Genomic DNA, 46,286 nt, shown 5'->3' on the forward strand with positions numbered 1-46,286 from the left:
GCGCGGCGCGCAGCTTGGCCACCTCCATGAAGAAGTTCATGCCGATCGCCCAGAAGAACGACAGCCGCGGCGCGAAGCGGTCGACATCGAGACCGGCGGCAAGCCCGGCGCGTAGATATTCGACGCCGTCGGCGAGCGTATAGGCGAGTTCGAGGTCCTGCGTCGCGCCGGCCTCCTGCATGTGATAGCCGGAGATCGAGATCGAATTGTACTTCGGCATCCTCGTGGAGGTGTAGGCGAAGATGTCCGAGATGATCCGCATCGAGGGCGCGGGCGGATAGATATAGGTGTTGCGCACCATGAACTCTTTCAGAATGTCATTCTGAATCGTCCCCGAGAGCTTTTCCGGCGGCACGCCCTGTTCCTCGGCGGCGGCGACGTAGAGGGCGAGGATCGGCAGCACCGCGCCGTTCATGGTCATGGACACGCTCATCTGGTCGAGCGGAATGCCAGCAAACAGCGTGCGCATGTCGTAGATGGAATCGATGGCCACGCCTGCCATGCCGACGTCGCCGCCGACGCGCGGATGGTCGCTGTCATAGCCGCGGTGGGTGGCGAGGTCGAAGGCGACCGAGAGGCCCTTCTGTCCGGCCGCGAGGTTGCGCCGATAGAATGCGTTGGAATCCTCCGCCGTGGAGAAGCCGGCATATTGCCTGACCGTCCAGGGCTGGTTGACATACATGGTCGGATAGGGGCCGCGCAGGAACGGCGCGATGCCGGGATAGGTCTCGAGGAAATCGAGGCCCGCAAGATCAGCCTCGCCATAGGCGGGCTTCACCAGAATGCCCTCGGGCGTCAGCCACGGCTCGGCGCTGCCGCCCGGAGCGGCGCCTGCGGTCCGCTCGAATGGGACATCAGCGAAATTGGGAATGCGGCTCATGGCTTCAACCATCATAAACGCTCAATCATGATCCGGATGCTGATGGCTGACGATCGTCGCCATCTTCTCCGGTCCGTAATTCTGCTGCGTGGTCTGGCTCGGCAGATTGGAGATACCGACCACCCAGCCGAGGCGGATTCGGTGCCGAATTGCCGGGTTGGCACAACGGTCCGGCCGGTCGAAGGCGCCGGTCATGAACTCGATCCGGTCACCGTCAATGCGACCAAAACTCAGCGGCATGCCACCGGCGGCGCAAAAGCCGAGCTCGGCGATGGTGGAGGAGCGGAAGAATGACAGCTTTCCCTTGGTCCAGGCGAAGTCCGTCTTGTTGATGTCGGCAAAGGAGGCGAACGGCGCGCCGACCCCCTTCTGGCGCATGTGGCAGTGGCAGATCGAGACCTTGGTTCGGCGCCGTCGTGACGCCGAAGCGCACCACCGCGCATTGGCAGCCACCGGTGAGAACGGCTTGCTAACGTCGGTCATGCCTGCTCCATCCGTCGGTAAGCGTCTTGCAGTGTGTCAAGCGCATCGCCTCCGGCGAAGACAAAACCCGTGACGCCAGCGGCCTGCAGCGCCGCCTCAGCCTCGGCCGGGCGACCCGCCAGATAGATATGACGCGCGCCCGCATCTCGCAGGATCTTGGCGGCAGGTTCCGCCCGACTGGCATAGACCTTGTCGCTGGAACAGAGGCAGGCGAGCGCGGCGCCGGAGGCCTTGAAGGCGGCGGCCAGCGCGGCGGGATCGGCAAAACCCTCGCTGTCGAGGGCCTGGATGCCGCCGGCCTCGAAAAAGCTTTTGGCAAAGGTCACGCGCGCCGTGAAATCGGCAGGCGTGCCGAGGTTGGCCAGGAACACGCTTGGCCGGGTACCGCGTGCCCTCAGCGCCGCATCGGATTTGTCGCGCAATGCCTCGAACGGCTGCGCCAGCCGGATCGACGGCAGCGGATCGAACTTGTACTTCTGCTCGCCGTAAGGCGTGAGCGCGATCGGCGTCGCCTGCAGCACAGCCGTCTCGCTCTCATGCAGGTTCGGAAACTCGCTCGCGCCGGTCAGCACGTCACGGCGCTCGGCGATATTGGCCTCACGTGCCTTGCGCGTGGCGGCGACCTTGCTCTGGAACAGACCTTGCTGGAGCGCGGCGAAGGCGCCGCCGGCCTTCTCGCTCTCCTGGAACAGGGCCCAGGCGGCCTCGCAGAGCTGCGCGGTCAGCGTCTCGATGCCGCCGCTGCCGGCCGCGGGATCGCTGACCCTGGCGAGGTTACTTTCTTCCAGCAGCAACAGCTGCGTGTTGCGCGCCACGCGGCGTGCGAACGGATCGGGCAGCCCGAGCGCCAGCGTATGCGGCAACACGGTGATCGCGTTGGCGCCTGCGAGTCCGGCGCCGAACGTCGCGATGGTCGCGCGCAGCATGTTCACATAGGGGTCACGCTGCGTCAGCATGCGCCAGCCGGTGTCGGCGGCGATGAACAGCGGTTTCGGCGTCAGGCCGCAGGCGGCCTCGATGCGCGCCCACAACAGCCGCAGCGCGCGGAATTTGGCCATGCTCAGGAACTGATCGGCATCTGCAGAGAGCCGCGCATAGACCATACCCTGCGCCTGCTCGAGCGGAATGCCCGCGCCCTCGATCGCACGCAGATAGGCGACGCCGCATGCGAGCACGAAGGCAAGCTCTTGAGCCTCGGAACCTCCCGAATTATGGATGACGCGTCCGTCGGCGGACGCGAACAGTCCCGTAAAACCGAGCCCGGCAAGGCCCTTGATCGCGCCGGCGACGGCGGGGACGATCTCGTCCCAGTTATAAGGACAATGGCCCCATACCGCGGCGGCCGCGAGCGGATCGACGCCGAATCGAAGGTTGCACGTAGCCGGATCGAGGCCATTGCTCTTGACATATTCCGCGAGATGAATCGCAACCATGTGCGATTGCGGACCGATGTCGAGTTCGATGCCAATGCCGGCATCAAGATGAATATCCTTTAGCACCTTTGCGACCGCATCGGCCGAAGGTTCCAGGCCGAAACCGTGAGCGCCGCTGCTGCCGGCGAACACCAATGAGAGACCGGTGGCTCCGTTCTCTAAATCCTGACGGGCCTGCATGTTGGCCGTCACCGCATCGGGATGATCGATGCGTTGCATAATCTGCCAAGGCGCCGCGGGCGCCCGCCCCTCGACCGGGGGAGCATCTTTCGCGCGAAGGTAAATCGGCTCGATTCTCAAGTCGTCGTACGTCTTTCCGATCAGCATTTCGAACGGCGCTCCCTTAAGCACGCCATCAACCAGGCTGCGCCAGTCCGCTCGCGAAGCAGGCGCAAAGCCCGATGCCAATGCAAACAGTTCGGTATTCATCAAGACTCTCTGTCCCTACCGCCGCCGAGCTGACCAGCATCGCTTCCGTCTGCATGTAGCCGGTATCCTGCAGGCGAGCTGCTCATCTCTGGTCGCGATCTCTTGCAGTATTCAGGCAAACTCCAGGATCAACGCGTCCACCGCGAGCGTCGCGCCGGCGCTGGCGTGGATCTTCTTCACGGTGCCGTCCTGCTCGGCGCGGAGCACGTTCTGCATCTTCATGGCCTCGACCACGGCCAGCGTCTCGCCGGCCTTGACGTCCTGGCCTTCGGTGACAGCGATCGAGACGATGAGCCCGGGCATCGGACACAGCAGCTTCTTGCCGGTGTCGGAGGCCGTGGTCACCGGCATCAGCCGGGCAGACGTCGCTTCCGTCTCGGTCCAGACATAGACCGGCACCTCGACGCCCTGATGCGCAAGACGGATGCCGTTGGCGATCGGCCGCGCCTGCACCGCGACGAAGTGGCCATCGATGGTGCCCTGCCAGACCGGATCGCCCGGCTTCCATGCGGACTGCAGCAGATGCGCGTTGCCGGCCTTGCCGTCGACATCGACAAAGCGGATCGCGATCGCGTCGCCTTCGCGGGCGACCTCGAGCAAGATCTCCTGGCGGTCGAGCCAGACGGCGCGGCGGCGCTCGCGCTGCACGATGCGCCCGCCCAACTGGCCGGAGATCTGCCGCTTGCGTTCGCCGAGCACGTGATCGATGGCGGCGCCGACCGCGGCGATCCGCCGAGCGACCTCACCTTCGGGCACGCGCACCGCAAAGCCCTTGGGGAATTCCTCGGCGATGAAGCCGGTCGACAGATTGCCCTCACGCCAGCGCGGATGATGCATCAGCGCCGACAGGAACGGGATGTTGTGGCGGATACCGTCGACATAGAACGAATCCAGCGCGGTCGCCTGAGCCTCGATCGCAGCCGCGCGCGACGGCGCGTGGGTGACGAGCTTGGCGATCATCGGATCGTAATGGATCGAGATCTCGCCGCCCTCCTGCACGCCGGTGTCGTTGCGCACCGTAATGCCGTCCTTGCTCACTTCGGCCGGCGGGCGATACTTCACCAGCCGCCCGATCGAGGGCAGGAAGTTGCGGAACGGGTCCTCGGCATAGAGGCGCGATTCCACGGCCCAGCCGGTCAGCGTGACGTTCTTCTGCGCGATCGCGAGCTTCTCGCCGGCGGCCACGCGGATCATCTGCTCGACGAGGTCGACGCCGGTGACGAGCTCGGTGACGGGATGCTCGACCTGCAGGCGCGTATTCATCTCCAGGAAGTAGAAGCTCTTGTCCTGGCCGGCGACGAACTCGACCGTGCCGGCGGAATCGTAGTTCACGGCCTTGGCCAGCGCGACCGCCTGCTCGCCCATCTTGCGGCGGGTGGCTTCATCGAGCAGCGGCGACGGCGCCTCCTCGATGACCTTCTGGTTGCGGCGCTGGATCGAGCATTCGCGCTCGCCGAGATAGATGACGTTACCGTGCTTGTCGCCCAGCACCTGAATCTCGATATGGCGGGGATCGACGATGAACTTCTCGACGAAGACGCGGTCGTCGCCGAACGAGGCTTTTGCTTCGGCCTTGGCGAGATTGAAGCCCTCGGCGACCTCGGCCTTGGAATGGGCGATGCGCATGCCCTTGCCGCCGCCGCCGGCGGAGGCCTTGATCATGACGGGATAGCCGATGTCGTCGGCGATCCGGACCGCATGCTTGTCGTCTTCGATGACGCCGAGATAGCCGGGCACGGTCGAGACTTTTGCTTTCGCGGCGGCCTTCTTGGATTCGATCTTGTCGCCCATCGCTGCGATCGCGCCCGGGTTCGGGCCGATGAAGACGATGCCGGCCGCTTCCAGCGCACGCGGAAACGCCTCGCGCTCGGACAGGAAGCCGTAGCCGGGATGCACGGCCTCGGCGCCGGTCTTCTTGCAGGCCTCGACGATCTTCTCGATCACGAGGTAGCTCTCGGCTGCGGCGGGCGGGCCGATCAGCACGGCCTCGTCGGCCATCTCGACATGGAGGGCATCGCGGTCGGCCTCGGAATAGACGGCAACCGTCTGAATTCCCATCTTGCGGGCGCTCTTGATGACCCGGCAGGCGATTTCGCCGCGGTTGGCGATCAGAATGCGTTTGAACATGTGTCTCACAACGGCAAATTGTCGTGTTTCTTCGCCGGCATCTCGACCTTCTTGTCCTTCAGCATCGCCAGCGCGCGGGCGATCCGGCGCCGGGTCGAGTGCGGCATGATGACGTCGTCGATGTAGCCGCGCTCGGCGGCGATGAAGGGTGACAGGAAGCGATCTTCGTATTCCTTGGTGCGCGCGGCGATCTTGTCGGGGTCGCCGATGTCAGAGCGGAAGATGATCTCCACCGCGCCCTTGGCGCCCATCACTGCGATCTGGGCGGTCGGCCAGGCGTAGTTCATGTCGGCGCCGATTTCCTTCGACGCCATGACGTCGAAGGCGCCGCCATAGGCCTTGCGGGTGATGATGGTGACCAGCGGCACGGTGCATTGCGAGTACGCAAACAGGAGCTTGGCGCCGTGCTTGATCAGGCCGCCATATTCCTGCGCGGTGCCGGGCAGGAAGCCCGGCACGTCCACGAAGGTGACGATCGGGATGTTGAAGGCGTCGCAGAAGCGGACGAAGCGCGCGGCCTTGCGCGAGGCGTCCGAGTCGAGCACGCCGGCCAGCACCATCGGCTGGTTGGCGACGAAGCCGACGGTGCGGCCGGCAATGCGGCCGAATCCGGTGACGATGTTCTTGGCGAACATGTCGGCGATCTCGAAGAAATCGCCCTCGTCCACGACCTTCAGGATCAGCTCCTTCATGTCGTAGGGCTTGTTCGGATTGTCGGGGATCAGCGTGTCCAGCGACATGTCGATCCGGGCGGTGTCGTCGAAGCTCGGCCATTCCGGCACGCCGTCGGTGTTGTTCGACGGCAGGAAGTCGATCAGGCGCCGCATCTGCAACAGCGTCTCGACGTCGTTCTCGAAGGCGCCGTCCGCGATCGACGAACGCGTGGCGTGCACCGAGGCGCCGCCGAGCTCTTCGGCGGTGACGACCTCGTTGGTCACGGTCTTCACCACGTCGGGGCCGGTGACGAACATATAGCTGGTGTTCTTCACCATGAAGATGAAGTCGGTCATCGCCGGCGAATAGACGTCGCCGCCGGCGCAGGGGCCCATGATGACCGAGATCTGCGGGATCACGCCGGAGGCCAGCACGTTGCGGCGGAACACGTAGGAATAGCCGGCGAGCGCGGCGACGCCCTCCTGGATGCGGGCGCCGCCCGCGTCATAGAGGCCGATGATGGGCGCGCGCGCCTTCATCGCCATGTCCTGGAGCTTTGTGATTTTCAGCGCGTGCGTTTCGGACAACGAGCCGCCGAACACGGTAAAATCCTTGGCGAAGACGAAGGTCTTGCGGCCGTTGACGGTGCCCCAGCCGGTGACGACGCCGTCGCCCGGCACCTTGGTCTTCTCCATGCCGAACTCGGTGGAGCGGTGCTCGACGAACATGTCGAACTCCTCGAACGATCCCTTGTCGAGCAGGAGCTCGATGCGCTCGCGCGCGGTCAGCTTGCCGCGGGCATGCTGCGCCTCGATGCGCTTCTCCCCGCCGCCGAGCTTGGCGCCGGCGCGACGATCTTCAAGGGCTTCAATGGTCGAGATCACGGGCCTCTCCTCGATGGCCCCGCCGTAGGGGTCCGGCGGGCCTGTTTCCCCCGCGATACACACACAATCCTGCCCTTGAGAAGGCTTGAAGACGCACATTTGCACATGTTACAGTTTTTCGAATAGCAAATTGCGAAGTTGCAAATGGCAGGCAAACTCTTCATCGGGCGACGATTCCGCGAAGTGAGGGAGAGCACGAAGCTCACCCAAGCGGCGTTCGCCGAGCGGCTCGGCATTTCCCTCAGCTATCTGAACCAGATCGAGAACAACCAGAGGCCGGTTTCGGCCTCTGTTCTGGTGCTTCTCGCCGAGCGCTTTCAGATCGACCTCAGCTCGCTGTCGGTCAATGACAACGACAGGGTCATGTCGATGCTGAAGGAAGCGCTGGCCGATCCGATCTTTGCGCCCTACGCGCCGAACATCCAGGAACTGAAACTCGTCCTTCAGAACGCGCCGGGTTTCGCGCAAGCGCTCCTTAACGCTCACCAGGCGTACCGACGCAACAGCGAGCAGCTCGCCAGTCTGGACGGCCAGATCGTCAACTGGGCTGGCGAACCGACCGCTTACGAAGAAGTCCGCGACTTCTTTCATCTGGTCGACAACTATGTCCACGAGTTGGATACCGCCGCCGAGGCTCTCGCCGAGCGCCTCGGCATTCCCGACAACAATACAGCCACGGCACTGGTCAATTACCTGGAGGCCCGACATGGCGTGCAGATACGCCAGAGCGGGCCGCACGAAAATTCGTTACGCCAATTCGATCGTGCATCCCGCACCTTATGGCTGAGCCCCTACCTTCCCACGCCAACCAGAAACTTCCAGATTGCGCTGCAAATCGCCGCGCTCGAGGAGGAAGAACGCATTGGCCAGATTGCCGATCAAGCGGCTTTTCGATCTGCCGATGCGCGGAACGTCTGCGCGGCGGGATTGCGTAACTATTTCGCAGGCGCTCTCATTCTGCCCTATCAAGGATTCCTGCAATCCGCGCGGGACTTGCGCCACGATCTGGAACTGATCGCCACCAGGTTCGGCGCGAGCCTCGAACAAGTGGCCCATCGATTGTCCACCCTGCAACGACCGGGTTTCAAGGGCGTGCCGGTGTTCTTCGCTCGACTGGACCGCGCCGGAAACATCACCAAGCGACATAGCGCGGCAAAGCTGCAATTTGCACGTTACGGGGCGGCGTGCCCACTCTGGAACGCTCATCAGGCGTTCGAGGCACCTAGCCAGATCATTCGGCAACTCGCCGAAACGCCGGACGGCGTCAGATTTCTTTGCATTGCGACCGAACTTTCGAAAGGCCGTGGCGGCTTCGGCTCGCCGCGCCCGCGGTACGCGATCGCGCTCGGGTGCGAAGTCTCCTACGCCAAGGATTTCGTCTATGCAGACGGGCTCGACCTCACCAATAAGGGCACCTACGAGCCGATCGGAATCTCCTGTCGAATCTGCGAGCGGACCAGCTGCGCCCAGCGCGCAATTCCGCCGCTCAAGACCCGATTGAAAATCGATCGCGACCGCAGGGACATCCTGCCCTACCGGATTTCGAGCTAGATCGTAGCGAGAAATAGCGCGGACAACCGTTCCTTCTTGAGGCGCAACAGTGTAACGGCTGCAAGAAAACCGGGAGCAAAGGGACGTTGACTTTTCAGCTTCCGACGACGCACGGAAGCACCCGTAAGCGGCGGCTAAGCCGAATCGCCTTACGCCTGAACGCATTGATCAGGCAGGCGATCTCAGGCACCAGCACGACTTGCAGGCCGGATGGCTGGTGATGCGGATCACGAAGGCGGCCCACCACCTCAGAGGCAGAGCAATACAGGCAGACAGCGATTGCTAACTCTGTAAGCGCATTGCTCAGTGCGTCGGCAATCGACCAACCTTCAATGGCTTCGCTTTTGGCGGGGGCAAATAGATTGTCCGTTTTTCGATATCAGTCGTCATTTTATCGAAATTCTACGCGCCCGGTCGCGGTTAGCATTCGTTTCATCGAGATGTCATCACGCGGAATAACGCGAGGGGCCGGGCCTCGATGCAATGACGAACGCTTGCCCACAGGAGGAACCGAAATGACGACGACAGCTTTGGATAGGATTGACATCAAGATCCTGAACGAATTGCAGCAGAACGCCAGCTTGACAAACGTGGAGCTCGCTTCCCGCGTCAATCTTTCACCATCCCCCTGCCTCGCTCGAGTGCGCACACTTGAAAAATTGGGAGTCATTGACCGAAGAATTGCCGTGCTGGACCCGGCAGTTCTCGGTATCGGCGTCACTGCTTTCATACAGGTCAAGCTTGAAAAGCAGGCCCAACCGTCCCTCGAAAGCTTTACACGCACGATAGATCGCCTGGGTGAGGTGATGGAGTGCTATTTGATGACGGGGGATAGCGATTATCTTCTTCGAGTCATGGTGTCAGATATCGAAGCCCTTGAAGACCTCATCGTGAACAAGCTCTCACGTATCCCGGGTATTTCCAGCATTCGATCAAGCCTGGCTTTAAAGCGAATTTCCTACAAGACGGTGCTCCCTATCGACGGAAGCCGTCCCGTTCAGATCAAGTCGGGCAGCCTGGCTTCAAGGCGCATCGAGAGACCAGCCAAACCTCAGTATGATGCGTCGACGCAGGCTAGGCTGGATGGCGGAATGAACATCGACAACTCACGAGTCTTCGCTCACAGCACAGCCGGCCTTTAGCGCCAAGCAATGCGTGCTGTCGGAAATGATCGTCTCGAACGCTTCCGTCACGGCCGCGGGTGAGAGCGGGCCAGAGTGGACGCGTCGAACATGCCTTCGGCGATTGAGCGGACCAAACGCACTGAGGGACAAATGACTGAGTCAATCTCTGCCGCACTAAAAGCATTCTCTGAAGGAGAAATCATCGTCGTCACGGACGATGATGATCGAGAAGGCGAAGGAGATCTCGTCGTCGCAGCATCGCTTTGTTCAACCGAAAAGATGGCGTTTATTATCCGCCACACCTCCGGAATCGTCTGCGCTCCTATCACGTCCGAGCTTGCGCGTCGATTGAGGCTAGATCCAATGGTCATCGACAACGACTCTAACCACACCACCGCTTTCACTGTCTCGGTAGATTACAAACCTAATGGCGGGACCGGGATCTCAGCTGAAGAACGCGCATCCTGCTGCCGGGCACTGGCTAATCCCAACGTCGGCGCAAACGATTTTTCGCGCCCAGGCCATATCTTTCCTCTTGTTTCAAAGCAGGGCGGCGTCCTGATGCGATCCGGTCATACCGAAGCTGCGGTCGACCTGTGCTGGTTGACCGGATTGGCTCCGGTCGGAGTCATCAGTGAACTGATGAATAAGGACGGATCCGTGATGAAGGGCTCGCAAGTTCGAGATTTCGCCGCCAGGCACGCTCTGACGCACGTAACGATTGCCAACATCATAGGCTTCCGGCAGGCGCGTGAGAAGTTGGTTGAAAGGATCTCAAGTGTAACCGCCGACAGCCCGATCGGTCCGCTACAGGGATACTCGTATCGTACGCCATTCGATCCGATCCACCACGTGGCATATGTGTATGGCGGGATCGGCGACGGCAAAAACGTACTGACGCGATTTTACAAGCCGAACATCATACGGGACATGTTCTCGGGAGAGGCCCAAGCAAGGATGAACGTCGTACTTCAACGCTTTAAGGACAACGGAGGTGGTGTACTTATTTATCTAAGAGACGGCGCGGCTGGTGTTCCACCAGAACCCCTGCTCCCATCGTCCTCTTCGGAAGAGCACCGCAACCGGCAGTGGCGCGAGATCGGCGTTGGAGCGCAGATATTGCGCGATCTTGGCATAACCTCGATCCGCCATTTGACGTCCTCCACCCATCACTTCAAAGGGCTTGCAGGATTCGGCATCGAAATCATCAGGAGCGAGCAACTCTGATAAACTTAATAAGGACAGAGCACGCAGCGCCCTCGCGATCGCGCCGTTTCGCTCAAGGCCGCGAGGCGACATGCACCTCTGACCCACGTTCGCCTCGCTTGACACGGTCGGAGAAATACCGCGCTGGCGATTTACCAAGCGCTTTCTTGAACATCGTAATAAATGCGCTGACGGAGTCGTAGCCGAGAACCTCGGATACAGATTGCACGGAATCTCCCGCGGAGAGTCGCTGAAGCGCAATGATAATGTGCAATTGTTGGCGCCATCGACTGAACGTCATGCCGGTCTCTGCGACGACGAGGCGCATCAAGGTTCGTTCCCCCAAGGCCATCGCCTCGGCCCATTCCGTCACCGTGCGGCGATCCGACGGGGTCTCCATCAAGGCATCTGCAATCGCACGCAACTTTGAATGGCGCGTGACCGGCAGATGCAACTGCTCTGTCGGCATCTCGATGAGTTCGTTTAGCAAAACCGCGACTATGTGGGCTGTCGGACCTTCCTCATCATAGAGGGGTGCCAGTGTCGCCAGACGATGAATAACCTCATGCAGCAGAGGAGTGATCGACAACGTGCAACACTCCTGCGGAACGGACGCTGCATTCATATCCACGTACAGGAAGTAGATACTGGCATTGGCGGTCGCGCGGTTGCTGTGCGGCATACCGCCAGGAATCCATACGCCGCATCGCGGAGGCACCATCCAAAGTCCACTGGGGACCTCGCATGTCACGCTCCCCCGTTGGGCCAGAACCAACTGCCCTTTCCGATGTGTGTGGATCGGAATTTCGTCCTCTTTCTCCTGCGTGTCGACCATGAGTGCGACGACCGGACGGTCGAGCGAGTCCGGATCCATCTCATGAAAGTACTGAAGGAGAGAACCGCGCATTGTCATCTTTTAGCAATTATTTGGTAAAGTAGCGAAATTCGTTGGGAGCCGCAAGTTCTATCGTTCGGGTGCTTGTCAGACCCGGAATTCAAAACGATGAATCGAACGCTCCTCTCCCGCATTTTTGGAGACGCTCTTTTTGCCGGCAGCTTTGACCCCAGATGGGCGCTGTTTTCGGCCAACTCGTTCATTGCAGCGATGCTCGCGATCTACCTGGCGTTTCGTCTGGGTCTGCAAAGGCCCTATTGGGCGATGCTCACTGTCTATCTCACTGCCCAACCGTTCGCCGGCGCCGTTCGTTCGCGCGCCGTTTACCGCTTGCTCGGCACCCTGCTCGGCTCCAGCGCAGCCGTGGCTTTTGCCCCATTGCTGGTCAATCAGCCATTCCTGATGACGGCCGCCATCACGAGCTGGGCCGCGTTTTGTCTGTACGTTTCCCTCCAGGATCGCACTCCCAGCAGCTACGCCTTTCTGCTGGCCGGCTATACGGCGACGACCGTCGCGTTCTCGAGTGTAGCCGCTCCACATCTGGTGTTCGACGTCGCTCTGGCCCGCGTTGAGGAAATCGTGCTCGGCATTTGCTGCGCAACAGCCGTTCATACCCTGCTGTTTCCAAGTGACGTCACCGGCGCCTTGATCAGGTCAATTGATGCAGCTGTTCATGCTACCTGCGCTTGGACGACCCATGCCTTCCTCTATCACTCTCCCACCACGGCAAACGCGGCACGCTGGCGGCTGGCTTCTGACGTTACACAGTTCGAAGTATTGTCGACCCATCTTCGTTACGACACAGGAGCAGCGAAACCGCCGATTCGGGCGATTCGAGCCCTACAGGATAAGCTCGCGCTCGTCCTTCCAACACTGACAGCGATTGAAGACAGGCTGGATGCGCTGGGGGAGCGGCGTACGCCGGAACTGGATCAGCTTCTCTCAAAGCTAGGCGAATGGGTGCGGACCCCAGCTCAATCGCAGCATAGCGCAGACGACCTGATGCGTTTCTGCGCAGAATTCAAAGTTGCACCTTCTGCCACACAAAGCGAATGGGATACGCTTCTCGTATCCAGCTTGATAGCCAAATCATCGGCGATGATCGAAACATTGGCCGCGATCCTGGAGTTAAATGCGGTCATCAATGGATCCAAAGCTGCTCCCCGCCTGGTGACGGCATCTGCTTCCAAAGTCCATCGTGCCAGGAGAACCCTCCATCGAGACCAGCGTCTCGCGGCGTTATCCGTCGCCGCTTTTTTTTGCGGCGGTCCTTGGCTGCGCCGCGGTCTGGATTGCCACAGCATGGCCCGAAGGAGGCATCGCCGCGCAAATAGCAGCTATTGCTGCAGCGCTCTACAGCAGCCTCGACGATCCTGCACCCACGCTGATGTCCTACACCGTCTGGACCATCGCGTCGCTGCCGATCGCAGCCATCTACCTCTTTGTCATTTTCCCAGCAATCGATGGGTTTCCCATGTTGGCGGCCTCGCTGGCGCCCCCGTTTCTCATCATCGGCTACCTACAGGCCAACCCCCGTCATATTGTAAAAGCATTGGCTCTCGGGCTCGGTTTGATCGGGGCGCTCGATCTGCAGAACAGGTTTCTAGGCGACTTCGCCTCGTTCGCTAACGTCAATGCAGCGTCGCTCATCGGTCTTATGGTGGCGTTCCTGGCAGTTCGCGTATTTCGCAGTGTGAGCGCAAAGCACGCCGCCAAACGCCTGATCCGGCACGGCTGGATCGATCTGGCAAACCTCACTAGAGCCCGCAGACCAATGAACCGAGAACGCTGGGCGGCCGTAATGCTGGACCGTCTGGGCCTGGTCGCTCCGAGATTGGCCCTCTCTGGCTCGGATGTAGAAACAGAAGCTGGCCGCTCGCTCGCCGCTCTGCAGATGGGACTGGATCTGCTCGACCTGAAATCGAGCGTGACGAACGCGAACGACCAGCGGAGCGAACGTCTTGAATGTCTTCTTACCAAACTGACGCAAGCCTTCCGATGGTTTGCAGCCGGGCATAACGAGCTTCGTCCCGTTGAAAGGCAGGCATTGCGCGCGACTATCGATTCAGAACTCCGCGAATGCTGCAAATCGGGCGCCGCTATCCAGCTAACAAGGCTCGTCTCGCTGGTTGGTTTACGCCGCGCGCTGTTTCCCGATGCACCTGCTCCTGGCTCTGATTGAGTTGTGTGATGACCGAAGAGATCAACGTCGCGGGTGTTTTTGTACCGACCTTTGTCGTCGCCTGTATCTTCGCGCTCGGGCTGGAGATGGGACTATCCGCAACGCTCAAACGCGTTGCTTCATTGGAGATCAGGAGCTTCGCATGGCACCCAGCGCTATTCGATTTCGCAATCTTCGTGATCCTCGTGGACATCTGCTACACACTATTGGGAAGGTTTCTGGCATGACCAACGGACGTTCGATCGCAGGCATCGTTGTTACGGGTCTGGCCGTCGCAATTGCGGCCCCGATTGGCATCCACTTGTGGGACCACTACGAGGAGGCACCCTGGACGCGTGACGGCCGCGTCCGCGCCGACGTCGTCGCCGTGGCTTCGGAGGTCCCCGGCCTGGTCCAGGATGTTCTGATCAAGGACAATCAGGCGGTTCGCAAAGGTGACGTGCTCATCCGACTGGATCCACAACGATTCCGCCTGGCCGTCGAGCAGGCAGAAGCCGTGGTCGCGAGCCGCGAAGCTGCCCTTGAAAGGGCGTCGAATGACCGTACCCGCTATGAAAAGCTTAGCGATGGCGTTGTCTCTCAACAGCAGCGCGAGACGGTTCGCGCGGCTGACCTCCAGGCCAAGGCAACTTACAATCAAGCGCTTGTGGATCTGGAAATCGCACATCTCAACCTGATCCGATCAGAAATCCGCGCACCGGCGAATGGTCTTGTAACGAACTTCGACCTCCGGCCGGGCACTTATCTGCCGGCCGGACGAGGCATAATGGCCCTGATCGAAACCGGTACGGTGCGCGCGGAAGGCTACTTCGAAGAAACGAAGCTCGCACGCATCCATGTAGGCGATCCTGCCGACGTCATTCTGATGGGAGGGTCGAGGATAAGGGGAGAGGTCGAGAGCATCGCCCACGGAATTGAAGATCGCGAACGGAGTTCCGGCGCGAGCATGCTGGCGAACATCAATCCCACCTTCTCATGGGTCCGACTTGCACAGCGAATTCCCGTGCGGATCAAGCTCGATGTGGAACACACGGATGATCTGATCGTTGGGCGAACCGTCACAATTCAGATCGATAGCGACGGTAGCGCCATTCCGACGATTACGACAATGCTCGCGACCCGTCTCTTGCGTTTCTTTCCCGGGACGCATTGAAGCTGTAACAGCACCAGACAGTGATCAATCGTCCACAAAAAAGGTGAGGTGCCGGCCGGCTGCTCAACCCTGCTCGCCTATGTCATGTCGCCGTTGGGTTCGCCAGCGGATTGCCGCCCCTCTTCTTCCAGCCAATCGCAAAACACGGCAGTTTGTGAACCGCTTTCGCTCTCTGCGGGCAGGTACGCGAAGTAGCTCCTTGCCGGAAGGCTGACGTCTGGAAACGGCGTGATCAAGCGGCCGGCGGCGACGTCATCGCTGATCAAAGCACTAGGTCCCATTGCTACGCCCAAACCGTCGATCGCCGCCTGGATGGTCAGGAAGAAGTGATCGAATGTTAGCGTCGCCATCGCGGTAAGGCGAGAATGTCCGGCTTTCGTCAACCACTCTTGCCAAAGCCGCGGCATCGACGTGACATTCAGCAATGTATGCTGCGCGAGATCGGAAATTTCCTCCAGGGGAAGTTTGGCGACCAGTGCCGGGCTGCAGATCGGCAGGCGCCGCTCCGAAAGAAACAGGCGCGACGTGAAGCCATGGAATGAATCCGGCCCGCCGCGGATGACCACGTCGAAGGTATCCGCAAGTGCATCGAGCGGGTCGTTCGATGTGGTGAGGCGGACTTCGATATCCGATCGCTCGTCACGGAAACGGCTCAGCCGCGGAAGCAGCCAGCGCATGCTAAAGGTCGCCAGCGCATTGACGCGCAGCACGGCCGCCGGCCCTTCCCCGTGGGTTGCACGATGCCGCTGGACGGCGAACGCAATGCGGTCGAGCGCCGGGCTGATCTCTTCGAATAGCGCCGCGCCGGCCGGCGTGAGAGTGACCCGCCGCGTTGATCGCCAGAATAGCGCCGGCGCGCCCAACCGGTCCTCAAGCAGGCGCACCTGCTGACTGATCGCGCCATGCGTCACGCCCAATTCGCTGGCCGCCTCCTTGAAACTGCCGAGGCGGGCTGCCGCTTCGAAGGCGCGGACGGCGTTGAGAGGCGGCAAGGACCTGCGTTGCGCGGAAATGCTCATCTGATAGAAATCCTAACTCATCGATACATTATTACTGGTTTGTATAGGCCGCCTCAATCGCCCAGGATCGGTTCCTCGCAATCCCCAACGCATCGGGCGATATTGTACAAGGCCAATGCATAGATTTTCTATCAATGGGGGAGCTCCCGTCACCCCGGAAAGCGGTGGAATGAATGACGCGGCCACTCCGGCGGCGAGCCGTCCAAACGAACGTGCATCAGGCTCGTCGGCGTCGACGAAATCCCGCAGCCTGCTGGCGGCCTGCCTCACCCACGCAGTTCATGACGGCTATACCGACGGTCTCTATGCCTTCCTGCCGGTCTGGCAAGCGCAGTTCAGCCTGTCCTATGCGGCACTTGCCGTCGTGCGCGCGCTATATTTCGGGACGATGGGAGTTATGCAGATTCCGGCCGATCGAGTTCTTCGCGGCCTTTCGGCGCGCGCGGCGCTGATCATATCCACGGCCGCTGCGGCGGCAGGTTTGCTGATCATCGCACTGCCGTTCGGCTTTACGGGCCTATGCGTCGGGCTTGTGGTGGCTGGAATCGGATCGAGCATCCAGCACCCCCGCGGCTCGACGCTTGTCACTGACAGCTATGGCCCGGAGTCGCGAGGGCCACTCGGCATCTACAATTTCTCCGGCGATCTCGGAAAGGCATTGTTGCCGGCCCTTATCGCAGTGCTCCTGCCGGCCGTCGCCTGGGAATGGGTGCTGCGCATGATAGCCGTACTGGGGCTGGTCCTGGTGCTCGCGCTGGCGTCACTCGCGCCGACTGCGTCCGGGACGTGGAGTGTGCCGCGGGAGGTGACGCCCAGTCGTGGCCGCCGCGGTTTCGCCATCCTCACGACAATCGGCGGGCTCGATACGGCGACCCGCATGGGCTATTTGCTCTTTCTGCCCTTTCTCATTCAGGGACACGGCGGCGGCTTACCCACCGTTGGAGTCGCACTCGCCCTTCTGTTCATCGGAGGCGCGTTGGGCAAAGCGATCTGTGGCTGGCTCGGGGACCGACTGGGTGTTGTCGGGAGCATCATTGTGACTGAGGCCGCGACAGCCTTGCTGGTTCTGGCGACGCTGTTCACGCCACTGACGTTAACGATCATCCTGCTGCCACTGCTCGGCATCGTGCTGAACGGCACCTCTTCGGTGCTCTACGGCTCCGTGCCGGAGCTTTCCGACGGCGATACTGGGCGCGCATTTGCGGTCTTCTATACGAGCGTCATCGGCGCTGGAGGTCTCGCACCTATCCTGTACGGCGCCATTGCCGATCACAGCAGTCGAACGATCGGCGTGCTGACTTCAGCTGCGACCGCCGCCCTGATCGTGCCACTCGTGCTGCTGCTGCGACGCCATCTGCGCAGCCCAATCACGGGATCCGTTTGATCACGGCCCGTCCTATTCCGGCAGCCACAGCCCTTCATCTGTCACCAAAAGAAAGCACGTTAAATGAATATCGTCTCGCAGGCGCCGCTCATTCTTATAACCGGTGGAAGCCGTGGGGTCGGCGCGTCGACTGCGCGGCTCGCTGCCGCACAAGGCTACGATGTCGCGATCAGCTTTGTTTCCAACGAAGCTGCGGCTCAGGCAGTAGCTGCTGATGTGCGAGCTGCGGGACGCCGGGCGCTGGCTGTGCGCGCGGATAGCGCGGATCCGGAACAGGTGGGACAGCTCTTCGCGGCAATCGACCGGGAGTTCGGCCGCCTCGATGTGCTTGTGAACAACGCAGCAGTCCTCGCGCAGCAGTCCCGGCTGGAGGATCTCGGGTTCGCGCGCATGCAACGGATATTCGCCGTCAACGCGATCGGCCCCATTCTGTGCGCACAGCAGGCCGCCAAGAGGATGTCCTACCGTCACGACGGGCGGGGCGGCGCCGTAGTCAACGTCTCGTCGGCGTCAGCTCGTCTAGGCAGTCCGGGCGAATATGTCGACTACGCGGCATCAAAGGGTGCTCTTGAGACATTCACGATCGGCTTTGCCAAGGAGGTCGCGCGAGACGGGATCCGCGTCAATTGCATTCGTCCCGGACACATCTATACCGAGATGCACGCGAGCGGCGGAGAGCCGGGCCGCGTGGATCGCGTCAAAGACACGATTCCGATGGGCCGGGGCGGCCAGCCTGAAGAGGTGGCACGCGCAATCCTGTGGCTGGCTGGCGCCGAGGCCTCGTTCGTTACTGGCACATTTCTGGATGTCACTGGCGGCAAGTGAGCAAAAACACCTGCTCGCGGCTTGTCGCTCAACATCTATACTTGCCCTCATGTCGGAAAAGAGGTTCCTGGCGCAGACGGTCGTCCGACAAGACGAATTGCGACGCCTGATCGAATACCGGCAGACGCGCGCGGGAGCATGTATGGCGACAAACGGGCGAACACCTAGCCATCTTCGACCTGCTGGAGAAGGGTTCGCTCGAGCGTGCCGCCAAGCTTCTCGACAAGCAGCCTTGAGGGATAAGGCCCGGTCGGAACTTTTCGGACCTTAGTTCAGGGCTTGGCCAACCGCGGTTCGGAGCTGGAGAGTCGAACGCCCTTCCCTTCTGTACGATCAACTGCGCTGCACTACGCCGTTAGCGAGCACGCGGTGGATTACCGGCCCTGACCGCGATAAGCCAGTTCACCGCTTCGTCCTCAAGGCCCAAGGAAGCGAGAACAACTACATCAGACTTCGCAATACTGCGCGATAGTAGCCAGCTGGACTACCCCCACTCAATCATTTAGGAAGATGTTTCCGCGTTGATTTCCAAGCACAAATCCTTAGAGCTGACGGTCTAATCCCGACGGTATACCCGCCCTATTTTTTCGGTCTTGAATTAACAGGAAAATTTGGGTGGCGCTGAGGGTTGGTACCTTCAGCAAGTATCGGAATCAATCGGAGCATTAGACGGACTCAAACTCGGAATGGCCTCCTCTTGGGCTTTGACCGACTTGCAGCAGATACCGTCATCGGTCAGTCGGGCAGGCCCTTGATGTCCGGTTTGCGCGCCAATAGCGGCCACTCCTAACAACTCAGCTCTTCACCTTTGGAACGTGTGTCGGGATGGCTCTGTCGGCGGAGTTTTAGACGTACCATTGCCAACGCGCGTCTCAGAGAGATCGTTCGTTCCGTCCGAGATCGATAGCACGCGAGAGTTTCTCGGAGGCACTCTTCGCCGCAGGCTCGAGCGCCCGTCCGGGATCAGCGAGAGTTATGCGGACCTGCCTGTTGTCGGTCGGATCTTGCTTGCGGCGGACCTACCCGGCGGCCTCCAGCCGTTTCAGAAGGGGCGTTAGAGCGCCGGAGTCGAGGAAGAGCCGAGTGCCTAGCTCGTTGACGGTGACGTTGTCGCGCCCCCACAACACGATCGTCACCAAAAATTGGGGGTACGTCAGACGAAGCGGATGAAGCAGCGACTTGCATGCTTTGTTGAACGCGAGGGCGGTCGCGTACACCGCGAAGCTCACGTTTTCGTCCAGATCTATTGCTCCTGAACCTGCGTCATCGGGATCGTGTGTCATGTGGTCTGCGGCCTAGCGCCCGCCGGCCGCGTCCGCGCGCATTGACCGTAGAGAACGGACGCGGGCGAAATTTCATGGAAGGTGAGGCGCGGCCTCCGTTGCACCGAGAACGTCCTTCACTGACCTCAAGACGCCGACGCGAAAGATCCGGACGGGTCGCATCGAACTCAGGCGGTAGGCGATGGAATTGAGAACGACCACGTTCAAGTACGCGATGACCATCAGGTCCTGCGCGGCCAGGCTACCGGGCGGCATAATGGCGGCCGCAAGAGCCACGCACGCCCTGACGCCGACGCAGGCAGTCCGATTTCTGCCCAACTCCGTGCAGAGATCCGCGTGGCTCGGAAGAACACGTTCGACCAGAAGCGCCGCGGCGGACAGCAATGCTGTTGTTGTCATGATCTATACTCCGTCAGCAGTCCCGCTTTCAGCGCGAGCGGACTGTTGCGAGCACCTTGCAATGTTGCGCAGGGAAAAATAATCTCATGCTTCAGAGATTGTGACTTCCAATAAATGAAAGTCAGAGATGGATAGGCTGGAAGCGATGTCGATCGTGCTGCAGACGGTCGAAAAAGGCAGCCTGACGGGGGCGGCCAAAGCCTTGAACATGCCGCTGCCGACGCTCAGCCGGAAGCTTAGTGACCTCGAATCCTATCTCGGGACCAAGCTGCTGCAGCGTTCGACGCGCAAGCTCACCCTGACGGACGCCGGCCAGTCTTATGTTGCTTCGATCAAGCGCATCATGGAAGACATCGAAGAAGTCGAAAGAGCGGCGTCCAGCGAGTACACCACTCCGCGCGGCGAGCTGGTCCTGACGGCGCCGCTCCTGTTCGGTCAGATGTACATTCTGCCCATCGTCACGGACTTCCTTGCGGCTTATCCCGAAATCAACGTTCGGCTCCTTCTGTCGGACAGAAACCTTCATCTATACGACGATCACGTCGATATGGCCGTGCGCCTGGGCGAACTACCGGACAGCAGCATGATCGCGACGCGCGTCGGGACCATGGACACGGTGGTGTGCGCCTCACCGGACCTGCTGGCGGCTCACGGCGTTCCGAAACATCCGAAGGATCTGCAAAGGCTGCCCTGTGTGATCTTCACCGGCCCTTCCTCGGCAATCTGGTCCTTTCGGAATCCCGCGAACAAACGCGAATTTGGAATAGACATCGTTCCGCGTCTATCGGTCACGGCCGCCGAATCCGCCGTTCAGGCCGCAGTCCGGCGCACCGGCCTCACCAGAGTGTACCGCTATCATTGCGCCGATGAGCTCCGATCCGGAAAGCTCGTCCAGGTGCTGCAGGAGTTCGACGTCGACCCCATTCCCGTCCACCTCGTCCACGCAGCACGTGGGCAATTGCCGCTCAAGATGCGGGTCTTTCTGGACTTTGCCGCCAGCCAGTTGCGATCGGCCCTCTCGCAGTTGCGATGAGAGGATGGTCACGACGGCCTCACCCCCTTCCATACCATGAAAGAGACACTTCCATTCTTATCGGATTATTCTTTCCAATGAAACATCCGATGATCTCCTCACCGAAGCCAAGGCGGCTCGGTTGCAAAGGAGAAACGTCATGGCTCGCGCCCCCATCCCTTCGATTCAAGAGGCCCCCACCAAGTCCCAGCCGATCCTTGAGAACTACGTCAAGGTTCTCGGCGTGGTGCCGAACTTCTTCTCTCTGATCTCCCAGTCGCCCGATGCCCTGAAAGCGATTGCGGATATGCACGCGACGCTCGGCAAGAGCATCGGCCACAAGACCCGCGAACGCCTGCACATCATGACCGCCGAAGTGAACGGCTGCAGCTACTGCCTGACGGCCCACAGCTATCTGGCCGGCAAGCTGAACGGCTTGACCAATGACGACATGGAGCTCAATCGCGAGGGTCATTCCACCGATCCCCAGGCCGACGCCGCGCTGCAGTTCGCCTACAAGGTCGCCAAATCGCGCGGTCACATCGAGGATGCGGATTTCGCGGCCGTTCGCGCTGCAGGCTTCACCGACGCGCAGATCATCGACATCGTCGCCGAGACCGCCTTCAGCTTCATCACCAATCTGTTCAACAACACCTTCAAAACAGACTTGGACCCGTCATTTCCCGCGCTTCACACCAGGAAGGCGGCTTGATCGAGGTATCGGCCTGGCCGGCGGATCTGGCCTTCGGCCTTTCCGCCGGCCGGACCTCGCTTCGGCGCAGATCGCTTCAACGTTTGTTCGTGAGCGACGAGTTCGTTGCCGCGTTCAAAACCTGAATGGGCGATGACCAAATCTTCGCTTCCCGTTTGAGACACACGCAACCCATCCGACAACAGTCCCGCCGTCAAAGAGTACGGCTTTGAGGAGGTATCAATGACCGCCGTCGTGATCCCTGTCTACAACGAAGTAACTCAGCTCGACTTCACCGCGCCTCATCAGTTTCTGACGATGATTCCTGACATCACGGTGATCGTCGCGTCGATCGGAGCAGCGCCGGTGACATCCCACGGCCTCTCTTTCGCAAGGCTGGCGGATCTGGAAACCATCGGCAGCTGCGACGTTCTCTGCGTCCCCGGCGGCCTCGGCTGCATCGACGCCATGGAGGATACCCGCTTCATGTCGGCCGTACGCAGACTGGCGAGCACCGCCACCTACGTGACCTCCGTTTGCTCCGGATCTCTGATCCTTGGAGCGGCTGGATTACTGAAGGGACGTCGAGCATCTTCGCACTGGGCGTGGCTCGACATGCTGCCGGCATTCGGTGCGATCCCCGAAAAAGCCCGCGTCGTTCGCGACGGCAACATCTTGACGGGCGGTGGCGTCACCGCCGGCGCCGACTTTGCGCTGATGCTGATCGCTGAACTGCGCGGTGAGGATGCCGCACAGTGCGTGCAGCTGGTCCTGGAATATGCGCCTGCCCCTCCCTTCCAATCCGGCGATGCGGATACTGCGCCGGCGCACATCCGCTACGCGGTGATCGAGCAGATGGGAAAAATGATGGGCGACACGCGCCGACGCGTCGAGTCGGTCGCAAGCCGAGCCCACCAATAGTCGTCGCGGACGAACGCCCCTCAGAAAAGGGGCCAGATGGCGGGCGGTGCTTTGCGGCCTGCGCCCGCCTTGCGGAAGAAAATCGGGATAAACCTGTAAGGAGAGATCATGTCCCGCTTGCGAATATCGACCCGCGACGGTGCGCTTGCAGCCAGTAAACCCATCCTGGACAGCATTTATCGGAAGCTGGGCGTCGTGCCCAATCTGTCGCGTCTGATCGGTAGCAGCCCGATCGCACTCGATGCGTTCGCCGCGTTTCAGGACGGGTTATCCAGGACCCTTGACTCCAAGACACGCGCACGGATCGCCCTCGCGGTGGCTCAAGTCAACGGTTCCGACTACTGCCTATCGGCCCACAGCTATCTCGCGATCAATTTCACCAAACTGCCTCCGGAGGAGATCGCCCTCAATCGAATGGGCGCATCCAAGGATCCGAAGGCGGATGCGGCGGTGAGGTTCGCGGCGAACGTGGTTCGCAAGCGTGGTCATGTCGGCGATGCCGACCTTTCTGCGGTGCGGCTCGCCGGCTACGGAGACGCACAGATCGTCGAAATCGTAGCCCTGGTGACCGAAAACGTCTTCACGAACTACCTGAACAAGGTGGCCGAGACCGACATAGATTTCCCGATCGTGCGGACAGAAGCTCTCGAAGGGCGGGACGGGTAGCGAGCGAGCCGACGCGCTCCAGCACGCGATCTTTCCTTGCGGACATCGGCGACGCATGAGTGACCGCGATCGGCTGCACCAATCATGGAGATGGCTATGAACCTCGATATCGATTGTCTCCGTACGCTTGTTCTGGTGGCGGACACGATGAGTTTCTCGCGGGCCGCCGAAGCCGTCGGTCGGTCGCAGTCCACGATCAGTGCGCAAATCGCAAAACTGGAAGGGCAAATCGGCGAGGCATTGCTGTCGCGTCGCAAAGGCAAGGTTTTGCAGCTCACTCCGCATGGAGACTGTCTAGTAAACTATGGAAGACGAATTCTGCAACTGAACGACGAGGCCTGCCGGTCGATGTCGGAAGAACCACTCGACGGTTTCATCCGTTTGGGTGTTCCGCTCGATTTTTTCGGTCGCGAGCTCGCGGCCTGGCTCGCGCAGTTCAAGGCGAAGCACCCGATGGTCGGGCTGGAGGTGGAAGCCAACCAGTCCGAAGGATTGCAGAAGCGGAGCGCGCGCGGAGAATTCGACGTGGCTTTCTTCAAGCAGGACATGGGTGCCCAGCTCGGCACGGTGGCCCAGCGCGAGCAGTTGGTGTGGGTTGCCGGACCGAATTTCGAGTGCGATGAGATGAACTCCATACCGCTGGTCTTGTTTCCGGAAGGCTGCTTGTATCGCCGTTGCGCCCTCGCTTCTCTGAAGCTTCACGGTTCACCCAGCCATATCAGCTTCGTCGGTCCCGGCTTCGACAGCCTCAAATCGGCGGCGATAGACGGCATGGGAATCACTGTGCTCGCCCGCGCACTGGTCAAGCCCCCGCTGAAGATCGTCCCTCACGGATTACGTCTCCCTCAGTTGCCTGCAGTCGAACTGGCGTATTCACAAAGCCAGCGGAGCAATTCCCGCGTGGTCAACGAGCTTACCAACCATCTTGCCGATAGCCTCGCGATGGCGGACCAAGCGCCGGCCGACAGGCCGCATCTGGTAGACGCCCGCACCGCTCTGCATGCGCATGCGTACGAAGGGGCCCAAGAGTCTCCGCCTTCAACAAGCTGAACCTGAACGGCATCGTCCAGAAGAATTTGACGCAATCCATTTATGGGAAAGTTCGATGCTCCAATCGGAACAATCGATTTTGAGATCGGCGCGCGTCTGACTAGCGTTCCGGACAACAGGCGGCGTTCCTACGCTGGCCGTCGCGCTTCTACGCAGGCGACGTCGACAGGGCGACTGCCGGATCCCAAACCGAAAACGCTGAAAGAAGCATCGTATGAATCGTAGGAGTTTGTTTGTCGTCTCGGTCGCACTCGCCTTCAGCGCCTCCGTAGCGCTCGTCCTCGCAGCCGACGAGCGGCCCGCGAAGTCTTCGAACGTGGAGGATGCCGCCGGCAACCTGCACGTCCCTAGCGACTATCGCGAGCTCTACGAATATCTGGGCAGTTGGTCCGTGGCGGATGACGACAAACCGGGCGCCAAGCAGATCCACGCGGTCTACGCATCGCCAGGAACACGCGAGGCTTTCAAAAAGACTGGAAAGTTTCCCGACGGGACCGTGCTGGTCAAGGAGCAGTTCGAGGCAAGCACGGATAACATGACCTCGGGTACGGCGAGCCACCAGGATAAGCTCAACGGTTGGTTCGTTTTGGTGAAGGATTCCACCAAACGGCACCCCGGCAATCCCTTGTGGGGCGACGGTTGGGGATGGTCCCATTTCGACGTGGGGGCTCCCACCCGCACTACCGCGACTGACTACCACAACGATTGTCTGCCCTGTCACACTCCCGCCCAGGCCACAGATTGGGTCTATACGCAGGGTTACCCGTCGCTACGTTGAAGTCATGCCTCTACTGCGCTGGCCGATAGATGCATTCGACAGGTGCTCGCTCTCCTGTCGCTGAACGGGTGAACCGGCGCACTTCCAGTTCTCTTGCGAACTCTAATTTAGCTTCAGGAAATCCACATGCCACTCAGTTTCAAAACCATCGATGTCGACGGCCTCGAGGTCTTTTACCGTCGGGCCGGTGATCCGTCCCGGCCTACCGTTCTGCTGCTCCATGGCTTCCCGACCGCAAGCCACATGTTCCGCGATCTGATTCCGCAACTCGACGATCGCTATGACGTCGTTGCACCTGATCTGCCCGGGTTCGGCATGACTGAGCAGCCGGCACGCGATCGATTCACCTACACATTTGAGAAGATCGCCAAGGTGATCGACCGCTTCACCGAAGTCCTCGGGCTGGACACGTTCGCGATCTATGTCTTCGACTACGGCGCTCCGGTCGGGTTCCGACTGGCGGTGAAGCACCCCGAGCGGATCACCGCGATCGTCACCCAGAACGGCAATACCTATCTTGAGGGCGTATCCGACGCCTTCGCACCAGTCCAAACCTACTGGAACGAACCGACCCAGGCCAACCGGGACGCGCTCCGCGGCTTCCTAGCGCCGCAGACGACGCTTTTCCAATATACGCACGGCGTGGCGGACCCGAGCCGGGTCTCGCCCGACGGGCGTAATCTGGACGATTTCTATCTGGCGCGACCAGGCAATGACGAGATCCAGCTCGACCTCTTGCTCGACTATCGATCGAACGTAGCGCTGTACGATACGATCCAAGCCTATCTGCGCCAACATCAGCCGCCCGTCCTCGCCGTCTGGGGCAAGAACGACCCGTTCTTCATTCCGCCCGGTGCCGAAGCATTCAAGCGGGACGTGCCCTCGGCCGACGTCCGCTTCGTCGACAGCGGTCACTTCGCACTCGAAACCCACGCAAGCGAGATCGCGGCAGCGATGCGCGACTTTCTCGCCAAGCACGTCGGCTGACATCCCGACACGCCGCGTCGTGCCGCCTTTTCAGGAGATCTAACGTGACCACACCCACCGCAATCGTTCGAAGCTTCTACGACAGATTGGCGGCCGGCGATGCGCCAGGCGCGCTGGGCCTGATGTCGCCCGATATCGAATGGATCACGATGTGGCACTATAAGGTCGACGGCCGCGGGCCCGAGCGCGTGGCCGAAGGTCTGTTCAAGCCGTTGGTGGCGGAGTGGTCAAGCTTTGCGCTCGTCCCCACCGAATTCATTACGGAGGGCAACACGGTCGTGTCGCTCGGCGATTTCACGGGGGTACACGGCGCGACGGGCAAAAAGGCCGAAGCCCGCTATGCGCATGTCTGGATCGTTAAGGACGGCAAGATCACCCAGTTCCGCCAGTACATCGACACGCTGGCCGTCGCCGAGGCGCGCCGGTCATGACCTATCGCGATCCTGACAGGCCAGAGCGACGACGGCTCCCTCGCGTAAGGCAGAAGCGATCGATAAGCGCAGCCCCGGTCTATCGAACCTCTTGGAGAGCCACTTTTTCGGAACGCAATGAACACTCTGGCTGCGACAGGGCGAGAGTTGGGCGGGACGCTCAGCTTTCCAAAATTGGTTTGCTGGCCGCCGGGGACGAAAACGAGGCGCTTCGTGCCAGGTAAACGTATCGAACGGCGGCTGGCTGCGGTAGTGGCGGCAGATGTCGAGGGCTACTCGCGACTCATGAGCGCAGACGAGGTCGGAACTCTCGCCGTCCTAAAATCCCTCCGTCGCGAAGTGGTCGATCCAATCATCGCTGCGCACTACGGCCGCATCGTTAAGACCATCGGCGACGGGATGCTTATAGAGTTCGCCAGCGCCGTTGACGCGGTGACCTGCGCGCTGGTCTTGCAGGATCAGATGAGGGCGGGTAGCGGGCGCACAGAACCAAAGATCACTTTTCGGATCGGTATCAACGTCGGCGATATCATCGTCCAGGGCAGCGATATTTTCGGCGATGGCGTCAATGTCGCAGCCCGCGTCGAGAACGAATGCGAGCCGGGCGGCGTGTGCCTGTCTGGCAGCGCCTTCGAGCAAGTCCGCGGAAAAACCAGACTCGCCTTCTACGATCTCGGCGAGAGGTCATTGAGGAACATTGACCGACCGGTGCGGCTTTATGGGACGCGTCCTGCCGGGTTGATATCGGCCGCGAGCGCGCCAATCGCGGAAGCCACCAAGCCTCTTCCGCTGCTCGGCGGGCCGTCGATCGCGGTGCTGCCGTTTAGAAACATGTGCGCTGATCCCGAGCAGGATTATTTTTCTGCTGGCATAGCGGAAGACATCATCACGGCGCTGTCGCACTTCGAGTGGTTATTCGTTGTCGCCCGAAATTCGAGCTTCACCTATAGGAGCAAGGCAGTTGACATCAAGCAGATCGGGCGCGAACTCGGCGTGCGCTATGTCTTGGAAGGCAGCGTGCGCAGGGCGGGTGTGCGCGTACGCGTCACTGGCCGGCTCGTCGAAACGGCCACTGGCGCGCATTTGTGGGCCGACAAGATAGATGGCGCGCTAGACGACGTGTTCGCGTTGCAGGACGAGCTGACTTTGAGGGTCGTGGGTGCGATCGAGCTCTCCATCACACAGGCCGAGATCAGCCGCGCGCCGGTGAAGCCACACTCCAGTGGTCAAGTTCGGAGTGGGGTGGGAGCTCTCGACAGTGCCATAGACCATTCTTTGCGTTCCATAACGTTGAGTCCGCTGGACCTACAGCTCGGATTTGCGCACGGCGGCCTCGCTTTCGCCTACATCGCGAAGGGGAAATACGAAGAAGCTCTTGAGTACGCGCGTCGAACAGCTCATGAGATGCCACGATGGGTCTTTGGCTGGACCGCCATAGCCCTTGCGACAGCGTATCTTGGCGACTTTGAAGCAGCGAGAAACGCTGCTCAGCGGCTCGGCTCGCTGCGATTGCTTTTGAACCGGATGGACGGTCTGGTCCGCCTGGTTGGCAGTGTCATGGCGGACAATGATATAGTAGCCCCTCCAGCGATGCAGCGGCCGAAAGTCGAGCTCTCGAAGCACGCTAACGGCTACGGGCGGTCGCTCGAAGTCCAAAGAGAACCTCCGAGGGCGCCCCTGAAGGCGCGCAGCGCGATGGAGCCCGGAGGTTATCCGGACTCCGTATGATGGGACCAACTTGCTTAGGCCAGGATGGCCATGTCTTCCGGTGTGTCCAGGATCAGCTTGTTAAGCGGACGGATGCCGGTTTCCGTGATCAGGATCACAACCTCGGCGCGCAAGCCCCCTTGGGGCAGACCGTGGAGATCGAATTTGATGGCGAGCGTCATTCCCGGTTGCAGCATGAAGTCGCTGTCCGAGCTGAGATTAGGCGGCTCCACCACGTCGACGCCGACGCCGTGTCCAACGCCCCGCAGCCCCTTAGCATAGGGTGTGAAGTTCGGCGCGAAGCCGTGCGGTTCCAGGCGCTCTAGCATCATGTCGTGCACCGTTCGCGCTGAGGTGTGCGGCTTGATCTGCGGGATGATCTCCTTGAGGATGCGATGGCCGAGTCTGAGTGCGTCCTTCTGCTCCTTGGCTGCGCCAGGCATCAAAATCGTCGTTCCGCCATCGTTGGTGTAGTTGGAACAGCCCGGATTGAAGTCCAGCATGACGTAGTCGCCCCGCTCGATCTTTCGCTCCGACGGCCACCATGCGGGATAGTTCGTGTTCATTCCCGAAAGCACCAGCGTTGCGGACGCCAGGTGTGCATTCATATCACGCGCAACCGTCTCGGCGATGCCGGCGACCTGGATCTCGGTCATTCCGACCCTGATTTTATCCAGGACAGCCTTGAGAACGACGTCATTGATATCGGCAGCGCGTTCCATCAGCGCGACCTCGGCCGGTGTCTTGATCTGACGAAGATCGATCAAGAGCTGGGTGACAGATTCGAAAGTGGCCTTTGGCAACGCTTTCTTGATCGTGTTGAACCGGCTCACGGGCAAGAGATTGTCACCGATCAGGCCGACGCGCGCCGGCTTGTCTGCGATCGACCGGACGATCTGGGGAATGTATTCTCCGTCCAGATGGATCGGCCTCACGTCGTCCATCCAGATGATATCCTTCGCGGCGTAGGAGTTCAGGCGACCAATCAGAACAACAGGAGCCTCGTCGCCGACGAGGAATACGAGTTGGGGCGATTCCTCGATCAGGTTGATCGGACGATACCCGGTTAGATAGGTCGCGTGGCCCGGGCGATATTCGTCAGCGAACACCACCAGGGCGTCCAGCCCCTTTTCCTTCATCTTGCTCCGCAGCCGGTTGGTGCGCTGCTCGAATTCCGCACGTGAGATCGTCATTCTTTGATACCTTGTCTAGCCTTGGCTTGGCGCTTTACAAAGGACGGGATGCCAACTCCCGCCCATGCTGGTTTGTCTCGACCGACAGGCGAGAACTATTGACTCGCCGGGAGCGCGATTTCGAACCGGGAAAGGCGGTCAAAATCGAACTCAAGGTCAAGTCCAACTCCGTTGGAGCGGAGTCCGGAATTCGTCTCGCGCTCCTCCGACGAAGCCAGGATGCCGAGTTCGGCAAACGAGCTATCTTCAATACTTTCGACCAGTTCCTCCTCGGCCATGCATAACGCGAGCTGCCCGGACACCTCAGGCAGGTGATGTGGGCAGACGCGAACGCCACTTGCGGCGGCAACGGCCGCGATCCGAAGAAATGGTGTGAGGCCACCCACGCGGGACACATTTGGCTGAACCACGTCACACGCCCCCAACTGGATCAGCCGCCGGAACTCGTAAACCGTCCGGTGATTTTCGCCGGCCGCGATGGTCGCGCCAGTGCGCCTTTTTAACAGCGCGTAACCCTCCACGTCGTCCGCCAGAATCGGCTCTTCGACCCAATGAAGACCGAAGCGAGAAAGTGCATCGAGCGCGCGGGTCGCCTGGTCAATGTTCCAGCGCTGATTGGCATCGATCATCAGCTGGCGATGCGGCCCGATCTCGTTGCGCACGATTTCGCAGCGCCTGATGTCATCTTCGAGCGAAGGATGCCCGACCTTGATCTTGACGGCGTCATAGCCCCGGCCAACCCATCGCCTGGCCTGCTCCCGGAGGGCATCGTGGTCGTCATCATAGTTGATGCCGCTACCGTATTTCCCGACCAGGCTTCGCCTTTGTCCTAGCCGGCTCACCAACGTTTCGCCGTGGGCGCGAAGCGTCAGATCCCACAGCGCGGTATCGATTGCCGCCATAGCGAGCGTGGTGACGCCAGCGCCACCAGCCTCATGCAGTGAGCGCCAGAGCTTGTCCCATACGGCAGCCGGATGCGCATCCCATCCCCGGATGATCGGACAGCAATCGCGAAGCAGGAGAGCCGCGATCGCATGCGCTCCGATCTGCGGCGTCCACGTAAACCCGGTCCCGGAACGCCCTGCGCTGTCACGTATTTCGCAGGTGATGAGATAGTTCTGCCGTACCTCGGGTCCCCAAGGCCGGATCAGTGGTACGGAGAACAGGCGGACGCGGATCTGGTCAATGGTCGCCGTCATGCGAGGCCCGCCGCAACGCTTCCCGGCTGGACGATGGCGAGTCCGTCGTCGATAAGAGTCATGAGACGGCGGAGTTGATCAGGATTGGGATCGACCAGCGGTGCGCGCACGGCGCCGACGGCAAGTCCGCGTGCGGTAAGGCCCGCCTTGAGGAGCGACACGGCGAAGCCAGGCGCTTCATCACGCAAGCCGGCGAATGGGACGTAGAATGTCTCGAGCAACCTGTCCCGCAACGGATCATCGCCCTGGTTCAGGGCCCGCCAGAATGCACCCGCGATCTCGGGCGCGAAACAGAACACGCCGGAGGAATAAGTCGGTACGCCCAGAGCTCGGAAGGCCGACGCACTCAACTCTGCGGTAGGCATACCGTTGAGAAACATGAACGATGGCCTTTGCTTCCGGATCGCAACCTTGATGCGCAGCATCAGCTCCATGTCGCCGATGCCGTCCTTCAGGCCGATAATGTTGTCGTGGCGGCTCAGTTCGACCGCCGACGCGACGGTTAACCTCGCATTGCCGCGCGCGTAAGCAATGATTGGAATGGGACTGCGCTCTGCCACCTCCGCCAGGTAGGCGACCAGGCCGGCCTGAGGTGCGCTGACCAGATAGGGCGGCAGGAGCAGCACCCCATCGGCTCCGGCCCTCGCGGCGGCCTCGCACATCGAAACCGCGGCCGGGAGCGGACCTCCTGCTCCCAGATAGACCGGCAGCCGGCCGGCGGCGGTCCGCACCGACGCTTGCGCAATCGCGGCGTGTTCGCGCAGGGACAAGGCGTGCAGTTCACCCGCGCCGCATGCCGCAAACACCGCAGCCGGACGGTGTTTCAGCCCTAGCTCGACGTGTTGCTCAAACGCTTCCTCGTTGAACTCGCCCGCCGCATTGAATGGAGTGACTGGAAAAAACAAGACTCCCCGCATCAGTTCGGATCTTGATCCGCTCGGATGATCTGCTTTCATTCGCTGAACTCCAGAAACTGGCGCCAAGACCGCAGAGGCCTCCAGCCCAGCAACCGATTGGCCTTTGCATTGCTGAACGCCGCGCGCGTCCCCGTTAGATTCGCAGCGCTCGGTGCCGTTGATGGAACAAACCGGGGCAGCAGATCGCACAACGGCTCCGTGGCGAGCGCGTCGTCAGCGCTGGCGAAGAAGCATTCACCGTTCGACAGATCCTCAGCTCTTTGGCAGATCAATGCGACAAGAGCTGCGGCATCCCTCGCGTCGATGTAGTTGAACAGCGAACCGGCGGCGAGTTCAGGCTTCTTAAGTCTTTCTGCCATTGAGTGGCCGAGTTGCGTCGGGGCTGCCGGATCCCAATCCTCGGGCGCCACGACGTAGCACGGACGAAATGTGAAATATTTGGTTGGGCCGCCCTTGGCGGCGAATCCCCGTACTATCGCCTCGATCGCCAATTTCGAGATGCCGTAGCCGTGCCACGGCTGAGCCGGATGGTCCTCGTCCAGCGGAAGATAAGACGGCGCCCATCCATTCGGGTTTCCATACCCGATGACGGTCGGACTGCTCGCGCAGAGAACGCTGCGTACACCTAGATCAGCCGCAGCCTGACAGACGTGAAACGTGGTCAGCGTGTTGGTTGCGAAGAGCACATGTTCAGGTCGGCCGAATGGGGTGGGCAGCCCAGCAAGGTGGACGATAGCGTCCGGGCGGATCCCCGCGATTGCCCCGTAGGCCTCGCCAGCATCGCGCAGATCGACTTCACGATCACAAGACCCAAAGCTCCTCTGTAGGTCGATACCGACGACGTCGTGCCCGCGTCTCTTCAACTCGGCGTAGACGCTACGTCCTAGGCGCCCCACGGATCCCGTCACAACAATTTTCATCGATTTTCAGCCCTCAGCCGCGCTTACCGGGATCGCACCTGCGCGACCCCTCGCGAACGAAGGCTGTCGTTGCTCCAGCAAATCTCTCGCGAGATAGACGCAAAGCAACGGAATGAGCACAGTGACGATCATGTAGACGGCGACCGGCCAGCTCTTGCCTCCGCTCCAGAGCACGAGGGACGTTGCAATTAGTGGCGTGAACCCGCCGACAACGCTCCCACTCACCTCCCGCGCGAAGACCAGGCCCGTATAGCGGATGCGGGTATCAAACAATTCCGAATAGAACGCCGCGATCGGGCCAAAAATAGATCCGACGCCAAGCGAGAGGCCGATCACGATCGCGAGGAAGATCAGCCCCGTATCCTTCGTATCTAGCATCCAGAAGAATGGAAATGCGAACACAGCCGAACCAAGGGCACCTGCCATGATCACCTGACGTGATCCGATACGGTCCGCCAGCGCCCCGAACAGCGGCATGGTCACGACTCCGATTGCCGCGGCCATGACCACGCCAATCAAGCCGATGTTGCGAGACAAACCCAGATTTGTCGTGATGTATGCGAGAACGTAGGTTTGCACGACATAGGAGTAACCGACCAACGCAAGATTGGTCCCCATGCCCAAGAGGACGCGCTTGGGATGATTGCGCAGGACTTCCCAGAGTGGAATGCTAGCTTCCGCATGGCGTTCTTGCACGTCGCGAGAGAATTCCGGAGTCTCCGGCATCGCAAACCGCAGGTAGAGCCCGACCCCAACGACCACGACACTCAGAAGGTATGGCACTCGCCAGCCCCAACTCAGCAGTGTTGCTTGCGACATGTCGGCCGTGACCAGACTGAAGACACCCAGCGAAAGTACAATCCCGACAAAGACTCCTGAGGCTGCGAAGGCGCCGTAGAATCCGCGGCGTGCGGGATTTTGTTCGGCCAGCAACAGCGCGGCTCCGCCATACTCGGCGCCGGCTCCTAGTCCCTGGATGAGACGAAGCACGACAAGGACGATTGGCGCCCAAATTCCGATCTGATCGAAGGTGGGCAACAAACCCATCAAGCAGGTCGATACACCCATCACCATTAGCGTCGCGGCCAGCACGGGCTTGCGGCCGACCTTGTCCCCGTAGTGACTAAAGATGATTCCGCCGAGCGGCCTTGACAGAAAACCGACTGCATACGTCGTGAACGCCGCGAGGGTGCCGGCAACGGGAGAGAAAGTCGGAAAAAACAGCGGCGCAAATACGAGGGCCGCGGTAACGCCGTACAGTCCAAAATCATACCATTCCAAGGCCGACCCAATGAGGGCGGTTGCTATCACGCGGGGGATCGATGGCGCTGCCGAGGTCGCCGCTTGGGATCTGCTGGTAGACATGGGTCCTCCGACTGATGGGCCGTGTTTCCGACCTCACATTGTACTATCGTACGTACGATAGAAGGTTCATACGAGTCAAGAGGCTCGAGCTTGATTTAAGTTCGCTAACGCCAGCAGGAGTCCACCCGTTCCCAGCGGGCTCCACGCCATAGGGTCCATTCGGTTTACGCCGGGCCGCAACTCGGTGATATTGCGTCGTACCTAAGGTCCTGTCGTGTTGCCTCGACGAGCCGTTCAACATAGGGATGCCAATCACTCAATCGGGCCGCAGCATGACGACGACGATAAATCGTTTAGATCCCACCCCTCTTCACCACCAAGTTAGGCGTAGCATCCTGATCCTGATAAAAGATCTGCAGCTAAAACCGGGAAGTCAGCTTCCGCCCGAAAATGTGCTGGTGGAGCGTTTTAAGGTCAGTCGTCAGACCTTGCGAAAGGCCGTCGATTCGCTCGTCCAGGAAAACGTGCTCTATCGTGAACGCCCCAAAGGTACTTTTATTGGCTTCGGCGCGGTCGAAAGCGACCTGCAGGTTCTCCGAAGCGTTTGGGAGGATTTTCGTCGGCTCGGGATGGAGCCTGCGGTCAAGGTGCTCAGCTTGCGCGAAACGTCCGGGGACGGAATCGACCCCTTTCTACTGTCGATGGAATCGACACGCTTTCTCGAGTTGACGCGCTTGTTCGCTGCAAACCATTCGCCGGTATCCTACGATCAAGCGTATTTCCCCCTTCCCGAGTTCGAATGGCTGAAAAAAGAAAGCCTAGACTCATCATGGTATGACCTCCTCCGCGCAAAGGGCGGCGTAACAGTTTCTCACGCACGCAATGTCATTGACGCCGTGAACGCCCCGAAGAAGATCGCCGAGCATCTCAACGTTAAGGCGGGAACCGCACTGCTGCGGTTGCGCCGCCACGTGTATTCACAGGATGACCGGCCGATCGCATTCAGTTCCGCTCTTTATCGGAGCGACGTCTACCAGTTTTCAGTGATGTTATCTCGCCGCTGATCGTTCATATGGCTACTGTTAGGTGCAGATATCGGATGTTGAAATGTGGGTGACTGATAAGGTTTGCGACCACACCTTATCAGTCGGCGCCGCTGCATTCATTCGAAGACGACGACGTCGGCGACGTCAATATCGATAAGCAGAGGCCACTTCGACGGATCCTGAGCAGGTTGGCCTTTGACCCACACGTGAAGCAGATTAGGTGGGATCGCTCGATAGGTTGCCACCGACCCACGACGTCGGACCACCTCGCAGAAAATGGCATCAGTCGAGAGGCTAGGCGTATCCTTCTTAATGATTGACGCCAAGCCCCATGTTCCCCCGAACGTCCAATCGACGGTAATAACCTCAGGCAGAGAACTACGGGATATTGCCGTCATAAACATCTTTTCGCCTCGGCGAGGCGTGGAATCAAATGTACCGATAGGCCTGAAGAAAATCATTTCGTCGACGTTTTTCACTAAGTCGCCAATCGCCTTCGAAACTGTCGTGTTCGTCGGACAGCCTTGACTTCGCGGCTCTAGCCCTTGGTGCTTGATCCGGTCAAATTTGCGCACTGGCTTTATGTGCAGAAACCAAGGATATCTCGCCGTAAGCGCCGCGTACGCAGCATTCATACCTGCCTGAGTAAGTAGTCGGCCGTGAAGAACCTCCCAAGCCGTTGAGCGGGAGTCGATTTTGCGCTTGGGATGAGGTTTGAGATCGCAAGCTTTGGGGCTTTGAGGGCCCAAAAGCTTGCAATTTCATTTTCAGGATTCCGTCGAATCGCGCGTCGTGATTCCGTGGTCGCATCGGAGGGGACGATGAAGCCAAAGGAACGACGCGACAGCGGACAGGCCGATCTTCTGCGCTCCCGGCTGGACGCGATCATCGATATGGGCCACCCGCTGGTGAAGCTTTCGCGGACGATCGACTGGTCGTTCCTGGAGCAGCGGCTCGGGGCGGTCTATGAGGACAAGCCGGGCCGGCCGCCGCTGCCGACGCGGCTGATGGCCGGACTTGCCATCCTCAAGCACACCTACGACCTCTCCGACGAGGTGCTATGCGAGCGTTGGGTGGAGAACCCCTATTACCAGTTCTTCTGCGGCGAGGAGTTCTTCCAGCACCGCCTGGTGTTCGACCGCTCCTCGTTGACGCGCTGGCGCCAGCGGATGGGCGAGGAGAAGCTGCAGGCGCTGCTGCAAGAGAGCCTTTCGGTCGCCACCAGGACCGAGGCGATCAAGCCAAGCGACCTCAACCGCGTCATCGTCGACACCACGGTGCAGCCCAAGAACGTGATGTTCCCGACGGATGCGCGGCTCCTGAACCGCGCCCGCGAGATCCTGGTGCGGCTCGCCAAGGGAGCCGGCATCAGGCTGCGTCAGTCCTATGGGCGGGTCGGCAAGTTCGCGCTGATCAAGCACCAGCGCTATGCCCACGCCAAGCAGTTCAAGCGCGCCAAGAAGGCCTTGAGGACGCTTCAAACCTATCTTGGCCGTGTCACCCGCGACATCGCCCGCAAGCTTGAAGGCAACGTCGACTTGCTCCATCAGATCGCTCTGGACCGAATGCTGATACTGGCGCGACGGGTGCTTGGCCAGAAGCAGCACCAGCGTGGACCGAAGGTCTACTCGCTGCACGCCCCGGAGGTGGAGTGCATCGGCAAGGGCAAGGCGCATCGGCCCTACGAGTTCGGGGTCAAGGTCTCCGTTGCCACGACGTTATCGCACGCCAAAAGCGGCCAGTTCGTCACCCACGTGAAAGCGCTGCCCGGCAATCCCTATGACGGCCATACACTCGAGACCGTGATCCCGGAGATGGAGGCGCTGATCGGCAACATCGTCGAGCGCCTTGTTCTCGACAAAGGCTATCGCGGCCACAATGCGCCACCCGACTACAAGTTCAGAGTGTTCATCTCAGGGCAGAAGCGGCGGGTGACGCCCAAGATCAAGCGCGAGATGCGCCGCCGCTCGGCCATCGAGCCGGTCATCCTTCGAGACTGCGACCAGCCACTGGATTCATCTCATCGGTGTCGGCATCGAGATCTTCGGAGTCTTCATCATCGTCGCGGGGATCATCTGGTCCGCGCGGCTGATCTTTGGGCGTGAGATCGCATCGCGCTATGACAATTACAAAATCAGCATCGGACGCTCGCTCCTGCTCGGCCTCGAGGTGCTGGTCGCCGCCGATATCGTCAAGACGATCGCCATCGAGCTCACCTTTGCGAGCCTCGGCCTGCTCGCCGGCCTCGTCGTGGTGCGCACCTTCCTGAGCTGGAGCCTTACGCTCGAGATCGAGGGCCGCTGGCCCTGGCAGCGGGAGCCCTCATCGGCGCGCCAGTATCAGCGCTCCCGAGACGGTCGTACTGCTTAGGCACCGCGCTGGGGCCGGCAATTGGCCAGTATAAGGCGTTCCCAGCAGTGTTATACTACAAAAGCCGTTGGCGCCCGCCCAGCTATCACAGCGGTATCTCAGCTTCTCAACGACGTGTCGTCGACCGCTCCCATGACCTAGCCGCCCACGGCCGCACTTCGGGCATCAGCCGCTCGCGGATTGAGAGCTTGCACCAAGCTTGCCCTCGGCTCCCCTATCGTCCTGCGTTTTGGCGACCGGCTCGCCCTAAGGCTTGGATCTCTGATGCACCAAACCCGCGCAGATGATCACCTCACCGTCCATTGCCTTTTTTTCGATCATGTTCGAACGTCGCAGTTGATCTGGACCAATCAAGTACGCTCAGCCAAGTGGCCCGCGGGCCTGAGCAGGTTGCAAACTCACGCAGTGTCGCCAACAATCTGGAGGTCGTAGGGACTAGAGTAGGCGCTGTTCTGCTGACGAGATCATAACCCAGACGGTGGGGGCAGTTCTTCATGACGCAAAGGGGCAGTTCCGGATAGCGTTTGACACGGCGCTACCTGCGGTGTGGTTGACGAAGTCTCGACGAGGCGCTTTCGATCCTACCCTCGCGAAAGTCTGGATCGAGGTTGCGGGGGCCTCGGGAGAGAAATCTGTCGCCTCAATGCGAATGCATGCCGAACGCGGCTTGAGTTAGTCTGACGCTTGATATTGATCAATGCTTGTGACGCAAGAAGTCGCAGTCTGCCTGCGGGGGGAAATGGAGTGGTGGATGCCCCTTGCGCGGTATTTTCTATATTTCGGCGGCGCATTGATCGTCTTGCTCTTCATCCTGGATGCGCGCTTTCCAACGTCAGGCAACGCAGACGGGCCAGTCGTCAACGCGCCGGTGGTGCACATTCGCTCCGATCGAAAATGGCCGGAGCGTATCGTCTTCGATACCAGCGCGCCGACGATCCCTGTTGCTCGAAACGCCCGCGCTGAGAGTGTTGCGCCCACGATCTCGCCGCCTTTGACGGAGGAGTTGGCAACGACCCGGAGTGAGGCCGCCTTTGCGAAAATGGTGTCGTTTGACGAAAGCAAGGCGAATTCGACTACGTCAATCAAACGAGAAGTATCACGCCGAGCACACAACAGCGCAAAGAAGGTGGCGGCGCGTTCGCATCGCTCTGCAAGGCAGGCGTGGTTTGGTTGGCTTGGTAACGGGACGTGGTGATTTGTCGCAGGTCAGCGGGCAACGCTGCGGGCGCTCGCAAAGTCGCATAAGCGGCTAGTAGTCGACGGTACAGCGATAAAATACCCGTCAAACCAGACGCAAGTGGGCTAGAGTCTCGCTGTCTTTCGCGTTGAAGCTGCAGTCCGTGAGCATGAGAATGACGGCGAACGCTGCGCGATGTTCAGCGGCCGACCTTTGCGCAATAGTCGGAACAAGAGCCTCGAATGACTGAAGCGATCGAACACTTCGTCACTACCGAGAACATCCGTCACTTCGGGAGATTGCTGAAGACCGAAACGCACCCCGGCAAATGCAGCATCCTGCTCCAGTTGCTCATGAGCGAGGTCACCAAGCTCCCCGAACCAGCGCAGCGCGCCGGGCTGATCAAGGCCGCCGGTCCTCGGGATCCCGTTTTTGAAATGCATTCGGCGGTGTGGTGAAAAGCGTGCCCCAACTTCTGCGTCCCCCACCACACCGACAAAGGGCCGTCGACGCCGCCGACGGCCCTTTCTTCTTTCGATCCGGTTAATTCAAGCCTGTCCGGCAGGCTCACCAATGTCTTAGTGACGACATCAACTTACGGAATATGTCGAGGTTGTCGCGCTCGATTTTTGTCACCGCTTGCGCGAGCGCATCAATTTCACGGGGCATCTAAGATGCCCCGGTTTACGGACCGCTTCGTTAACGTAGCGGCTTGAACGGGATCGCCTTTCGGGCCGTGGACGCATTCTTTGCGAGCCAAGCGCGAGCCTCTTCCTCATCATGAAATCCGCCGATCACGTCCTTGGTCCCGTCCGGGTTGCCGCACGGGCTCATTTTTGATGGCAGATGGAAGCTGCTCGAATTGATCGCGATCAAGAATTTGCCAAACGGCGTTCGCGCGTATTGAGCTGGATCAAGTTCGCGATCCAGATCGACGGACATTCTTCTTCTGAAACGAGGGAGGAAAATGATGCCCGCTGCAAACGATGCCGTCATCAAAGCGCACCGCAACAACATCTTCCGCTACCATCGCCTACTTCAAACTCGTCTGACGGACATCGAGCGTTCGTATCTTCGAACCCGGCTTGCGGAAGAGGGATCCGCTCTACTGTCCAAGCTTGAGCAAGGCGACCGTGGGGAGTGCGATGAGGAGTTCACCTGCTGATGTGCTGCGATCCTGAGGCGAGAATCGCGCAAACGCCTGAACCAAGTGGATTACATTGAGCACCCACCCCAAGGACCCCAGCTCAGTGTAAGTTGTGGCCCGCTCAGTCCCCCAAACTGAGCGGGCTATTTTTATCGACCCGCAGAATAGCTCTACCGGCCCTTGGCTTGCCCGCCTTTGATTGTTGGATCTTTTATTGACGTCATCCCTGCATCTGGTTGAATGCGTCTCGGTCGAGCACTGTTATGTGCTGGCGGCCCCGAAATGAAATGAGCTTCTTCGAAGTCAATGACCGAAAGGCGCGGCTGAGTGCCTCGAGGGTTATGCCTAGATAGGCAGCAATGCTCGATCGATCCATTTCGAGATGGATCTCAGAGGTTGGCTCACCTCGCGCAGCTTGCAGGTGTTCTTGGAGCCCTAAGAACATCGCAAGCTTCGTTGCTGCCTTTTTCTGGGCGAGAAGAACAGCATGACGCTGGGCCTGGCGGAGTTCTTCGCAAAGCTTGATGATGAGGTTGACGTCGATATCGGCATTGCTGGCCAGAATACGGCGTACCGCGGCCATCGGCATTTTGTAAGCCGTCACGGGTGTTGCGGCTTTTGTTGTGTTGGCATACCGCCCTTCTTCCGACAAACCGAACAGGTCGCCGGAGTAAAGGAAGGAGATTACATGCTCCGCGTCGGAAGCCACGACTACTCCGTCGATGATGTTGAATGCCGCTTGGGCTGGCGTATCCTTCGCATAGATTTCCTGGCCCTTGGCGAAGCGCACAATCTGCGCAATTTTCGCAAGCTTGGCGCTCTCGTCCTCGCTTAGCAGCTGATGGCGGATACCTTTCTCGGGATTGCCCGGATCCCACGGATGGACCGAGTGAATCGCTGGCCCTGTTGCATGCTTCATCTTGCGGCATCCACACGTGCTTTTCATCTCTCATAGCTTCACGGTCGGACCAGAACTTGATCATGATCAAATATAGGCGCGCCCCGGCCGTGGTCCGTTGGGCGTCGATAAATTAGCTTGGTTCGGATCAAGAAGGGGGGATACGAGATGGACAGCTACGTCGCCCATGCCAACATTGATCACTATTTCAACCTCCTGACAGTCGAAGGGATCACCGACCGCAATCGGGATACCATAGTCAAACTCATGATCGCTGAAGAGGACAAACTCGGTCGCGATTTGGAGACTCTACAATTTGCGGAAGACAGGGCCGCAAGGGGGCGCGACCGCCTAAACCATCTCAGGAGATTGCGCGCGGCCTTTGCTGATGGTTCGATAGAGCAAGCACGAGCGGACCAGATGCTGGCAAACTTTGAGACTACGCAGAAATTGATGGAACAATTCTGCCTCGCAATGCGCGAGAGGGCTCATTCCAACCGGATCAGCCGCTTCTGAGCGGGTTTTGCTGCCTCTTGGTTGCTGGCCCATCGCTGCCGCCTGCCTTGGTCAAGGATATGTCGGTTGTCAGGGATAAACCGGGCCTAACTTAAGCGCGGCGGACGTGCGGCCAAAGTTTCCGAAGAGGTGAGTACACAAATTTCGTCCAAACTTGACCAATTGTGTTACAGCTTCAATATCACCGCCCCACCCTAGGCCGCTATCGGTGACTGAGAGCGTAGCGCTCCCGCCTTCTTCGGGAGTTTGGCTATGCCAGGCTACCTCATTTACTTTGTTGATACCGACGGCCACATGTATCAACCGGCGCAACTGCTGAAGTGTGCTGACGATCAAGAGGCCATCGAAAAAGCGCGTCAGTACATTGACGGAAAAGACATTCAGGTTTGGGAGCGGAACCGCCTGGTAGCAAGGTTGCCTCATAGACAATAGGCCGCCCCCTTGGCCGATTGGCCCGAGAGCAATCACTTCGAAGGCACTGGCAGACGCGCATTGATTCAGATCATCGCCAGGGTACTTCCAACCCGAGAGACTACGTGCGGCTGCGAAGGTTATTTCAGTACCGCAGCTATGGAGCGGTCGACAATTCCGTCGATCCGACCTACGGTTTAGGAAACCGTATTGGAGGTCGATAAATCAACGAGTTAGGAGCCGCGCGTTGCATATACGTTGCAGAGCGGGATGATGCAGCCCATCGTCCTAAATTGCGTCTGGTGATCGCTACTCTAAACGAACTCCCTGTCGAGACGCGGGCCTGCAGCTCAATGGTTAGAGCCGGAGGGTCGTACCGCCAGTCAAATCCGAGAGTGTATATTCCCAAATTCTTATCCTGCCCTTCTCCTAAGTAACTAATCCGAACTGGATACGCGCAGAAACTTCGGTTTAACAGCAAAAGCGACGTATCTTCCTTATCGGCGCCACGTCGTACAATTGACAATGCATCGTCCGCCAACGGCCGCTGCAACGCCTTGGCTTCGTCCCATGGCGCACGCATCCAAACATCGCGCTCTTCGTCCGTGGTGAGTATCCCCGGCATGGTTAGATGTTGTTAGGAACCCGAGCGTGATGCCGCGGATGTGACCCGCCGCGTAGCGGTCGCGGATTGCGTGGACGTCGACCGAGGCTCATTGTTGGCTCACCGTAGTCCACCGGAGCAACGACCATGCGATCAGCTCTGGTCCTGAGCCTTTTGATTTTCCTGGGTGCACCTGTGAGCGCCGCTATGGCAGCCCAGGGACATCGGCATCATGCGACTGTTCGCTCTCCCCGCGTTTTGACGACAAGGCCCGCTGGGGCCTGGGCCTATTCACCAGCAGGGCCGGCCCGCCCTCAGCCGCCGCCGCACTACGACGATCAGCCAGAACCAGGTCATAATCCGTTTGCGGGATGGGGTGGTTAAGCGCGTCTCCCGGGAAATCCATGGCTACAATCCCTTCGACGTAGTACGGGCCTATAACAAGCAGGTCGTCCGCAATGCCGTGAAGTACGTCTGGGCTCACGACCACTCCCAGGCCGGGCTGGTGAAAAGATGTCCCTTGACGCCAAGGACGACAGTGCAGCAAATCGCTGGTTGCCACACGGTTGATAGTGGCGAGGCGCTGCTCGGCGCTTGCACTGAAATCTATGTCAGCCACCAGATCGAGTAGACGCTGATAGGCATGTTCGGCGACCGCGACCGGTAGTGTCACTGGTATCAACATAGTTGAGCCCTGCTAATCGGACCGCCGGCGCCGGGCATCAGGCCGGCGCCTTGAAATCGTAGGAGATGCGCCCGGCCGGCAGATAGAACAGGGCGATCACCGCACCACCCCTGACTTCGGGATAATGCCGGCTGACGGGATCCGGCGCCGTCAACTGCCTGCGCCTCATGAGCGTCCCCGGCATCGGAGTCCGCTAATCTCGATCGCCCCGTGGCGGCCATCGGCACCGGGTGAGGCATTCGAGCTCGGACGCTTGTCGCAACAAACGATTGCGCGCGTTGCGAAGTCGTCCATCATCGCGCGAGTGCTGCGAATATGACTTCGGTCGTTGTCGAGTTCATATAACCCCTGAGAGGTGAACAACCCGTACGCCTGTCGCGCGCCATGGAAAACTGCCCCCTCATATTGCGAAAGTGCGCGCTCTCATGCGGTCGTGCCGTTGATCGAGCGGCGGATCACCCGCTGCACCTCCGCGTTCGATAGAAACAGATCGTGATTGATGATGCCCCAGCCTTCCTGGGACGCATCGACCACGCGCACGCCGAGCCGCTGGATGACAGCTTTCTCGGCGGCGCCGACCCTGGTCATTCCTCCTGCAATTTGTCCCGACAGGGCAAGGGCACGATCGTTCGTTGCGGCGATCACGGTGATCTTGCCGGCAAGCGGACCGATGCGCTGGATCGCCGACGAGAACACGTCCATGTCGATGTCGGGCGCGGCAAACACGACCGTGCCGATCTTGCCCGTCACGGTGTCGCCGTATCGCGCATAGAGCTGACGCAGGCTTTCGAGCGTCAGCATGGTTCCCATGCTGTGTGCAACGATATGGACACGGCCGCCGCTTGGACTCGACACGAGGGACGAAAGCACGCGCTCGAAATCATCGCGGGACCACATCGCGCTGTCGCGGTCATAGGCATAGTCGAACAGTCCGGCCTTGGAGGGCCAGGAGAACACCATGGTCCGGCCGCGGAACTTGATGCCATCGGAGAGATGGGCAGCATCGAGCACGGCCGTTTCGAACGTCTGCTTGAAGCCGTGCACATAGATCAGCACGTCTCCTCCCCCGCCGGTCTGCGCAACGAGATCACCGATGTCGGCCTGCACCGGTTCGATCTGATCGAGGCGCCAATCGCCCAGTCCGACCGAGGCGAGCGAAAGTCTGCTTTCATCCGGTGCCACCAGCCTTGCCCGCGCGACCGTCATCGTGGTCGCGCGCTCAGGCCCGAACCAAGGCTTCGTGCGACCACCCTTCACGGGCTTGCGTGTGGTGGTGACGAGCAATGTGGGGTCGACGAAGAGGGACGACGCGTCGTAGGGCGTGCCGGTCGCGCCCAGGCCAGCGCATCCGCCGAGCGCGAGAGCGCTGCCCGCCGACAAAAGCCCGCGCAGGAGCGCGCGGCGCGAAGGAGCACGATGAGAGCGGCGTTGCAGAGGATATCGGATGATCACGCGGAACCTTCGGGAACTTCGCCCCCTAGCCGCCCCGCCTGTCTCCCTGAATGACAATCCGGGCGAGAAGGCGGCGGAGCAGCTTCGTGGCAGGTCGCAGTCACGGCCTTCGCCGGCTGGCTCTGCAATGTGGCGAAGTTCCGGCACCGGCGTGGCGGTTGCCCTCAATGATGGGCCGAACCACCTTTGACGGTAAGCGCTTAGCGATCACCCTATTGATGCGGGCTTGACGCTTTGCGGAATCGCCATGGCATGAGGTCTTCGATCCTGCTATGGGGATGGCCGTCGATGATCGCCTCGAGTGTTTCGGCGATGTAGGCAGCAGAGTTTACGTCGTTGAGTTTGCAGGTGGCGACGATCGAGGCGAGCAAAGCCCAGTTTTCCGCCCCGATTTCATGTCCGCCGAAGAACGCGTTTTTCCTGGTCAAGCAGATCGGCCGGATGGCGTTCTCGACCGGGTTGGTGTCGAGCTCGAGACGGCCGTCTTCGAGGAAGCGGGTCAGCCCCTGCCAATGATTGAGCGCATAGCGGATATCCTCGGGGAGTGTCGAACCGCTGGAGATCATCGACAGCTGTTTCTCGAACCAGGACTTCAACGCGGCGACCATGGGCAGCGAGTGCTCCTTGCGCGCGGCCAGCCGGATGTCCGGCGATGCACCGCGCGCCATGGCTTCGATGGCGTAAAGCTGGGCGATGTGCCGAATGGCGGCCTCGGCGATCGGCGACTTGCTGTTGCGGGCCAATTTCACAAAGCGCGGGCGCAAATGGCTCCAGCAATGCACGAGCGTCCAAGGCCCTTGCGGTCGAACGACTTCGGTCAGCCGGTCATACCCGTCGTAGGCATCGCATTGCAGGAAGCTTCCGCCAAAGCCGTCCAGGAACTGCTCCGCGAAGGCGCCGCTGCGACCGGAGACATATCGGAACAACACGAGGTCTCGTCCATGAACAGGCGATCCGCCATGGCCGGGTGGCGGCGCATGTGGTCCGCGATGGGCTGAAGATGGAAGCAGGCGCGGCCGGACCAGTTGCCCAGAGTCGCCCGATCAAGCCGGATGCCTTGACGCGCATAGATCTCGGCCTGACGATAAAACGGCGTGTGGTCGCCAAACTTGGAGACGATCACATGAGCGATAGCCGCTTCGGTCGGCAGCCCGCCGGGCACGACGTGTTCCGGTGCGTGCGCCTGCGCGACAGGCCCCGAACAGCGACGACAGATGTATTTCGGCCGGCGCGTGACCAGCACGCGCCATTGCGCCGAGATCACGTCAAGGCGCTTGCTGACGTCCTCGCCGATCTTCGTCATGGCGCCGCAACCGCACGGACAGAGCGTGCTCGCAGGCTCGATGATCCGTTCCACCCGCGGCAAATGGGCAGGCAGACAGCCGCGATTGCGATGGGAGCCTCGATCCGGATCGCTGCGCGATCGACCCTGGATGACCTTCTCAGCTCTTTCTTGCGCCGCGTCCAGAATGCCTTGCGCGACCTCCACGTCTGCGGCAAATGGTACTGATCTGGTCCTAGCTTCTCGGATTTCGAGCCGAACTTGTCGCGTCGCAATTCGCCGAGAATGACCTCCAGCCGACGCCGCGCTTCCTCCGATGCCGCCAGTGCCCCTTGATGCTCGCTCAAGGCCGCCTGCGTTTGCGCCAGAAGCGCCTTCAGGCGTTCGTTTTCGTCGCGCAGTGTCGCGATGCTCATGCGCTATTTCGAGCACATCGCGGCCGCCCGTGCCACGATCAAAATAGCTGCCGAGTCATTCTGCCGCAGTTATCCCGCCACCTGCGGGCGCCGTGCTTCTTCCGGGCGGACCAATCTCCAATCCAGCCCTTCGAACAAGGCAGCGAACATCGCCGGCGACATGCGCATCACGCCGTCCGCGATCGTTGGCCAAACGAACTTGCAACCTTCGAGGCGTTTGTGCACCAACACCAGACCCGTTCGATCCCAGACCAAAATCTTGATCCGGTCCGCTCGTTTGGATCGGAACACGAAGGCTGCGCCGCTGAACGGATCGAGACGAAGCATCTCCTGTACCTTCGCCGCAAGCCCGTCGTGGCCACAGCGGAAGTCGATCGGCCGCGTGGCAACGTAAATCTTCAGATCAGCACCGGCCGCGATCATCGTGACGCTCGCACTGCACGGATCACCCGGGATAGCTGGTCAGCATCTATGGCTGTGTCCGTCCGCAGCACGACATCGCCGACGCGCGGAAGGGATTGCGCGCTGCTTCTGCGGCGAGGTAGCTAAAAACCGCACACTGGACGCGCACGTTCCTACCGCTCACAGCCTGCT

The 46,286-nt window shown here is 60.3% G+C and carries 43 protein-coding genes and 6 pseudogenes; 27 read left to right on the forward strand and 22 right to left on the reverse strand.

Going from position 1 to position 46,286, the window contains the following annotated elements; all coding sequences use genetic code 11:
• The 5 genes and pseudogenes from XH98_RS14900 to XH98_RS14920 form a co-directional block, all read right to left on the reverse strand.
• Nucleotides 1-880: methylmalonyl-CoA mutase family protein (locus tag XH98_RS14900; RefSeq protein ID WP_271619086.1), on the reverse strand; the 880-nt coding region annotated here is incomplete at its 3' end.
• A gap of 21 nt (nt 881-901) precedes the next feature.
• Nucleotides 902-1,363, reverse strand: a pseudogene (locus XH98_RS14905) (GFA family protein).
• The gene (locus XH98_RS14910) at nt 1,360-3,225 is read right to left on the reverse strand and encodes a methylmalonyl-CoA mutase subunit beta (protein WP_271619046.1); all 1,866 of its coding nucleotides are present in this window, start codon (nt 3,223-3,225) and stop codon (nt 1,360-1,362) included. The pseudogene XH98_RS14905 and the gene XH98_RS14910 overlap by 4 nt, the downstream one beginning before the upstream one ends.
• A gap of 111 nt (nt 3,226-3,336) precedes the next feature.
• Nucleotides 3,337-5,352 (reverse strand): acetyl-CoA carboxylase biotin carboxylase subunit, encoded by a 2,016-nt coding sequence (locus XH98_RS14915; protein WP_271619047.1) that lies wholly within the window; start codon nt 5,350-5,352, stop codon nt 3,337-3,339.
• A 5-nt stretch (nt 5,353-5,357) separates the two neighbouring features.
• Nucleotides 5,358-6,887, reverse strand: coding sequence for an acyl-CoA carboxylase subunit beta (locus XH98_RS14920; RefSeq protein WP_442868584.1), 1,530 nt, complete (start codon nt 6,885-6,887; stop codon nt 5,358-5,360).
• 147 nt (nt 6,888-7,034) lie between these two features.
• On the opposite strand from XH98_RS14920, the gene XH98_RS14925 reads away from it, so the two are divergent.
• The 3 genes from XH98_RS14925 to ribB all read left to right on the forward strand — a co-directional run bounded on the left by XH98_RS14925 (nt 7,035) and on the right by ribB (nt 10,792).
• Nucleotides 7,035-8,441: a helix-turn-helix domain-containing protein gene (locus XH98_RS14925; protein WP_271619049.1), complete on the forward strand. Its 1,407-nt coding sequence runs from the start codon at nt 7,035-7,037 to the stop codon at nt 8,439-8,441.
• 515 nt (nt 8,442-8,956) lie between these two features.
• Entirely contained in the window at nt 8,957-9,583 is a 627-nt protein-coding gene (locus tag XH98_RS14930; RefSeq protein ID WP_271619050.1) for an Lrp/AsnC family transcriptional regulator, read from the forward strand.
• Nucleotides 9,584-9,715: 132 nt separating this feature from the next.
• Complete coding sequence (gene ribB / locus XH98_RS14935) at nt 9,716-10,792, forward strand: 3,4-dihydroxy-2-butanone-4-phosphate synthase (RefSeq protein ID WP_271619051.1); 1,077 nt, start codon at nt 9,716-9,718, stop codon at nt 10,790-10,792.
• Nucleotides 10,793-10,844: 52 nt separating this feature from the next.
• On the opposite strand, the gene XH98_RS14940 is transcribed toward ribB, so the two are convergent.
• Nucleotides 10,845-11,678: an AraC family transcriptional regulator gene (locus XH98_RS14940; protein ID WP_271619052.1), complete on the reverse strand. Its 834-nt coding sequence runs from the start codon at nt 11,676-11,678 to the stop codon at nt 10,845-10,847.
• 198 nt (nt 11,679-11,876) lie between these two features.
• On the opposite strand from XH98_RS14940, the pseudogene XH98_RS41095 reads away from it, so the two are divergent.
• The 4 genes and pseudogenes from XH98_RS41095 to XH98_RS14960 all read left to right on the forward strand — a co-directional run.
• Nucleotides 11,877-12,857 (forward strand): annotated as a pseudogene (locus tag XH98_RS41095) (FUSC family protein); the annotation flags it as partial.
• 7 nt (nt 12,858-12,864) lie between these two features.
• Nucleotides 12,865-13,848: an FUSC family protein gene (locus XH98_RS14950; RefSeq protein ID WP_271619054.1), complete on the forward strand. Its 984-nt coding sequence runs from the start codon at nt 12,865-12,867 to the stop codon at nt 13,846-13,848.
• An 8-nt stretch (nt 13,849-13,856) separates the two neighbouring features.
• Nucleotides 13,857-14,075 (forward strand): DUF1656 domain-containing protein, encoded by a 219-nt coding sequence (locus XH98_RS14955; protein WP_271619055.1) that lies wholly within the window; start codon nt 13,857-13,859, stop codon nt 14,073-14,075.
• Nucleotides 14,072-15,001: an efflux RND transporter periplasmic adaptor subunit gene (locus XH98_RS14960; RefSeq protein ID WP_271619056.1), complete on the forward strand. Its 930-nt coding sequence runs from the start codon at nt 14,072-14,074 to the stop codon at nt 14,999-15,001. The genes XH98_RS14955 and XH98_RS14960 overlap by 4 nt, the downstream gene beginning before the upstream one ends.
• Before the next feature lie 77 nt (nt 15,002-15,078).
• Here the strand turns inward: XH98_RS14960 and gcvA are convergent, their stop codons facing one another.
• Nucleotides 15,079-16,020 carry a transcriptional regulator GcvA gene (gcvA, locus tag XH98_RS14965; RefSeq protein ID WP_271619057.1) on the reverse strand — a complete coding sequence of 314 codons (942 nt, stop codon included), beginning with the start codon at nt 16,018-16,020 and terminating at the stop codon, nt 15,079-15,081.
• A gap of 169 nt (nt 16,021-16,189) precedes the next feature.
• Between gcvA and XH98_RS14970 the strand changes: the two genes are divergently transcribed.
• Both XH98_RS14970 and XH98_RS14975 read left to right on the forward strand, forming a co-directional pair.
• The gene (locus tag XH98_RS14970) at nt 16,190-17,404 is read left to right on the forward strand and encodes an MFS transporter (RefSeq protein ID WP_271619058.1); all 1,215 of its coding nucleotides are present in this window, start codon (nt 16,190-16,192) and stop codon (nt 17,402-17,404) included.
• A 63-nt stretch (nt 17,405-17,467) separates the two neighbouring features.
• On the forward strand, nt 17,468-18,229 hold the full coding sequence (locus tag XH98_RS14975) for an SDR family oxidoreductase (RefSeq protein WP_271619059.1): 762 nt from the start codon (nt 17,468-17,470) through the stop codon (nt 18,227-18,229).
• A 1,019-nt stretch (nt 18,230-19,248) separates the two neighbouring features.
• Here XH98_RS14975 and XH98_RS14980 read toward each other — a convergent pair.
• Entirely contained in the window at nt 19,249-19,512 is a 264-nt protein-coding gene (locus XH98_RS14980; RefSeq protein ID WP_271619060.1) for a MarR family winged helix-turn-helix transcriptional regulator, read from the reverse strand.
• Between the two features lie 72 nt (nt 19,513-19,584).
• Entirely contained in the window at nt 19,585-19,911 is a 327-nt protein-coding gene (locus XH98_RS14985) for a hypothetical protein (RefSeq protein WP_271619061.1), read from the reverse strand.
• Nucleotides 19,912-20,056: 145 nt separating this feature from the next.
• On the opposite strand from XH98_RS14985, the gene XH98_RS14990 reads away from it, so the two are divergent.
• The 10 genes from XH98_RS14990 (at nt 20,057) to XH98_RS15035 (ending at nt 28,175) form a co-directional block, all read left to right on the forward strand.
• Entirely contained in the window at nt 20,057-20,944 is an 888-nt protein-coding gene (locus XH98_RS14990) for a LysR substrate-binding domain-containing protein (RefSeq protein WP_271619062.1), read from the forward strand.
• Nucleotides 20,945-21,083: 139 nt separating this feature from the next.
• The gene (locus XH98_RS14995; protein ID WP_271619063.1) at nt 21,084-21,635 is read left to right on the forward strand and encodes a carboxymuconolactone decarboxylase family protein; all 552 of its coding nucleotides are present in this window, start codon (nt 21,084-21,086) and stop codon (nt 21,633-21,635) included.
• Complete coding sequence (locus XH98_RS15000; RefSeq protein ID WP_271619064.1) at nt 21,632-21,760, forward strand: hypothetical protein; 129 nt, start codon at nt 21,632-21,634, stop codon at nt 21,758-21,760. Before XH98_RS14995 ends, XH98_RS15000 begins: the two co-directional genes overlap by 4 nt.
• Nucleotides 21,761-21,857: 97 nt before the next feature.
• On the forward strand, nt 21,858-22,535 hold the full coding sequence (locus XH98_RS15005; RefSeq protein ID WP_271619065.1) for a DJ-1/PfpI family protein: 678 nt from the start codon (nt 21,858-21,860) through the stop codon (nt 22,533-22,535).
• Between the two features lie 108 nt (nt 22,536-22,643).
• Nucleotides 22,644-23,201: a carboxymuconolactone decarboxylase family protein gene (locus tag XH98_RS15010; RefSeq protein WP_271619066.1), complete on the forward strand. Its 558-nt coding sequence runs from the start codon at nt 22,644-22,646 to the stop codon at nt 23,199-23,201.
• A 96-nt stretch (nt 23,202-23,297) separates the two neighbouring features.
• Nucleotides 23,298-24,251 (forward strand): LysR substrate-binding domain-containing protein, encoded by a 954-nt coding sequence (locus tag XH98_RS15015; RefSeq protein ID WP_271619067.1) that lies wholly within the window; start codon nt 23,298-23,300, stop codon nt 24,249-24,251.
• 214 nt (nt 24,252-24,465) lie between these two features.
• Nucleotides 24,466-25,029 carry a cytochrome P460 family protein gene (locus XH98_RS15020; protein ID WP_271597755.1) on the forward strand — a complete coding sequence of 188 codons (564 nt, stop codon included), beginning with the start codon at nt 24,466-24,468 and terminating at the stop codon, nt 25,027-25,029.
• A 126-nt stretch (nt 25,030-25,155) separates the two neighbouring features.
• Nucleotides 25,156-26,016 carry an alpha/beta fold hydrolase gene (locus XH98_RS15025; RefSeq protein WP_271619068.1) on the forward strand — a complete coding sequence of 287 codons (861 nt, stop codon included), beginning with the start codon at nt 25,156-25,158 and terminating at the stop codon, nt 26,014-26,016.
• Between the two features lie 44 nt (nt 26,017-26,060).
• Nucleotides 26,061-26,447, forward strand: coding sequence for a nuclear transport factor 2 family protein (locus XH98_RS15030; RefSeq protein WP_271597757.1), 387 nt, complete (start codon nt 26,061-26,063; stop codon nt 26,445-26,447).
• Nucleotides 26,448-26,660: 213 nt separating this feature from the next.
• Nucleotides 26,661-28,175 (forward strand): adenylate/guanylate cyclase domain-containing protein, encoded by a 1,515-nt coding sequence (locus tag XH98_RS15035; RefSeq protein ID WP_271619069.1) that lies wholly within the window; start codon nt 26,661-26,663, stop codon nt 28,173-28,175.
• A gap of 14 nt (nt 28,176-28,189) precedes the next feature.
• Here the strand turns inward: XH98_RS15035 and XH98_RS15040 are convergent, their stop codons facing one another.
• The 5 genes from XH98_RS15040 to XH98_RS15060 all read right to left on the reverse strand — a co-directional run bounded on the left by XH98_RS15040 (nt 28,190) and on the right by XH98_RS15060 (nt 33,748).
• Nucleotides 28,190-29,347 (reverse strand): M24 family metallopeptidase, encoded by a 1,158-nt coding sequence (locus XH98_RS15040; RefSeq protein WP_271619070.1) that lies wholly within the window; start codon nt 29,345-29,347, stop codon nt 28,190-28,192.
• A 95-nt stretch (nt 29,348-29,442) separates the two neighbouring features.
• On the reverse strand, nt 29,443-30,546 hold the full coding sequence (locus XH98_RS15045; protein ID WP_271619071.1) for a mandelate racemase/muconate lactonizing enzyme family protein: 1,104 nt from the start codon (nt 30,544-30,546) through the stop codon (nt 29,443-29,445).
• Entirely contained in the window at nt 30,543-31,502 is a 960-nt protein-coding gene (locus XH98_RS15050) for a 5-dehydro-4-deoxyglucarate dehydratase (RefSeq protein ID WP_271619072.1), read from the reverse strand. The genes XH98_RS15045 and XH98_RS15050 overlap by 4 nt, the downstream gene beginning before the upstream one ends.
• A complete protein-coding gene (locus XH98_RS15055) occupies nt 31,499-32,383 on the reverse strand; it encodes an NAD-dependent epimerase/dehydratase family protein (RefSeq protein WP_271619073.1) in 885 nt (294 codons plus the stop codon). The genes XH98_RS15050 and XH98_RS15055 overlap by 4 nt, the downstream gene beginning before the upstream one ends.
• Before the next feature lie 6 nt (nt 32,384-32,389).
• Complete coding sequence (locus tag XH98_RS15060) at nt 32,390-33,748, reverse strand: MFS transporter (RefSeq protein WP_271619074.1); 1,359 nt, start codon at nt 33,746-33,748, stop codon at nt 32,390-32,392.
• A 272-nt stretch (nt 33,749-34,020) separates the two neighbouring features.
• On the opposite strand from XH98_RS15060, the gene XH98_RS15065 reads away from it, so the two are divergent.
• The 5 genes and pseudogenes from XH98_RS15065 to XH98_RS15085 all read left to right on the forward strand — a co-directional run bounded on the left by XH98_RS15065 (nt 34,021) and on the right by XH98_RS15085 (nt 38,739).
• Nucleotides 34,021-34,752 (forward strand): GntR family transcriptional regulator, encoded by a 732-nt coding sequence (locus tag XH98_RS15065; protein WP_271619075.1) that lies wholly within the window; start codon nt 34,021-34,023, stop codon nt 34,750-34,752.
• Between the two features lie 803 nt (nt 34,753-35,555).
• A pseudogene (locus XH98_RS15070) lies at nt 35,556-36,722 on the forward strand (IS5 family transposase); the annotation flags it as partial.
• Nucleotides 36,723-36,840: 118 nt separating this feature from the next.
• Nucleotides 36,841-37,104, forward strand: a complete 264-nt coding sequence (locus XH98_RS15075) for a DUF1622 domain-containing protein (RefSeq protein ID WP_271619087.1) — start codon at nt 36,841-36,843, stop codon at nt 37,102-37,104.
• 751 nt (nt 37,105-37,855) lie between these two features.
• Nucleotides 37,856-38,299: a hypothetical protein gene (locus XH98_RS15080; RefSeq protein WP_271619076.1), complete on the forward strand. Its 444-nt coding sequence runs from the start codon at nt 37,856-37,858 to the stop codon at nt 38,297-38,299.
• 224 nt (nt 38,300-38,523) lie between these two features.
• Nucleotides 38,524-38,739 carry a hypothetical protein gene (locus tag XH98_RS15085; protein ID WP_271619077.1) on the forward strand — a complete coding sequence of 72 codons (216 nt, stop codon included), beginning with the start codon at nt 38,524-38,526 and terminating at the stop codon, nt 38,737-38,739.
• Between the two features lie 241 nt (nt 38,740-38,980).
• On the opposite strand, the gene XH98_RS15090 is transcribed toward XH98_RS15085, so the two are convergent.
• Nucleotides 38,981-39,223, reverse strand: coding sequence for a hypothetical protein (locus XH98_RS15090; protein WP_271619078.1), 243 nt, complete (start codon nt 39,221-39,223; stop codon nt 38,981-38,983).
• 28 nt (nt 39,224-39,251) lie between these two features.
• Here XH98_RS15090 and XH98_RS15095 point away from each other — a divergent pair, with 28 nt between their 5' ends.
• Nucleotides 39,252-39,446, forward strand: a complete 195-nt coding sequence (locus XH98_RS15095; RefSeq protein ID WP_271619079.1) for a hypothetical protein — start codon at nt 39,252-39,254, stop codon at nt 39,444-39,446.
• Nucleotides 39,447-39,648: 202 nt separating this feature from the next.
• On the opposite strand, the gene XH98_RS15100 is transcribed toward XH98_RS15095, so the two are convergent.
• On the reverse strand, nt 39,649-40,347 hold the full coding sequence (locus XH98_RS15100; RefSeq protein WP_271619080.1) for a Crp/Fnr family transcriptional regulator: 699 nt from the start codon (nt 40,345-40,347) through the stop codon (nt 39,649-39,651).
• A gap of 147 nt (nt 40,348-40,494) precedes the next feature.
• On the opposite strand from XH98_RS15100, the gene XH98_RS15105 reads away from it, so the two are divergent.
• A complete protein-coding gene (locus XH98_RS15105; RefSeq protein ID WP_271619081.1) occupies nt 40,495-40,842 on the forward strand; it encodes a hypothetical protein in 348 nt (115 codons plus the stop codon).
• A 252-nt stretch (nt 40,843-41,094) separates the two neighbouring features.
• Nucleotides 41,095-41,274 (forward strand): hypothetical protein, encoded by a 180-nt coding sequence (locus XH98_RS15110; RefSeq protein ID WP_271619082.1) that lies wholly within the window; start codon nt 41,095-41,097, stop codon nt 41,272-41,274.
• Nucleotides 41,275-41,743: 469 nt separating this feature from the next.
• Here XH98_RS15110 and XH98_RS15115 read toward each other — a convergent pair.
• The 6 genes and pseudogenes from XH98_RS15115 to tnpB form a co-directional block, all read right to left on the reverse strand.
• Nucleotides 41,744-41,878 (reverse strand): annotated as a pseudogene (locus tag XH98_RS15115) (SOS response-associated peptidase); the annotation flags it as partial.
• 184 nt (nt 41,879-42,062) lie between these two features.
• Nucleotides 42,063-42,542 (reverse strand): hypothetical protein, encoded by a 480-nt coding sequence (locus XH98_RS15120; protein ID WP_271619083.1) that lies wholly within the window; start codon nt 42,540-42,542, stop codon nt 42,063-42,065.
• Between the two features lie 37 nt (nt 42,543-42,579).
• Nucleotides 42,580-42,693, reverse strand: a pseudogene (locus XH98_RS15125) (4-hydroxylaminobenzoate lyase); the annotation flags it as partial.
• A gap of 272 nt (nt 42,694-42,965) precedes the next feature.
• Entirely contained in the window at nt 42,966-43,994 is a 1,029-nt protein-coding gene (locus XH98_RS15130) for an alpha/beta hydrolase (protein ID WP_271619085.1), read from the reverse strand.
• A 212-nt stretch (nt 43,995-44,206) separates the two neighbouring features.
• Nucleotides 44,207-45,656 (reverse strand): annotated as a pseudogene (gene tnpC / locus XH98_RS15135) (IS66 family transposase).
• Nucleotides 45,657-45,761: 105 nt separating this feature from the next.
• Nucleotides 45,762-46,115, reverse strand: coding sequence for an IS66 family insertion sequence element accessory protein TnpB (gene tnpB / locus XH98_RS15140; RefSeq protein ID WP_080134255.1), 354 nt, complete (start codon nt 46,113-46,115; stop codon nt 45,762-45,764).
• Between the last annotated feature and the right edge of the window lie 171 nt (nt 46,116-46,286).

Source organism: Bradyrhizobium sp. CCBAU 51745, from assembly GCF_028128715.1.
Taxonomy (GTDB): Bacteria; Pseudomonadota; Alphaproteobacteria; order Rhizobiales; family Xanthobacteraceae; genus Bradyrhizobium; species Bradyrhizobium manausense.

What these genes read in the sequence shown, in the direction of transcription:
- XH98_RS14910 (WP_271619046.1), bottom strand. Translation starts at nt 3,225, where the DNA reads ATGAATACCGAACTGTTTGCATTGGCATCGGGCTTTGCGCCTGCTTCG.
- XH98_RS14915 (WP_271619047.1), bottom strand. Translation starts at nt 5,352, where the DNA reads ATGTTCAAACGCATTCTGATCGCCAACCGCGGCGAAATCGCCTGCCGG.
- XH98_RS14925 (WP_271619049.1), top strand. Translation starts at nt 7,035, where the DNA reads ATGGCAGGCAAACTCTTCATCGGGCGACGATTCCGCGAAGTGAGGGAG.
- XH98_RS14930 (WP_271619050.1), top strand. Translation starts at nt 8,957, where the DNA reads ATGACGACGACAGCTTTGGATAGGATTGACATCAAGATCCTGAACGAA.
- ribB (WP_271619051.1), top strand. Translation starts at nt 9,716, where the DNA reads ATGACTGAGTCAATCTCTGCCGCACTAAAAGCATTCTCTGAAGGAGAA.
- XH98_RS14940 (WP_271619052.1), bottom strand. Translation starts at nt 11,678, where the DNA reads ATGCGCGGTTCTCTCCTTCAGTACTTTCATGAGATGGATCCGGACTCG.
- XH98_RS14955 (WP_271619055.1), top strand. Translation starts at nt 13,857, where the DNA reads ATGACCGAAGAGATCAACGTCGCGGGTGTTTTTGTACCGACCTTTGTC.
- XH98_RS14960 (WP_271619056.1), top strand. Translation starts at nt 14,072, where the DNA reads ATGACCAACGGACGTTCGATCGCAGGCATCGTTGTTACGGGTCTGGCC.
- gcvA (WP_271619057.1), bottom strand. Translation starts at nt 16,020, where the DNA reads ATGAGCATTTCCGCGCAACGCAGGTCCTTGCCGCCTCTCAACGCCGTC.
- XH98_RS14970 (WP_271619058.1), top strand. Translation starts at nt 16,190, where the DNA reads ATGAATGACGCGGCCACTCCGGCGGCGAGCCGTCCAAACGAACGTGCA.
- XH98_RS14975 (WP_271619059.1), top strand. Translation starts at nt 17,468, where the DNA reads ATGAATATCGTCTCGCAGGCGCCGCTCATTCTTATAACCGGTGGAAGC.
- XH98_RS14980 (WP_271619060.1), bottom strand. Translation starts at nt 19,512, where the DNA reads ATGACACACGATCCCGATGACGCAGGTTCAGGAGCAATAGATCTGGAC.
- XH98_RS14985 (WP_271619061.1), bottom strand. Translation starts at nt 19,911, where the DNA reads ATGACAACAACAGCATTGCTGTCCGCCGCGGCGCTTCTGGTCGAACGT.
- XH98_RS14990 (WP_271619062.1), top strand. Translation starts at nt 20,057, where the DNA reads ATGTCGATCGTGCTGCAGACGGTCGAAAAAGGCAGCCTGACGGGGGCG.
- XH98_RS14995 (WP_271619063.1), top strand. Translation starts at nt 21,084, where the DNA reads ATGGCTCGCGCCCCCATCCCTTCGATTCAAGAGGCCCCCACCAAGTCC.
- XH98_RS15005 (WP_271619065.1), top strand. Translation starts at nt 21,858, where the DNA reads ATGACCGCCGTCGTGATCCCTGTCTACAACGAAGTAACTCAGCTCGAC.
- XH98_RS15010 (WP_271619066.1), top strand. Translation starts at nt 22,644, where the DNA reads ATGTCCCGCTTGCGAATATCGACCCGCGACGGTGCGCTTGCAGCCAGT.
- XH98_RS15015 (WP_271619067.1), top strand. Translation starts at nt 23,298, where the DNA reads ATGAACCTCGATATCGATTGTCTCCGTACGCTTGTTCTGGTGGCGGAC.
- XH98_RS15020 (WP_271597755.1), top strand. Translation starts at nt 24,466, where the DNA reads ATGAATCGTAGGAGTTTGTTTGTCGTCTCGGTCGCACTCGCCTTCAGC.
- XH98_RS15025 (WP_271619068.1), top strand. Translation starts at nt 25,156, where the DNA reads ATGCCACTCAGTTTCAAAACCATCGATGTCGACGGCCTCGAGGTCTTT.
- XH98_RS15040 (WP_271619070.1), bottom strand. Translation starts at nt 29,347, where the DNA reads ATGACGATCTCACGTGCGGAATTCGAGCAGCGCACCAACCGGCTGCGG.
- XH98_RS15045 (WP_271619071.1), bottom strand. Translation starts at nt 30,546, where the DNA reads ATGACGGCGACCATTGACCAGATCCGCGTCCGCCTGTTCTCCGTACCA.
- XH98_RS15050 (WP_271619072.1), bottom strand. Translation starts at nt 31,502, where the DNA reads ATGAAAGCAGATCATCCGAGCGGATCAAGATCCGAACTGATGCGGGGA.
- XH98_RS15055 (WP_271619073.1), bottom strand. Translation starts at nt 32,383, where the DNA reads ATGAAAATTGTTGTGACGGGATCCGTGGGGCGCCTAGGACGTAGCGTC.
- XH98_RS15060 (WP_271619074.1), bottom strand. Translation starts at nt 33,748, where the DNA reads ATGTCTACCAGCAGATCCCAAGCGGCGACCTCGGCAGCGCCATCGATC.
- XH98_RS15065 (WP_271619075.1), top strand. Translation starts at nt 34,021, where the DNA reads ATGACGACGACGATAAATCGTTTAGATCCCACCCCTCTTCACCACCAA.
- XH98_RS15080 (WP_271619076.1), top strand. Translation starts at nt 37,856, where the DNA reads ATGCCCCTTGCGCGGTATTTTCTATATTTCGGCGGCGCATTGATCGTC.
- XH98_RS15085 (WP_271619077.1), top strand. Translation starts at nt 38,524, where the DNA reads ATGACTGAAGCGATCGAACACTTCGTCACTACCGAGAACATCCGTCAC.
- XH98_RS15090 (WP_271619078.1), bottom strand. Translation starts at nt 39,223, where the DNA reads ATGTCCGTCGATCTGGATCGCGAACTTGATCCAGCTCAATACGCGCGA.
- XH98_RS15095 (WP_271619079.1), top strand. Translation starts at nt 39,252, where the DNA reads ATGCCCGCTGCAAACGATGCCGTCATCAAAGCGCACCGCAACAACATC.
- XH98_RS15100 (WP_271619080.1), bottom strand. Translation starts at nt 40,347, where the DNA reads ATGAAGCATGCAACAGGGCCAGCGATTCACTCGGTCCATCCGTGGGAT.
- XH98_RS15105 (WP_271619081.1), top strand. Translation starts at nt 40,495, where the DNA reads ATGGACAGCTACGTCGCCCATGCCAACATTGATCACTATTTCAACCTC.
- XH98_RS15110 (WP_271619082.1), top strand. Translation starts at nt 41,095, where the DNA reads ATGCCAGGCTACCTCATTTACTTTGTTGATACCGACGGCCACATGTAT.
- XH98_RS15120 (WP_271619083.1), bottom strand. Translation starts at nt 42,542, where the DNA reads ATGTTGATACCAGTGACACTACCGGTCGCGGTCGCCGAACATGCCTAT.
- tnpB (WP_080134255.1), bottom strand. Translation starts at nt 46,115, where the DNA reads ATGATCGCGGCCGGTGCTGATCTGAAGATTTACGTTGCCACGCGGCCG.